Origin of the sequence: Streptomyces sp. NPDC093064 (assembly GCF_044754605.1) — a bacterium.
Classification (GTDB): Bacteria; Actinomycetota; Actinomycetes; order Streptomycetales; family Streptomycetaceae; genus Streptomyces.
The window spans coordinates 159992-211055 of sequence record NZ_JBIVPK010000013.1 but is presented as its reverse complement, the minus strand read 5'-3'; the positions used below and the strand labels follow the sequence as shown (position 1 = coordinate 211055).

52 protein-coding genes, 1 tRNA gene and 2 pseudogenes are annotated in these 51064 nt (G+C 69.5%); 35 read left to right on the top strand and 20 right to left on the bottom strand.

From position 1 onward, the window contains the following. Positions 1 to 167: 167 nt before the first annotated feature. From ACIQFZ_RS18670 to ACIQFZ_RS18655, 4 genes are all read left to right on the top strand, one after another. Positions 168 to 404, top strand: a complete 237-nt coding sequence (locus ACIQFZ_RS18670; RefSeq protein WP_402691707.1) for a hypothetical protein — start codon at positions 168 to 170, stop codon at positions 402 to 404. A 31-nt stretch (positions 405 to 435) separates the two neighbouring features. Beyond that, a complete protein-coding gene (locus tag ACIQFZ_RS18665) occupies positions 436 to 993 on the top strand; it encodes a SigE family RNA polymerase sigma factor (RefSeq protein ID WP_365435262.1) in 558 nt (185 codons plus the stop codon). Next, positions 990 to 1760, top strand: coding sequence for a hypothetical protein (locus ACIQFZ_RS18660; RefSeq protein WP_383063471.1), 771 nt, complete (start codon positions 990 to 992; stop codon positions 1758 to 1760). Before ACIQFZ_RS18665 ends, ACIQFZ_RS18660 begins: the two co-directional genes overlap by 4 nt. 263 nt (positions 1761 to 2023) lie before the next feature. Then, positions 2024 to 3409, top strand: a complete 1386-nt coding sequence (locus ACIQFZ_RS18655) for an LCP family protein (RefSeq protein WP_402691706.1) — start codon at positions 2024 to 2026, stop codon at positions 3407 to 3409. Between the two features lie 184 nt (positions 3410 to 3593). Here ACIQFZ_RS18655 and ACIQFZ_RS18650 read toward each other — a convergent pair whose 3' ends face one another. From ACIQFZ_RS18650 to ACIQFZ_RS18640, 3 genes are all read right to left on the bottom strand, one after another. Beyond that, positions 3594 to 3791 (bottom strand): hypothetical protein, encoded by a 198-nt coding sequence (locus tag ACIQFZ_RS18650; RefSeq protein WP_100569080.1) that lies wholly within the window; start codon positions 3789 to 3791, stop codon positions 3594 to 3596. Between the two features lie 634 nt (positions 3792 to 4425). After that, a complete protein-coding gene (locus tag ACIQFZ_RS18645; RefSeq protein WP_383063479.1) occupies positions 4426 to 4824 on the bottom strand; it encodes a pyridoxamine 5'-phosphate oxidase family protein in 399 nt (132 codons plus the stop codon). Between the two features lie 385 nt (positions 4825 to 5209). Beyond that, positions 5210 to 5722, bottom strand: coding sequence for a hypothetical protein (locus ACIQFZ_RS18640; protein ID WP_383063482.1), 513 nt, complete (start codon positions 5720 to 5722; stop codon positions 5210 to 5212). A gap of 1208 nt (positions 5723 to 6930) precedes the next feature. Here ACIQFZ_RS18640 and ACIQFZ_RS18635 point away from each other — a divergent pair. The 4 genes from ACIQFZ_RS18635 (at position 6931) to ACIQFZ_RS18620 (ending at position 12663) form a co-directional block, all read left to right on the top strand. Continuing rightward, positions 6931 to 7350 (top strand): hypothetical protein, encoded by a 420-nt coding sequence (locus ACIQFZ_RS18635; RefSeq protein ID WP_402691705.1) that lies wholly within the window; start codon positions 6931 to 6933, stop codon positions 7348 to 7350. A 938-nt stretch (positions 7351 to 8288) separates the two neighbouring features. Then, positions 8289 to 9377 (top strand): HNH endonuclease signature motif containing protein, encoded by a 1089-nt coding sequence (locus ACIQFZ_RS18630; protein WP_402691704.1) that lies wholly within the window; start codon positions 8289 to 8291, stop codon positions 9375 to 9377. Between the two features lie 378 nt (positions 9378 to 9755). Next, positions 9756 to 10175 carry a hypothetical protein gene (locus ACIQFZ_RS18625; protein ID WP_402691703.1) on the top strand — a complete coding sequence of 140 codons (420 nt, stop codon included), beginning with the start codon at positions 9756 to 9758 and terminating at the stop codon, positions 10173 to 10175. Between the two features lie 10 nt (positions 10176 to 10185). Beyond that, positions 10186 to 12663 carry a tetratricopeptide repeat protein gene (locus ACIQFZ_RS18620; protein WP_402691702.1) on the top strand — a complete coding sequence of 826 codons (2478 nt, stop codon included), beginning with the start codon at positions 10186 to 10188 and terminating at the stop codon, positions 12661 to 12663. 171 nt (positions 12664 to 12834) lie between these two features. Here ACIQFZ_RS18620 and ACIQFZ_RS18615 read toward each other — a convergent pair whose 3' ends face one another. Next, the gene (locus tag ACIQFZ_RS18615; protein WP_402691701.1) at positions 12835 to 13599 is read right to left on the bottom strand and encodes a glycosyltransferase family 2 protein; all 765 of its coding nucleotides are present in this window, start codon (positions 13597 to 13599) and stop codon (positions 12835 to 12837) included. Positions 13600 to 13602: 3 nt separating this feature from the next. Then, a complete protein-coding gene (locus tag ACIQFZ_RS18610) occupies positions 13603 to 14391 on the bottom strand; it encodes a GntR family transcriptional regulator (protein ID WP_402691700.1) in 789 nt (262 codons plus the stop codon). A gap of 395 nt (positions 14392 to 14786) precedes the next feature. Here ACIQFZ_RS18610 and ACIQFZ_RS18605 point away from each other — a divergent pair, with 395 nt between their 5' ends. The 16 genes from ACIQFZ_RS18605 (at position 14787) to ACIQFZ_RS18530 (ending at position 25188) form a co-directional block, all read left to right on the top strand. Next, a complete protein-coding gene (locus ACIQFZ_RS18605) occupies positions 14787 to 14966 on the top strand; it encodes a hypothetical protein (RefSeq protein WP_043494194.1) in 180 nt (59 codons plus the stop codon). Between the two features lie 94 nt (positions 14967 to 15060). Next, complete coding sequence (locus ACIQFZ_RS18600; RefSeq protein ID WP_402691699.1) at positions 15061 to 15330, top strand: DUF6284 family protein; 270 nt, start codon at positions 15061 to 15063, stop codon at positions 15328 to 15330. Then, a complete protein-coding gene (locus tag ACIQFZ_RS18595; protein WP_402691698.1) occupies positions 15327 to 15773 on the top strand; it encodes a Pycsar system effector family protein in 447 nt (148 codons plus the stop codon). The genes ACIQFZ_RS18600 and ACIQFZ_RS18595 overlap by 4 nt, the downstream gene beginning before the upstream one ends. Next, positions 15770 to 16633: a protein spdB gene (locus tag ACIQFZ_RS18590; protein WP_402691697.1), complete on the top strand. Its 864-nt coding sequence runs from the start codon at positions 15770 to 15772 to the stop codon at positions 16631 to 16633. Before ACIQFZ_RS18595 ends, ACIQFZ_RS18590 begins: the two co-directional genes overlap by 4 nt. Further along, a complete protein-coding gene (locus tag ACIQFZ_RS18585) occupies positions 16633 to 16980 on the top strand; it encodes an RRQRL motif-containing zinc-binding protein (RefSeq protein ID WP_402691710.1) in 348 nt (115 codons plus the stop codon). Before ACIQFZ_RS18590 ends, ACIQFZ_RS18585 begins: the two co-directional genes overlap by 1 nt. Further along, positions 16964 to 17338, top strand: coding sequence for a DUF6251 family protein (locus tag ACIQFZ_RS18580; RefSeq protein WP_402691696.1), 375 nt, complete (start codon positions 16964 to 16966; stop codon positions 17336 to 17338). Before ACIQFZ_RS18585 ends, ACIQFZ_RS18580 begins: the two co-directional genes overlap by 17 nt. Positions 17339 to 17417: 79 nt before the next feature. After that, complete coding sequence (locus tag ACIQFZ_RS18575) at positions 17418 to 17624, top strand: DUF6257 family protein (RefSeq protein WP_402691695.1); 207 nt, start codon at positions 17418 to 17420, stop codon at positions 17622 to 17624. A 91-nt stretch (positions 17625 to 17715) separates the two neighbouring features. Continuing rightward, positions 17716 to 19797: a cell division protein FtsK gene (locus ACIQFZ_RS18570; RefSeq protein ID WP_402691694.1), complete on the top strand. Its 2082-nt coding sequence runs from the start codon at positions 17716 to 17718 to the stop codon at positions 19795 to 19797. A gap of 149 nt (positions 19798 to 19946) precedes the next feature. After that, positions 19947 to 20219: a hypothetical protein gene (locus ACIQFZ_RS18565; protein ID WP_402691693.1), complete on the top strand. Its 273-nt coding sequence runs from the start codon at positions 19947 to 19949 to the stop codon at positions 20217 to 20219. Next, complete coding sequence (locus ACIQFZ_RS18560; RefSeq protein WP_402691692.1) at positions 20210 to 20398, top strand: hypothetical protein; 189 nt, start codon at positions 20210 to 20212, stop codon at positions 20396 to 20398. The genes ACIQFZ_RS18565 and ACIQFZ_RS18560 overlap by 10 nt, the downstream gene beginning before the upstream one ends. After that, entirely contained in the window at positions 20395 to 20874 is a 480-nt protein-coding gene (locus tag ACIQFZ_RS18555) for a hypothetical protein (RefSeq protein ID WP_402691691.1), read from the top strand. Before ACIQFZ_RS18560 ends, ACIQFZ_RS18555 begins: the two co-directional genes overlap by 4 nt. 89 nt (positions 20875 to 20963) lie before the next feature. Beyond that, the gene (locus ACIQFZ_RS18550) at positions 20964 to 21869 is read left to right on the top strand and encodes a bifunctional DNA primase/polymerase (protein ID WP_402691690.1); all 906 of its coding nucleotides are present in this window, start codon (positions 20964 to 20966) and stop codon (positions 21867 to 21869) included. Beyond that, a complete protein-coding gene (locus ACIQFZ_RS18545; RefSeq protein ID WP_402691689.1) occupies positions 21866 to 22294 on the top strand; it encodes a hypothetical protein in 429 nt (142 codons plus the stop codon). The genes ACIQFZ_RS18550 and ACIQFZ_RS18545 overlap by 4 nt, the downstream gene beginning before the upstream one ends. Beyond that, positions 22291 to 23436 (top strand): DUF3631 domain-containing protein, encoded by a 1146-nt coding sequence (locus tag ACIQFZ_RS18540; protein WP_402691688.1) that lies wholly within the window; start codon positions 22291 to 22293, stop codon positions 23434 to 23436. The genes ACIQFZ_RS18545 and ACIQFZ_RS18540 overlap by 4 nt, the downstream gene beginning before the upstream one ends. Before the next feature lie 181 nt (positions 23437 to 23617). Continuing rightward, entirely contained in the window at positions 23618 to 23827 is a 210-nt protein-coding gene (locus ACIQFZ_RS18535) for a helix-turn-helix domain-containing protein (protein WP_365423585.1), read from the top strand. Beyond that, positions 23824 to 25188, top strand: a complete 1365-nt coding sequence (locus tag ACIQFZ_RS18530) for a tyrosine-type recombinase/integrase (protein WP_402691687.1) — start codon at positions 23824 to 23826, stop codon at positions 25186 to 25188. Before ACIQFZ_RS18535 ends, ACIQFZ_RS18530 begins: the two co-directional genes overlap by 4 nt. Before the next feature lie 153 nt (positions 25189 to 25341). On the opposite strand, the gene ACIQFZ_RS18525 is transcribed toward ACIQFZ_RS18530, so the two are convergent. Further along, positions 25342 to 25423: transfer RNA gene (locus ACIQFZ_RS18525), tRNA-Tyr, on the bottom strand. 229 nt (positions 25424 to 25652) lie between these two features. On the opposite strand from ACIQFZ_RS18525, the gene ACIQFZ_RS18520 reads away from it, so the two are divergent. After that, positions 25653 to 26141 (top strand): YajQ family cyclic di-GMP-binding protein, encoded by a 489-nt coding sequence (locus tag ACIQFZ_RS18520; protein ID WP_365423580.1) that lies wholly within the window; start codon positions 25653 to 25655, stop codon positions 26139 to 26141. Between the two features lie 78 nt (positions 26142 to 26219). Here the strand turns inward: ACIQFZ_RS18520 and ACIQFZ_RS18515 are convergent, their stop codons facing one another. After that, positions 26220 to 26486, bottom strand: coding sequence for a GlsB/YeaQ/YmgE family stress response membrane protein (locus ACIQFZ_RS18515; protein WP_365423577.1), 267 nt, complete (start codon positions 26484 to 26486; stop codon positions 26220 to 26222). A gap of 253 nt (positions 26487 to 26739) precedes the next feature. Between ACIQFZ_RS18515 and ACIQFZ_RS18510 the strand changes: the two genes are divergently transcribed. Both ACIQFZ_RS18510 and ACIQFZ_RS18505 read left to right on the top strand, forming a co-directional pair. Next, a complete protein-coding gene (locus ACIQFZ_RS18510) occupies positions 26740 to 27996 on the top strand; it encodes an APC family permease (protein ID WP_402691686.1) in 1257 nt (418 codons plus the stop codon). A 153-nt stretch (positions 27997 to 28149) separates the two neighbouring features. Further along, positions 28150 to 28551 (top strand): YccF domain-containing protein, encoded by a 402-nt coding sequence (locus ACIQFZ_RS18505; protein ID WP_365423571.1) that lies wholly within the window; start codon positions 28150 to 28152, stop codon positions 28549 to 28551. A 99-nt stretch (positions 28552 to 28650) separates the two neighbouring features. On the opposite strand, the gene htpX is transcribed toward ACIQFZ_RS18505, so the two are convergent. From htpX to ACIQFZ_RS18450, 11 genes are all read right to left on the bottom strand, one after another. Next, positions 28651 to 29514 carry a zinc metalloprotease HtpX gene (gene htpX, locus ACIQFZ_RS18500; protein ID WP_365423568.1) on the bottom strand — a complete coding sequence of 288 codons (864 nt, stop codon included), beginning with the start codon at positions 29512 to 29514 and terminating at the stop codon, positions 28651 to 28653. Between the two features lie 267 nt (positions 29515 to 29781). Next, positions 29782 to 31305 (bottom strand): NADH-quinone oxidoreductase subunit N, encoded by a 1524-nt coding sequence (locus ACIQFZ_RS18495; protein WP_402691685.1) that lies wholly within the window; start codon positions 31303 to 31305, stop codon positions 29782 to 29784. Next, the gene (locus ACIQFZ_RS18490) at positions 31302 to 32876 is read right to left on the bottom strand and encodes an NADH-quinone oxidoreductase subunit M (RefSeq protein ID WP_361424132.1); all 1575 of its coding nucleotides are present in this window, start codon (positions 32874 to 32876) and stop codon (positions 31302 to 31304) included. Before ACIQFZ_RS18490 ends, ACIQFZ_RS18495 begins: the two co-directional genes overlap by 4 nt. Before the next feature lie 6 nt (positions 32877 to 32882). Beyond that, positions 32883 to 34877, bottom strand: coding sequence for an NADH-quinone oxidoreductase subunit L (locus ACIQFZ_RS18485; protein ID WP_402691684.1), 1995 nt, complete (start codon positions 34875 to 34877; stop codon positions 32883 to 32885). Further along, positions 34874 to 35269, bottom strand: coding sequence for an NADH-quinone oxidoreductase subunit NuoK (nuoK, locus tag ACIQFZ_RS18480; protein WP_383062738.1), 396 nt, complete (start codon positions 35267 to 35269; stop codon positions 34874 to 34876). Before nuoK ends, ACIQFZ_RS18485 begins: the two co-directional genes overlap by 4 nt. Then, positions 35269 to 35886 (bottom strand): NADH-quinone oxidoreductase subunit J, encoded by a 618-nt coding sequence (locus ACIQFZ_RS18475; RefSeq protein ID WP_402691683.1) that lies wholly within the window; start codon positions 35884 to 35886, stop codon positions 35269 to 35271. The genes nuoK and ACIQFZ_RS18475 overlap by 1 nt, the downstream gene beginning before the upstream one ends. After that, positions 35883 to 36434 (bottom strand): NuoI/complex I 23 kDa subunit family protein, encoded by a 552-nt coding sequence (locus tag ACIQFZ_RS18470; protein WP_383062741.1) that lies wholly within the window; start codon positions 36432 to 36434, stop codon positions 35883 to 35885. The genes ACIQFZ_RS18475 and ACIQFZ_RS18470 overlap by 4 nt, the downstream gene beginning before the upstream one ends. A 2-nt stretch (positions 36435 to 36436) precedes the next feature. Continuing rightward, positions 36437 to 37405 (bottom strand): complex I subunit 1 family protein, encoded by a 969-nt coding sequence (locus ACIQFZ_RS18465; protein ID WP_365423552.1) that lies wholly within the window; start codon positions 37403 to 37405, stop codon positions 36437 to 36439. Next, complete coding sequence (locus ACIQFZ_RS18460; RefSeq protein WP_402691682.1) at positions 37402 to 38988, bottom strand: NADH-quinone oxidoreductase subunit C; 1587 nt, start codon at positions 38986 to 38988, stop codon at positions 37402 to 37404. Before ACIQFZ_RS18460 ends, ACIQFZ_RS18465 begins: the two co-directional genes overlap by 4 nt. Further along, positions 38985 to 39602: an NADH-quinone oxidoreductase subunit B gene (locus tag ACIQFZ_RS18455; RefSeq protein WP_376651904.1), complete on the bottom strand. Its 618-nt coding sequence runs from the start codon at positions 39600 to 39602 to the stop codon at positions 38985 to 38987. The genes ACIQFZ_RS18460 and ACIQFZ_RS18455 overlap by 4 nt, the downstream gene beginning before the upstream one ends. Further along, positions 39593 to 40000: an NADH-quinone oxidoreductase subunit A gene (locus ACIQFZ_RS18450; protein WP_365423543.1), complete on the bottom strand. Its 408-nt coding sequence runs from the start codon at positions 39998 to 40000 to the stop codon at positions 39593 to 39595. Before ACIQFZ_RS18450 ends, ACIQFZ_RS18455 begins: the two co-directional genes overlap by 10 nt. Before the next feature lie 216 nt (positions 40001 to 40216). On the opposite strand from ACIQFZ_RS18450, the gene ACIQFZ_RS18445 reads away from it, so the two are divergent. From ACIQFZ_RS18445 to ACIQFZ_RS18425, 5 genes are all read left to right on the top strand, one after another. Further along, the gene (locus ACIQFZ_RS18445) at positions 40217 to 41470 is read left to right on the top strand and encodes a sensor histidine kinase (protein ID WP_402691681.1); all 1254 of its coding nucleotides are present in this window, start codon (positions 40217 to 40219) and stop codon (positions 41468 to 41470) included. A gap of 120 nt (positions 41471 to 41590) precedes the next feature. Beyond that, entirely contained in the window at positions 41591 to 42958 is a 1368-nt protein-coding gene (locus ACIQFZ_RS18440) for a sensor histidine kinase (protein WP_402691680.1), read from the top strand. A gap of 196 nt (positions 42959 to 43154) precedes the next feature. Then, entirely contained in the window at positions 43155 to 43814 is a 660-nt protein-coding gene (locus ACIQFZ_RS18435; protein WP_301184424.1) for a response regulator transcription factor, read from the top strand. 157 nt (positions 43815 to 43971) lie between these two features. Next, complete coding sequence (locus tag ACIQFZ_RS18430) at positions 43972 to 45900, top strand: 2-oxoacid:acceptor oxidoreductase subunit alpha (RefSeq protein ID WP_402691679.1); 1929 nt, start codon at positions 43972 to 43974, stop codon at positions 45898 to 45900. Beyond that, complete coding sequence (locus ACIQFZ_RS18425) at positions 45893 to 46972, top strand: 2-oxoacid:ferredoxin oxidoreductase subunit beta (protein ID WP_402691678.1); 1080 nt, start codon at positions 45893 to 45895, stop codon at positions 46970 to 46972. Before ACIQFZ_RS18430 ends, ACIQFZ_RS18425 begins: the two co-directional genes overlap by 8 nt. 114 nt (positions 46973 to 47086) lie before the next feature. On the opposite strand, the gene ACIQFZ_RS18420 is transcribed toward ACIQFZ_RS18425, so the two are convergent. Then, positions 47087 to 47488, bottom strand: coding sequence for a winged helix-turn-helix transcriptional regulator (locus tag ACIQFZ_RS18420; RefSeq protein ID WP_383057352.1), 402 nt, complete (start codon positions 47486 to 47488; stop codon positions 47087 to 47089). A 90-nt stretch (positions 47489 to 47578) separates the two neighbouring features. Between ACIQFZ_RS18420 and ACIQFZ_RS18415 the strand changes: the two genes are divergently transcribed. The 3 genes and pseudogenes from ACIQFZ_RS18415 (at position 47579) to ACIQFZ_RS18405 (ending at position 50100) form a co-directional block, all read left to right on the top strand. Continuing rightward, complete coding sequence (locus tag ACIQFZ_RS18415) at positions 47579 to 48433, top strand: SDR family oxidoreductase (protein WP_383057351.1); 855 nt, start codon at positions 47579 to 47581, stop codon at positions 48431 to 48433. Between the two features lie 194 nt (positions 48434 to 48627). Next, positions 48628 to 49553 (top strand): annotated as a pseudogene (gene rarD / locus ACIQFZ_RS18410) (EamA family transporter RarD); the annotation flags it as partial. Between the two features lie 67 nt (positions 49554 to 49620). Next, positions 49621 to 50100, top strand: a complete 480-nt coding sequence (locus ACIQFZ_RS18405) for a VOC family protein (RefSeq protein ID WP_376651900.1) — start codon at positions 49621 to 49623, stop codon at positions 50098 to 50100. Positions 50101 to 50109: 9 nt separating this feature from the next. Here the strand turns inward: ACIQFZ_RS18405 and ACIQFZ_RS18400 are convergent. Continuing rightward, positions 50110 to 51064, bottom strand: a pseudogene (locus tag ACIQFZ_RS18400) (tetratricopeptide repeat protein); the annotation flags it as partial.

The window sequence follows — 51064 nt, the reverse complement described above, 5'->3', positions numbered from 1 at the left end:
CTCATCGGACAGGTCGCTCTTGTAGGGCTTGCGGTCACTCATCCGAACAGCCCAGCAGGACCAAGCAGCAGGACCAGCCCCAACCGCCCAAACCCACACGATCAGGCGATCGTGAAACCGTCATACCGGCTCAGAATGCCCTCTCAAGGGGAATGGGGCTGTGGGGCTTGCACGACAAGGGCCTCAGCGGCAGCCGCCTGATGGTGTCCAACCCCGAAGCCAACGTCGCCTACGGCGTGGTCTCCCTCTCCGACGGCACCCAGGTAAAGGCCACCACGGTCACCGTCCCCGGCACCACCTACCGCGCCTGGGCCGCACCCATCCCGAACGGACGGACCATCACCACAGTCGACCAGTACGACACCCACCACCACCGACTCAGCCACGACACCTACTGGCGCTGACCACCCAGACGAAGGACGGGCACCTCCTGCCGTGCAGCCAAGTGACCGCAGGGCCGCGGACAGCGGACCGGACTCGGAGTTCACCCGGTTCGTCGCCGCCCGCTGGCGGGCTTTAACCCACACCGCGTACCTGCTCACCGGCGACTTCCACGAAGCGGAAGACCTGGTGCAGACGACGCTGGCGAAGGTGTACCCGCACTGGCGGCGACTCGAGCCGGAGCGCGCCGAACATTACGTTCGGCGGGCACTGGTCAACACCAACCGCAGCCGGCATCGCCGCCGCAGGATCACCCACCTCCTTCTCCCATCGCTGCCCGACACCGGCCCCATCCACGACGACGGGGCCGGTGTCGGAGGCGTGGACGTGTACGACGCCCTGGCCCGCGAGCTCGCCGACCTGCCCGAGCGACAGCGAGCGGTCGTAGTGCTGCGCTACTGCGAGGATCTGTCCGTCGAGGAAGTGGCAGACGTCCTTGGCTGTTCAGTCGGCACCGTGAAGAGCCAGGCGTCCCGGGCCTTGGCCAAACTGCGCAGCCGTTCGACTCTCGCCTGCAACTACCTACCCAGACGCCCTGCAGAGGCACGATGACTCCCGACCACGACCAAGAAGACTGGCTACGCGTCGCCTTCGCCCGGTCACGCGACGTCTACCCCTCGTCCCAGGCTCCCGTCGACCAGATCCTGACCACCGCGCGCGCCCGCAGGAAACGCCGCCGGGCCGCGGCTGCCGTGGCCAGTGCCGCCTGCGTCCTCGCCCTCGGCCTGGCGGTTCCGTTCCTCAAGCCACCGCCCAGTGCCGTCGGCCCTGCGCGCCAGACCTCGCCCGCAGCGAGCCCCACCCTCACCCCGACTCCCAGCACGGTCAGTGTCCGAGTGGCCGAGGGGACGACCGACAGTCACCGTTGGTCGGTGGTGTTGGAGTTCCACCGGACGCTGCCCAAGGGCGACACCCTGCCCACGTTTCCCAACGGGACCGCGGCACCGGGCACATCGCTGCTGTGCCAGCGCATGTTCATCGGCGGCGTCCGCATCGACCACCAAGGCGGTCCCTGGGCCGACTGCCAGCCCGTCACCGGCACACGGGACCCCCAGGCCTCAAGGGGAATGGGGCTGTGGGGCTTGCACGACAAGGGCCTCAGCGGCAGCCGCCTGATGGTGTCCAACCCCGAAGCCAACGTCGCCTACGGCGTGGTCTCCCTCTCCGACGGCACCCAGGTAAAGGCCACCACGGTCACCGTCCCCGGCACCACCTACCGCGCCTGGGCCGCACCCATCCCGAACGGACGGACCATCACCACAGTCGACCAGTACGACACCCACCACCACCGACTCAGCCACGACACCTACTGGCGCTGACCACCGCCGCCAGCAGGTCGGGGATCCTGCACTTCAGCCGGAAACGCCTCCGCGACGTCCCGGGAAACAGGCACAACCCGCAGGGATCAACTGCGCCTTCCCCTTGACCCGCAGCTTTACAGGCCGCGCTGACGCCGCCACCGCCGCCTGCTGTCCGTGCTCGGCCTCGTCCCCATCCGCAGTTGGCCGAGCCCCCCGTGCCGCTGCCGCCCGGACACTCCGGAGCGAAGGCCTTGACCACCCCCGAAGGAGCGCCGCCAGACATGGCAGGACACGCGCGCAGAACACCCGGCTCCCAGGAATCCGCCGGCAGGCGGCGGCGACGCCCCAAACGACACACCGGCCGGTGGGTCGCACTCGGCGTATCCGTCCTCATCCTGGGCACGGCTGCTGTGGGCGGCTGGCTCTACACACATCTCAACGGCAACATCAAGGGTGCCGACGTGGGCGAATCGCTCGGCGACAACCGGCCCAAGGCCGCAGCCGGAGGCCAGAACATACTGGTCATCGGCTCCGACAGCCGCAAAGGACTCGGCGACGCCTACGGCAAGAATCTCACCACCATGCAGTCCGACACCCTCATGCTGCTGCACATCAGCGGCGACGGAAAATGGGCCACGGCCGTCTCCTTCCCCCGCGACTCCTGGGTGCGGATCCCCGCCTGCGACAGCGGCAACGGCACGCAGTCCTCCGCCCACCACTTCAAGATCAACGAGGCGTTCGCGATCGGCGGCTCCACCGGCGACACCGCGAAGGCCACCGCCTGTGCCATCAAGACCATCGAGGCGAACACCCAGGTCCGCATCGACCACTTCCTGATCGTCGACTTCCGCGGCTTCACCGGCATGGTCAATGCCCTCGGCGGCGTCGAGGTCTGTCCGGAACAGGCCATCCATGACAAGAAGGCCCACCTCGACCTGGAGGCCGGCTGTCAGATCGTCAAGGACAAGAAGGCCCTGGGCTACGTCCGTGCCCGCTACAGCATCGGCGACGGCACCGACATTGGCCGTATCGGCCGCCAACAGGAGTTCATGCAGTCCCTCGTCACCCGCGCCAAGTCCAAGCTGTACAACCCCACCGCCCTCTATGGCTTCCTGAACTCCGCCACCAAGTCCCTGACCACCGACCCGGAGCTGGCCGACCTCGAGCAGCTCTACAGCCTGGCCTCCAGCGTCAAGGGCATAGCAACCGACCGAATCTCCTTTCTGACGGTCCCCAACTACCCGCGCGAACGTGATGTGCCCACCGACAAAGCCAACGTCACCTGGCAAGAACCTGCGGCCCGGCAGTTGTTCACCGCCATCAACCGTGACCGCGAAATGACGAAGGCAGACCTGAAGAAGGCCACCGCTCACCTGCCCGCCCCCGCAAACACGGTGCAAATCACCGTCCTCAACGGCACCGGCAGGAAGGGCGAGGCGCTGAAGGTCGCCGAACAACTGCGCGCCATGGGCTTCGAGATAACCGCAACGGGCAACGCCCCCGCCCCGGTGACGGCGAGCACCCTCACCTACCCACAGGGCCAATCCGACCAGGCTCAGGCACTGGCCGGCCGCCTGCCCGGCCTCACGCCCACACTCTCAGCACAGGCAGCGCCAGGCACGATCACATTGACCATCGGGCCTGACCTGCCCCACCCGGCCACCTAGAAGGCTCATGAAGATCTTGGTGAGGGGCTGCCCGGCCGTAGGCCGGGCAGCCCCCAGGCACTGAGGCCGGGATCGGGTGGCGTCCAGGGCGTGTCCGACGGGTCGGCACAGTCCCTGCGACTCTCCCGGCTACGCTCGCGCGGGAGCGCCCCGCGGCGCGTGGCTGCGGGGCGCCTTGTGGGGTCTAGTCGATGAGATTCCGCCCGTTGTACGTACCGCCCTTGCAGGTGAAGTCCGTAAAATCGGGCGTTCCGCCGCCCTGCCTGCACTGAGCACCGCTGATTGCGCCACTCTGTGCGGTGGCGGTGGCGGCGCCTGTGAGGCCGAGTCCGGCGAGGGCTGCCGTGGCGCTGACGGCGGCGAGGATTCGTCGAATGCGCATTTGGTTCCCCTTTCACGGATTACCTCGGCTGGGCCACTAGTCAGCTTGATCTCCACCCATGTGGGTGGCATGCCATGTTGCGCCATTCGGGTGACATGGCTGTCGGGAGCGGGGCCGCTGACCCGGCCCGCCCAAGGCCTTCGCGGCCGGCTGGGAAGGCGGGACGGACGGCGGAGCGATGGCAGCTCTGGGGGTGGGGACGGTCTGCATGACGGGACCCGTCAGACACGCTCTAGTTGTATTGATCACGAACGTTTTGTGCCTGTGCGTCGTCGTGGGCTGGGGCAGCGTCCTCCTCGCCTACGTTCTCACCCCGGCGTGGACGCCATGGCCCAGCCTGGCCCGTTGCCGCACGCTGACAGTTGCCGAGGAGTCCTGATCACTCAGCAAGGCCCGTCCGCGAGGTGTGTTGCAATCTCGTAGTCGACGCCTTTCATAACGTGGTCGCAGAACAGGCAGTGGGCACGTTTGTGACTGTGCTCGTCGACCGCGGCCCTGGTGGTGCAGGAGACGCAGTAGAGGAGGGGGGCTTCACCCCCCTCGGGCCCTACCCCTTGATCACTCGCCCCAAAGCAGCTCCCGCCCAAAGCCGCTCCGCCGACCGCGTGGGCACGTGCAGAAGCAGGCTGACACCTCACCAAGATCGGTTTCGTAGTCGGGGCGGACGATCGGGCACGAACCGAATCATCTTGGTCTTGGGGTCGTCCAGCGGCGCGGAGAAGCGCACTGGCCACAGCGGCTCAGGGCCGAGGTATCGAGTCAGCTTCCGCACCGCTCTGGTCCGGTCGAGCGGCACAACGTCTGCCACCCCTTGGCACGTCACCGAAAGCACTTCACTCGCGGAAAGGTCACAAGTATCGACCACGAGCGCCGCCCGCGGGTCCTTGGCAAGAATCTGCTCCATGCGCGAGTAGGAGCCGGTCAGCCACCAGAATGCCCCGTCCTCCCAGAGGAACCACACTGGCCTGACCTCGGGACCGTTGGTGGCTACCCTTGCCACCAGGGGCCTGGATAAGAACTCGTTCACGTCCACGGCATGAAGGCTGCCGTACAGCAGCGAAGTACAGCAACCCCAGCAACCAGCAGCGTCCGCCCCCGGCTCCCAGCACACCTGTCGCAGCCCGCAATGGCCTTAGAGCCAGTAGTTCGCATCGAGGGGCGCACCGCGACACCCCCGCTCGGGCCGTCTCTGGGCCGTGCGAGGCGAACCGACGTTGACAGACGATGACAACTAGTCCCGGCATCCACGCAGGTCACAGGCTCAGCCACAGCCAGTCGCCGCACGTGAGGGACTCGGGTCATCACTTCCAGAAGAACTGATCGGGTGCCCTACGAGTCCTTGACTCCGTCATTGAAACTCCCGGCCAAAGTCGCTACGCCGACCGCGCGGCCATGTGCGCGTCTCCGAGCCGAACCGGCTACAACTCCTCTCTCAGCCGGTCCCAGGTGTGGGTGTCCAGGCTGTCGTGGGGGCCCATGCGGGAGAGCTCGGTGCCGTCGTAGCCGAGAGCCACGATGACGGGACGGGCTCCGCGGCTGACTTGGGGGGACGTCCACACCGCGACGATCTTGCGGCTCTCGGGAACGTTGATATTGCGGTTGCCGATGAGGACGTGCCCGACGTCCCGTCCGAGGTCGATGAGGGCGCAGGTGATCCATGGGGCCGTGGCGATGGAGTGCGGCGGGTCAAGCCTGCGGGTGAGGCTGAGGACGCCCCCGCCGCCGCGGATCTCGATCACGTCGACATTGGCAGGATCGTTCACGGGGCCACTGCCGCCGCCAACGTACCGCCACTGCTCGCCATACCACTCCAGGAACGCGGTGTGCTCCCGCGCCCGGGCCGACTTCGGATGCCACACCATCCAGACTGCCCCGAGACCCGCGGTGACGTCGATATCAGCCGACACCACCGTCAACAGGCGCCGCGGCATCCATGGCGGCTGTGGCTCCGCACCCGTCAGCACCCGCCTTACCACGCCCGGCAGGAGAGTCTCCATCCAGCGCCCCGCCGACAATGCCTCTCTCCATGCCCGCATGAGCCTGCGATACCCGGTGCACCAAGGCATCAAGCCCCGGACCGGCGGAGCAACGGCCTCGCCACCCCTATTCGGCCGTCTGAGCCCCGACTAGGCTCCACGGAGGCCTCCGGTGTTCCGGTGCGCCAACGGCCCGTTAGCGCGGGAGAGAGCCACATGTGCCCCCCACGTGCCCGATCGGACGGCGCCCGGCGGGGAACAACGGGGAACGTCGGCGAGTCTCCCGAGAACGCGCAGGTCAGCATCTCGCCAGCTCAGCCGCCGCCCACGTACGCGATCTTCCAAACTGGTGCTCCAGGATCCGGGCGCGGCGGCGCTTGACTGGGTCATTGAAACCCCCTGCCAAAGTCGCTACGCCGACCTTTGCGACGACGCGTCCGATGGGTAACCGCGTTGTGGGATTACTCTTGCGATGGGCCACGCAGGTCATGAGGGGGGCACGTGGAAGCGGTACAGCTGGCGGCGACCGGTGGGCCATCCGCCTTCGGCATTGTGGCGGTTCTGGCGCTTTGTGTGTTCTTCTTCTGGCTGGCGGCGTCTTCGGGCTCAAGTCCCTGGGCCTGGTGTTTCCCTGCTGGAATGGTGGTCCTGGGCATAGGTCTGCTCTGGGGCCAAAATGCATGGCCGGTCTTCTTGATCCCTGGTGTCCTCCTGATCGGAGTGGGGGGCTTTGTCATCAAGGGGTATCGCGAGGGCGTCTTGCCGCGGAGCACGTACAAAGGGCGGTACAAGCGGAGCCGTTACAAGCTCCCGCCTCTGTGAGATGGCAGGACACACGGCAGGTCAGGAAAGCCATGCGATGGGCTGACGTGTCAAGGGTGCAGCTACAGCCTGACATCAGTGGCTGACACCAACAGGCGCAGACACAGGCGGTCGGCGGTGAACCTCAACGGACGACCAGTCGAGGCCCAGAGCCGGTTTGCGGACGTTGACGGCTCCCCGTGATCGACCTGATAAGGATGAGGCCAGACCTCAAAGCCTTCACCTCTTACGGGCGCCGTCCTCACCGTGGGGCGGCGCCTATCGCCTTGACTCGGTCATTGAAACTCCCGGCCAAAGTCGCTACGCCGACCGCGTGGTCCAATGGGCGCCGAGGGGGCGGAATGAGCGAGCAGAGGCTGTCCGAAGCAAGCGCGTGGAAGTACCTGATCGAGACACTCACGATGCTCGCTGTGGACGCGAGTGATCAGACAACATGGCTCGACAAGTACCGACTCGAAACCGACGACTTGGCGGAGGACTACGAGAACGCGCAGGGCGCCATCGCGCTCCTCGCCGAGGCTGGTCGTATCGACGTCGCCATGGAGTCGCGCCTCGCACGCATTGACGCGATCCTCGACGCGATGAGCGGGGCGGAGCAGGCTTCCAGGTGGACGTATGAGGCGCTGACGGCCGACGCAGGGTGGCTCAAGGTGCGCCAGCTGGCACGCGAGGCACTCACCGAACTAGCCGGTACCTGGCAGCAGCCGTTGCCCACCCTCGGGATCTACGGTGCCTCTCAACAACCGCCCGGGGCCAACTAGCCGCTCCGCCAACCTTGTGATCAAGGTGACACCGCCGTGCCACGCGCGTGCCAGAACGAGCGGGGACCAGCGGGGAACGACGGGGAGAGTGAGCGATCACAAAAGAGATCGGCCCCTGACCAAACTTGCTGGTCAAGGGCCGATACTCCCACAGTGGCGGCGCCAGGATTCGAACCTGGGAAGGCTGAGCCGGCAGATTTACAGTCCTCACAGCTTCGCGCCCTTGCACCTACCGTGACCTGCGGAAATACAACGACGCTCACGGGCACGGGTCCTCACCGTCCGCACCTCGTCCAGAAGGGGCGCTCCGCCGAGGAGTTCTGTCAGTGCACTGATCTACGGTGTCGCCCATGCCACCTTCCGAAATCACGCGCGCGGGGATCCTGCGAGCGATTGCTGAGTGTGACAGGCTCGGACCCGAAGCGTTCCGTGATGAGTATGGCTACCGCGCGGCTGCAACGTACCTACTCGTTCACGAGGGGCGGCAGTACGACTCAAAAGCCATAGCCGGCGTTGCCCACCTGTACGACTTCGGCGTGGCGCTCAAGCCCTCATCCCCGGGGTTCAGCGGTGGCCTCAAGCACGCGGTGGCATGGTTGAGACGGGAGGGCTTCACCGTCGTGGAGCCGCCCAAAACCTTTCACCGACGTGTGGGAGACGTACGGCCAGCACGCCGCCCGGACGGGACAGCGTTGCACCGGCCCGTGCTTCTCCTATGGGCAATCGGGCAGGCTGTGGCCCGCGCCCCACGCATGCGATCGTGGTCAGCTACCCGCGATGCCGTAGCCCCGCTGATGGAGAAGTACGCCCGTGTCGCTGACGGCATAGACGGCGCGCGATACCCATTTTGGGCACTCACGCGTGATGACTTGTGGATCTTGGACCGCGCAGAGGACCTCGTCCTCACCAGCCGCGGGCGGCGTCCCACCCTGGAGTCCTTGAACCAGGTCGACCCCGCCGGCGGTCTCCGTGAGGATGACTACGCCCTGCTGCAATCGCACCCAGAAACCGCAGCCTCTGCCGCAGCCGGACTCATCCTGCGCTACTTCTACCCGCTGCCTCCCGACCTGCTGAAAGACTTCGGGCTGCACGAACTACTCGCCGGCCGGTGGGCCGACGCACTACGCCCCCAACTAGGGGAGAGCTTCAAGGACCGCGACACCATCTGGCGCGCCTACGGTGGACAGAAGATGGCGGGGATCGGCTGCCTCGCCGATGGCATCCTGAGCGCCTTCTCGGACGAGAAGGGGCCCTACGACGACAGTCGCATCCCGGACACGAACTGGATCGCCTACGTGGGCGACGGACTCTCGGGCGACCAGAAGATCACCGATGGCAACGAGCTGATGGCCGCATACCAGGCCGCGGGACGCCCTCTCCGCTACTGGCATAAGCCCTACCAGGGGCAGTTCAGCTTTGAGACCTGGGCGGTCATCGTCCAACGCCGGCTGCGATGGGGGGTCGGAGCAGACAAGAAGTGGCGACGTGAGTTCCTCTGGGTTCTGGCCCCCGTCCCCTCTCCGGAGCGCGAGACGTGGCCAGCGGAGGTTTTGGAGGCACTGGCCGCCGATACAGGCGCTCTGCACGACGACACCGGCACCTACCGCCCAAGCGACGTGGACCCCGAAGTGCAGGACACCTCGGAGAGCGACAGGGTCGCGTACCGCCGTCTGGCGCAGAACGCGGAAGCCAACGCCAACCGCCGAGGACAGCTGAAGAAGCCGTCACTCGCCGACCGCTTCGTCCGCGCCCCCAGCGCCCGAGCAGCAGTCCTCCGCCGCTGCAAAGACAGCTGCGAGAATCCCCGGTGCGACGGCCACCCCAAAGAGCGCACCACAGCAGGCAAACCGATCTTGCAGGTCGACCACGTTCAAGACCTGGCCCAGGGTGGACCTGACGTCCCTTGGAACATGATCGCCCTGTGTCCCAACTGCCACGCTCTCAAGACCTACGGCCTCAACAAGGAGAAGCTTCGCCGTCTCCTCGCTGCCACGGCAAAGCAACTGCACGCAGAGGCCCTTCGCTAGGCCCCCAAGAGCGAGGACTGACCCAGCCGTTCGGCCGCAATTCGGTCGAACGGCTGGCCGGCTACCGTCCGCCGGTGCCTCGACCAGCAGCTTCACCGCAGGCTGGCTAGGCACCCTCCGGCCTGGCCAAAGCCAAGGCTGCCACCTCGCCGGGGGACGTATGGGGAACGGACCGCGGGTTCCCTGTTCTCATGCTGCCAGCACGACGAGCGAGTGGATCGGTCGACTGCAACGGCGGGGACGCTGGACCACCCGAGGTGCCTCCCTGCTACCAGCAGACCTGACGAACTGCCGAGCGCCGAGTTCTGCAGATCGGCTGCGCTGAACCGTATGCACTCGTAACCTGTTGCGAGGTACACAGTCTGGTGGAGGGGACCCATGGACGCTGCTGCTCTGGCCCTAGTTACAGCAAGCGCAAATTCGCTTGTTTCGCTGATGACTAGTGAGGCTTGGGAACAAGCAAAGAGCGGCCTAGCTGCGCTTTTCCGGCGTGGTCGTAGGGGCGACGTCGCGGTGATCGAAGATGAACTCGATGAGTCCGCGCGTGAGCTGCGGCTCTCGCTAGAAAACGGCGATCAAGAGACTCAGGAGGAACTTCGGCAGCAATGGCGCGGCAAACTCAGGCGTCTCATCCTGGATGACCCCGAGTTGACTGGCGAACTCCGGTCACTGTTGGAGGCATGGTCCTCTCTGACGACGGATGCCGCTAGCGATCCACCCACCATCCATCAGATCGCCACTGCTCGCGATCACGGGCGCGTTTATCAGCAGGGAACTGGGACACAGAACAACTACTGACGGGGTTCCGATGGACCATCTCGACCACTCGGTGCCCCGCGAGTTCTTCTCTGGCCGCGCTGAGAACCGAGGCAGGGTATTCCAACAGCAATCGGGCCTTCAGATCAACGCCGATTCGCTAATTCTCGCCAACTTGACAGAGATTTCCGGGAACTCTCAGGTCAACCTCCCTTTCAGCGCGCTGCCGGTGACTGAGGTTACGGCGACTGAACTTGGCGTGCACCATGCTGCCACCGACGCAGACGGCGAATTGCCACCTTACATCGAGCGCCAGATCGATCAAGATTTGCGCGCCAGAGTGGCAAGAATCAATCGCACCGGAGAACCGATCCTCATCGTCGGAGACTCCACCGCAGGTAAGACGAGAGCCGCCTTCGAAGCACTCAAAGAATGCTTCAGAAACCATCAGGTATTCGCTCCCTACGATGGACCAGACCTGGTCACGTCACTGCCTGCATTGGTTGAAGCTAGGGGCTCCTGTGTGTTGTGGCTTGACAATCTTGAGCGATATATAGGGCCAGATGGCCTGACTCCACAAGTGTTAAGCCTGCTGCGCAGAACACGCACTCCACTCCTGTCGACCATGCGCGCAGAGCAGTACCGGCAATTTGTTCCTTCCATCATTCATGCCGCTTCAGCAAGGAACGATGAAAAAATCGGCCTTGGTAGGCGGATTCTTGAGCAAATCAACGCCATGGTGCTCCCTCGCCTTTGGGCGCCTGAGGAGATCGAGCGGGCCCGAAAGGTGGATGATATCCGGGTGCAGGGTGCCGTCGCGTTCAGCACCCACTACGGAGTAGCAGAATATCTCGCCGCTGGACCGCGCCTCTACCAAGAATGGACCTTGGCCTGGGGGCCAGGGGGCAATCCGCGCGGCGCGGCTCTTGTAGCAGCAGCCGTTGACTGCGTGAGGGCCGGCATAACGCACTCGGTACCCCGCGAACTCCTCGTCAGCATGCATGAGGCCTACCTGACACGCGTAGGCGGCGCTATTTTGCGCCCGGAGACCATTGAGGAGGCCTTCGACTGGGCTACTTCTCTGCGGTTTGGAGTTACGAGCCTGCTGCTGCCAGCAGGGCAGCCGGAGCGTTACAAAGTATTCGACTATATCGCCGATGAATTTACACGCTCTAACGCAAGCCAGATCATCGAGAATGACTCTTGGCGCCAGATTCTCGAATTCGCCAAATCAGAGCACAGCACTTATCTTGTCGGCTTGGCTGCTGAGCGAAGTGGCGAAACGGAGATTGCAGAGGAGGCGTGGAGAGAAAGCGCAAATCGTGGCTCCGGCAAAGCCTTACTACACCTAGGACTCCTATACCTTAACACCGACCGAGAAAGTGAGGCGGTAGATGCATGGGTGAAGGCCGCCGAGGCTGGGGAAAGTTTCGCCTATACCTCCCTGGGAATTTGGCAGCGCTCTAAAGGCAACACCGATGGGGCTATCGAATATTTCAGGAAGGGAGTCGAAAGTAACTCTGACTTTGCAATCCGCGGGCTCGCTGAGTGCCTAGATACCGCTGAAGAGGCCGAGCAGTGGTGGATTAAGCTAGTTGAGCTGGAAGAAGAGGCCGAAAATTGGTTCAGCCTTGCCATCTATTACGACCGAACTAACCGTAAAGAGCTGGCTTGCAAAAATTTTCTCCGTGCGGCCGAAGGCGGCTACGTGCCGGCAATGAACAACTACGGAGCGCTCATTGCTGACGACGAGCTAGAGGAAGCTACGAAGTGGTTCCGTTTGGCTCATCAGGAGGGGTCGCTGGAGGCTACGACCAATTTGGCGATGGCGTTGATGGACCATGGCGATGAGGCGGAGGCAGAAAAGCTTCTCAAGGAAGCAGCAAGCGCGGGATACTTTAGGGCATGCTCCATCCTCGGTTCAATGCACTATAGACGCGACAAACACGAGGAGGCAAAAGCAGCCTGGATCGTGGGGGCGGAGAACGAGGACGAATGGTCCATCTACAACTTGGCCCTCTCCTTCGAAAGAGAAGGGCAGACTGATGCAGCCGTAGGCTTGTATGGCCGGATCGTTGACATCAATGACCGTGCCGCAGAAAACCTGGGTTTCATAATGGCCAGGGCCGGAAAGGCCGATGAGGCTATGGCCCTCTTGGAACGAGTAAAGCAGTCGATGAGCGCCAAGAGTCTCTGCGCCCTGGGTAGCGCTTTCTTCCATAGTGACCATCGCCACCTTGCCAAATCCTGGTTCGCTGCTGCTTTGGATTCCGGACACTTTCACGCTGGCTGCTGGATGGGCGAGTTTGCATTCCAGGAAGGACTATATGAGGACGCTGAACGCTATTACCGCGCTTCGTTCAACGGCGGTCATCAGCATGCAGCTTCCAGAATGACAGAGATGATGCTCTCGCTCGGTAAAGGTAAAGAGGCTTCGTATTGGTTGCGGCTCTCTAAGGGCCTTCCGCCAGCTCGCGTAAATAGAAGCCTGTCAAGCAGAAAGCGTCGCGGAAAGAAAGGAAAGAAATAGCGCTTCCCCGCGCCGAAGCGGACCGTGCCCGCATGGGCCGCGGGCACCGCCGTCGCCGGCATCGGCGTCGGTTCCTGTGCAGTCGCCCAGGGCGTCCTTAAACCACTCGTGCTGGCCGCCGTGCGACGACCCGCACTGGACGCCGCTCCTCTGAGGACAAACGTCCGTTCATCAGCCGGGGTCGGCGCTGCCGAATCGCCACCCGGGGAGGGCGGCAAGTGCCCGCGCCCTGGCCTCCACAACGGCCATGCGCGCTTCCCTCTCGCCCTCGTGTGTGTGGGCCGCTTGACTTGTCACCTGCCCCGGCCACTTCCTGTAGAGGAGTCCCGTCTCCGCGTGGAACCAACCTCGGCTGACCGCATTCAAGGCGAGCAGGAGACCCGTGTCTTCCGACGCCGGCAGGGCCATCCAACCGCCTAGCGCGAGCACAAGGTCACGCCGCATGCAGAGCGTGGCCGGGTGGACCTGTGCCCGGTAATCGTGAGCCTTCCAGTGGTCCAGCACGGCGCACATTTCGATCGGGCCCGCGGGCGGGTCCTGGTCAAAGCCGACGGTGCTGCCGTCCGGCAGCAGATCGAGCACCCGCGACGTGGTCCACCCGATCTCGCCGTCCGCAAGGGCGGCGATGTCTCGCGCCAGAGTGCCCGGCGTCAGCATGTCGTCCGCGTCCAGTACCTTGATGTACTCGCCGCGTACTCGGGACAGGCCCATGGTCCGGGCCATGGCCGCACGGCCAGCGCGGCCCTGCCCGAAACTCACCCGGTCGTCTTCAGGCACATACGGCGCTACAGCGTCCGTCTCACCGTCTTCCTGGATGACCCACTGCCACTCCCACCCGTTCGGCAGTTCCTGCTCTGTGAGCGACTTGTAGGCCGCGGGCAGGTACTTCGCTCCGGGTGCGTGAACAGCAGTGATGACCGTGACGATGCGAACCACAGCTCACCACCTGTCCAGCGGAGTCGTGAACTCCAACTCAGTTCGGTCTCCTGGCAACGTCACGTCGGCTACCTCCACAACCCGGCCATCGGTATCGACGCATGTCTTCCGAAGGACGATGACGGCTACACCTGCCGTCAGGCCCAGCTCTTCGGACTCTTCGAACGTAGGCGGACGGGCCGTGATTCGCTCGATTACGCGGTCCACCTCGATGCCGATGCTGTGAAGCTGGTTCAGAGTGCCCCCGGGCCACGGTTCGTGGGTCGCATCGAGCAAGGCCGGGTTGGCTGCGGCCATGTCGTAGAGCAGCCGGGACCGTGAGACGTTGAACGGCGCTTCTTCCTCGCGGTACCGGGTGCGGTACACGCGTTCCAGCAAGCCCGTACCGGCGGGCACGCCGAAGGCTTCGGCGAGATCCTCGTCAGCTTCCACCTCGTTGAACTCAGCACTGAAGACGAGGTCAGAGACGGCCAAGCCCGTGTCGTGCTCCGTGGCACCGGTCTGCTGACGCTCGTCCAGCGACCGCCGGGCCCGATCCTTCTCCCACTGGTGGCGCTCATTGGTCCGGGACACCAACCTGCGCGGCTTGCGGACCACGTTGCCCCGCCCGTGCAGCTTCTCGATGAGCCCTTCCGCCTGCAACACGCCGAGCGCCTGGCGCACGGTCGGCAGGCTCTTGCGGTACTGCTCCACAAGCTTCGTTTCGGCGGGTAGACGCTCGCCCGGCTTGAGTTCACCTGCGCGGATGCGTTGCCGGAGATCGTCGGCAATGCGCTCGTACACCTTGGCCATGTGGTGTTCACCGTCCCTGTCTGGTGGGCCACCTCAGCATAAGTCCTCAAGAGGAGTTGACGACTCGCCAGAGGCTCCGCCATAGTCATGGCAACTCCTAAAGAGGAGTTGAGGACAGGAAGTCCTGTAGTTCTTCCTGCCCTTCTTTGCCGTGTCGGTTCGGGATAGCTCGTGCACGTGGGGCCCTGAGCTGGTCGTTCCTTGAGAACTCAACAGTGGACCGAGGATCTACCGCCTGTCCTCAGGACAAGAAGGCGGCCCGCGCGGAGCAAGACCCGCGCACCCTTCGACCTCTCCGCAGCTCCACTGCTGCGGCCGGTTGCCTCCGCTGCTCGTCTCGTACGAGCAGCGCTGAGGGGAGCCGCGAGGGCTTCACCCGCCGAGAGGACGTGTTCATGGACCGCCTGACCAGGGCCGCCGACGAGAACCGCCAGGCCGCCGTCTGGGCGCGCGCTCACGGACGTGAGGAACGCGCGAAGCAGTTGGAGGACCGGGCCGACGAGTTGGAGTCCGGCCGCGTCCAGGACTGCACCGATCAGGTCATCGCGCTGTTCCGCGCGGTCGGCCGCCGCTGACACCTAACCCACTTCGACCTAAACGGCGCGCGGCTCCCGGTTGCCCCCGGGAGCCGCTGACGGGCCGTTCACCTGTGAGAGGACACACGACCCTATGAACCCCATCGTCACTGTTCAGGACGCCGTTACCGCATTCGCCGACTTCATGGAGCCGACGAACGCGGAACTGGACGCCATCGAGCAGGAGATGCCGCTGATCCTGGCGGACGTCGACCTGCTCGACGCGCAGATCGTCACCCTCGACCGTGCCCCGTCCGAGCTGGACGCCCGCCGCATCCGCCGGGCCCGCCGCAGGGCGCTCGCCGCCCGCGTCGCCCTGCTCAACCGCACGGCCGGCGCGAGCCTGCCCGGGGGTGCCGCATGAGCGCCACCGGACGGAACCTGACCGCCGCGCACGCCGAAGTGAAGGCGGAGATCGCGCGGACCGACACCAAGACGGCGCTGCTTCTGGCGTTCGTCGGCGCCGTCCTCGCCGGATCGTGGACCGTCGCCCGCGACCTGCCGCTGAACCTGCCCGCCTACATCGCCGGCGGGCTCGGCCTGGCACTGCTGGTCGCGGCGGCCGGTCTGCTGCTGTGGTCGGTCCGCCCGAACCTGCGCGGCCGGCACGGCTTCCCACTGTGGGCGACCCTCACAGCGGGAGAGATCACCGAGGCCGTCGCCGGTGACCTGGCCGCCGACATCGCCGGCCTGTCCCGGCTCGCCATCGCCAAGTTCACCTGCCTGCGCCGCGCGGTCGACCTCACCATGGCCGGCGGCGCCCTGCTCATCCTCGCCACCCTGCTCACCGCAGGGGGTGCGGCGTGAGCGCGAAGACCGTTCTGCCGGCCGTCACGATGACGGCCGTGTCCATGGTCCTGACCCTGGCCGTGGTCGTGATGTGGCTGGGCACGGCCGTGCCGTGGCCGGTCGCCCTGGTCGTCGGTCTCGGCATCGACGGCGGATGGCTGGCCACCCTCGCTTACGAACGCCGCCTCGCCGCGCAGGGCGACCACAGCCGCGCGGTCACCGCCGTCGGCTGGTGCTTCGGCCTGATCGCCGCCGGCGTCCTGGTCGCGCACGCACTCAGCGCTGAGGAGTCCGGCGGCGCGTGGCTGGCCGTGGCGTGGCTGCCCATCGCGGCGAAGGCCCTATGGCTGGTCCACGGGCTGTGGGAGCGCACCGCGCTCACCCCGACGGCCCTGGGCGCGATCCGCGGCATCCAGCAGGAGGCGCGTGACGAGGCGGCCGTGGCCCGTGCCCGGCTGCGGGCCGAGGCCACCACCGAGGAGACCCGGCTGACGGCCGTGACTCAGGCTGGCGCCCGCGTCGCACGCGTCCAAGCAAAGACCGCCGAGACCCTGTCGCGGGCGTGGTCGACGCTGGAGACGGCCCGGGACGGCGAGGACACCGGCAGGGCGCTGACCAGCGTGACGACCCGCGTCACACCCGGTGTCACGCCCTGCTGGGAACTGCCCGTCTGGGGTCCCACGGAGCCGGTGGCGGCGCTCCCGCTGGAGGCCGGACCCGCGCTCAGTAACGAGGCGTTGGACGCGCTGGTCGACGAGATCCGTCACAGCGAAACCCCGGCCCTGTCCTACCGGGAGATGGCCACCCGCTTCCGCGCCGCCGGCCACTCCGCCTCCGAGGTCCGCCTCCGGGCCGCATGGAAGCGCGTGGCTGCGTGATGGCGGCGCTGCCGGTGTTCCGGTGGCGCCTGGCCCCGGACGGATACGCCACCCGCCGCCAACTCCGGGCCCGCGGACTGCGGCCCGGCGGTCAGGACGTGGCCGCTCAGCTCGAACGGCCACGCCGCCGCCGTGGGCCCTTGGTCGCCTACCTCTACCGGGTCGACCTGGCCAAGCCCGTTCGGCCCATGACGGACGCGAAGCGGGCGGCGCTGGCCAAGGCCAACACCGCCCGCCGCACCTGCCCCGTCTGCCGCCGGGACGCCGGCTACGTCATTCCCGCCTCGCTCGGCATGTGCGTGCCGTGCGCGTATCCCGAAGGAACCTCGCATGGAATCGCTGCCTGACGTGCCCAAAGTCGTCCAGCTCCCGGACGGCACCTACGCCTACACCGATCACCTGCCCGCCCCGCCTCAGCAGTACAGCGGCCCGCAGGTCATCCACCAGCACGTGCACCAGGCGCCGCCGGACCGCACCGTGCAGCGCATCGCGCTCGGCTCCGGCGTCGGGGCCGGCGCGGTGGCGGCCGGGGTGTACTTCGGCCCGCTGCTGGTCGGCGTGCTGACCGCCATGGCCGCCAACCTCGCGCTGCTCGCGTTCCTCGCGGCCGTGTGCGCGTGGGGTGTCGTCACCGTCGTCCGCTCGGTGGGCGGCCAGGACGGCAAGCGCGCCGCCGACACCGTCCGCCGCGCCGGCCGGCGCTGACGGTTCCCCGCGGTTCCGGACCCCCGTGGTCCGGAGCCGTCGGGAGCCGGACAGTCCGGCCCAGAACGGAGAAACCGACGTGAGCAGCGAACAGCTCCGCTTCACCGCCGGTGAGAAGACCCGGATCGCGTTCTTGGTCGCCCGGATGGCCAAGCGCGGACTCGCCGACGACCGCCAGTCCGGCGGCCGGGTCGACCAGAGCGACCTTCAGCGCAAGGTCGTGCGGATCGAGGACCAGGCCCGCAAGCGCGCCGAACAGGCCCGCACCAGCAAGAACGGCAAGTAGCAACGCCCCGGGGGCGATCGTCCCGGCCAAGGAAACAAGACCGCCCCCGGGCCACCCACCACCCATTTTTGAGCAGCAGGGAGTACCCAGAATGACGGACAGCACGACGGGCCCGCACCTGCGCCCCGTGCCCAGCCTCGACAAGGACGACGACGCCCCGGCCGCACCCGTCGCGGTCGACAACCCGGCCTTGCCGGACCCGAAGGTGAGCATCGAGAAGCGCAAGCCGGTCCTTGCCGGATGGCTCACCAACCGGCGTGACTTCCTCGCCACCACCCGCCACACCAGCGCGAACGTCGGCTACGCCGCCCTCTACCACGGGGTTCGCGTCCCGGTGTATGCCGGACGCCTCGCCCTGATGTCGCCCCGCGGCGCGAGCCGGTTCATCGCGTCCACGAACCGGTGGGTGTGGGACCGCGAGGCCGCCCCGTTGCGGGAGTTCGCCGTCCGTACCGAGGACGCCGAGGAGTACATGCGCCTGGCCCGGCTGCGCGCCGGCCGTATCCGGCTGCGCGGCCTGGTGACTCTGGTCGCCGCCGTGTTCGGCGTCGGCTTCGCCCTGTACCTGTACGTCCTCGCCCCCGCCTACCTGTACGCGTTCGCCGCCGGCGGCGTGCTGCTGCTCGGTCTCGGCGGGCAGCAGCCCGACGCCCCGGTCGTGGGCCCGGCGGTGCTGAAGACCGAGGTGCAAAAGCTCACCGGCTCCATCGTCCTGCGCGGCCTGGACTCCATCGGGAACACGAAGATCACCGCCGCGATCAAGAAGGGCGCCGACATGAACGGCCTGCGGTTCGTCTCGGAGATCGTCCGAGACGGGCCCGGCTACCGCGCCGACCTCGACCTTCCCTACGGCGTCACGCCGGAGGACATCATGGAGGCCCGCAAGCCGCTCGCCTCCGGCCTGCGCCGCAAGACCGGCTGCGTCTGGCCCGCCCCCGACCCCGAGCAGCACGAGGGCCGTCTGGTGCTGTGGGTGGGGGACAAGCCGATGAACGAGACCACCAAGCCCGCTTGGCCGCTGGCCAAGTCCGGGACGGTGGACCTATTCAAGCCGGTGGTGTTCGGCAACGACCAGCGCATGCGCGACGTCGCCGTGACGCTCATGTTCGCCTCCGTCGTCGTCGGCTCCATCCCCCGCATGGGCAAGACCTTCCTCATGCGGCTGCTCCTGCTGATCGCTGCCCTCGACCCCCGGGCCGAGATCTACGCGTTCGACTTCAAGGGCACCGGCGACTTCGGCGCCCTGGAACCGGTCTGCCACCGCTACCGCGCCGGCGAGGAAGACGACGACATCGAGTACGTCGTCCACGCCCTGCGGGAGCTGAAGGAGGAACTGCGCCGCCGGGCAAAGGTCATCAAGTCCCTGCCCCGCTCGCGCTGCCCGGAGTCCAAGGTCACCCCCGAACTGGCCAGTGACAAGAGCCTGGGTCTGCACCCGATCGTGGCCGGCTTCGACGAATGCCAAGTGCCGTTCGAGCACGAGGAGTACGGCAAGGAGATCGAGGCCATCTGCACCGACCTGACCAAGCGCGGCCCCGCCCTGGGCATCGTGGCCATGTTCGGCACCCAGCGCCCCGACGCCAAGTCCCTGCCCACCGGCATCAGCGCCAACGCCGTCCTGCGGTTCTGCCTCAAGGTCATGGGACAGCCCGCCAACGACATGGTGCTCGGCACGTCGATGTACAAGTCCGGCTACCGGGCCACGATGTTCTCCCGCTCCGACCGGGGCATCTGCTGGATGGCCGGCGAGGGCGACGACCCCCGCATCGTCGCCTCCGCGTTCGTGGACGCCGTCGCCGCCGAACGCATCGTCGCCCGCGCCCGCCAGGCCCGCGAGACGTACGGCAACGTCACCGGCCACGCCATCGGCAAGGGCCCGGAGAACACCGGCACCGGCTCCGACATCCTCGCCGACGTCCTCGACGTCATCGCCGACGACGAAAAGGCCGTGTGGTGCGAGCGCATCGCCGCCCGCCTCACCGCCGCCTACCCCGACACCTACGCCGGATGGGCCGGTGAGAACGTCACCGCCGCCCTCAAGCCGTGGGGCATCAAGCCGGGACAGGTCTGGGGCACCACCGACGACGGCGAGAGCGCCAACCGGCGCGGCATCAAGCGCGCCGACATCGCCGCCACGATTACACGGCGTAACGCCGATCGGGCCGCCGCCTGACCGAGCACCGGTGCTAGACCTAGCAGCCCCGCCCGCTAGGTCTAGCACCCCCACTAGCGCCCCGCAGGGCCGCTGATCAGCTCACTAGCGTCTAGCGGCCCACCTGCGGAAACACCCCGAAACCGCCCTGAGAAGGGATGTGAGCCGCCGTGGCTCTCGCTAGCTGCGCCCTCCTGCTGATCCTCGCCGGTTACGCAGTGTTATGCGCGGTGCAGCCGTTCGCCCCGTGCCGCAAGTGCTCCGGCATCGGCGTTCGGCAGGCCGGCCGCACGGTCAAGTTGTGCCGCCGCTGTCGTGGACACCGCTATCGGCTCCGCGCCGGCCGCCGGTTGCTCAACACCGGCCGCGACATCCACCGCGCCGGCACCCGCCGCCACCACCACGACCGCCACACCGATCGGGAGTTCACCGAATGGCCGTGACCGTCTCGCTCGTCTTCCTGTTCGGACTCGTCCTGTTCTTCCTGCTCCGCAGCCGCAGCCTCAGCTTCGGCGCCGCGTTCGCCGCCGTCATGTTCGGCTTCTTCCTCGCCTCCACCGGCGCCGCCGAACCCATCACCAACCTCACGACCGCCGTCGTCCACGCCATCCCCAACCCGTGAACAGGAGCGCCGTGTTCGAGATCCGCGTCATCTGCGACCCGGCCGACACCGACCGCGTCACCGCCGCACTCAGCGGCGCGTTCGCCGCCGGCGGCGTCCGCCAGTACCTCACCCGCGACGGCAAGCGCTGTCGCCTGTACGTCACCGCCGATCACTTCCCCGCCCCGGGCCTGTGGCCCTCGCCGGACGAGGCATACGCGCTCGCCCCGAGCATCATCAGCGAGATCGGCTGGACGTCGCACACCGTCGCCGCTGCCACATGCTTCACGGAGCTGGAGCGGGACTACTACCTGCGCAAGGCCGCTCTGCTCGACCGCATCGCACTCCTGGACGAGCACGACGGACCGCACGGCGACGCCACCGAGACCGCCGAAGCAGCGGCCGTGTACCTGCTCGACATGGACCAGCCGGGCGTGATCTGCGACCCGCGCGCCTACGTCCGCCAGCAGTACGCCCACTGGGCGACGCACCACTAGCTACGCCAAGGGCGGCCCCCAACCTCACGCCAATGAAACCGGGGCCGCCCTGACCATCCAGCACTTCCACAGAACTGGAGACATCCAGCATGACCCATAACGCCAGCTCCGCGCTGCTCCATGCCGCGTTAGACGCCGTGCTGCACGGCTGGTACGTCTTCCCCCTCCGTCCCGACACGAAGCGGCCCGCCCTCCACGGAGAGACCGCCTGCACCGGAACCGGGCCCTGCGCCAACGGGCACCGCAAGTGGGAGGACCGGGCGACCAATGACCCGGACCGTATCCAGGCCGCGTGGTCGCACGCGCCGTACAACGTCGGCATCGCCACCGGCCCCTCACGGCTGGTCGTCGTCGACCTCGACATGCCGAAAGGCAAGAGCAGTTCGGACGCGCCTAGCGGCGCGACAACCTTCGGGGCGCTCTGCGAGCGCGCCGGGCACGCCGTCCCCGACACCTACCGCACCCGGACCGCGAGCGGCGGCGAGCACCTGTACTTCACCGCACCGCACGGTCTCCGGCTGGGCAACACCGCGGGCACCATCGCCCCGTTGGTCGACACCCGCGCATGGGGCGGATACGTCGTCGCCGCCGGCAGCATCACCCCCGCCGGACGGTACGAGGCGCCGTACGACCGTCTCGCGGCCCCTCTGCCCTCCTGGCTGCAAGCCATCCTGCAATCGGCTCCCAGGGCGTCTGAGGCGCCGTCTGTGGTCGTAGCGGGGCAATCCCGCCGATACGCGGACGTAGCACTCACCGACGAGGCCCGGAACGTGGCCACGGCTCAAGTCGGCGAACGGGAAGCGACGTTGTTCCGTGCCGCGCGCGCTCTGGGGCGGTTCGTCGCGTGGGGCGACCTCCCCCGGCACGTGGTCGAGCAGGCTCTTCAGGAGGGAGGGGAGGCGGCCGGACTGTCCGCGTCCGAGTGTCGCTCCACCCTCCGCAGCGCCCTGGACTGGTCCATCGCCCACAACCAGAGCAGGCGGGATGCGGCATGACCACCCCTCCCCGCCCCCGCCTGAAGAGCATCACCACCACCCCCACCGACCCGCGCGCCGCCCAATCGGCCGCAGCACAGCCGACCGTGGGCGAGCCGCAAGACGTCGCCCGTAAGGGCGTCCGAACTGCTCTTCCTCGCTCGAAGCAGTTCCCGACAGGCGATGCCGGACCCAGCAGCGACCCCACGCCGGACCGACCCGGCATCCGCATCTACGCCCCGCCGGTCTACCGCCACCACTGGGACGGCGCCCGCTGGTCCAAGCGCCACGGGGACGCCCCCACCGCCGCCTACGCCTGCACCTGCGGGCAGACCGGCACCGCCACCGGCCCGCGAGCTGTCGCCGCCCTGGTCACCGAGTACGGCACCCACAAATCCGCCTGTACCGGCACGCCCGCACTCTGTAAAGAGAGGAACGCCGCATGACCCCCACCATTGACGGGGCCGCGCTGCTCGACGAGGTGGAAGCCTTCCACCGCCGGTTCAACGTCTTCCCCACCGAGGCCGCATTCGTCGCCGTCGCGCTGTGGGACGCGCACGCGCACCTGCTCGACTGCTTCGACTCCACCCCGCGTCTGGCCTTCCTGTCCCCGGAGCCGGGGTCTGGGAAGTCGCGGGCGCTGGAGATCGTGGAAACCCTCGTGCCGCAGCCCATGACCGCCGTCAACGCATCCGCCGCCGCCCTGTTCCGGTCCGTGTCCAACCCCAACGGCCGACCGACGATCCTGTTCGACGAGATCGACACGATCTTCGGCCCGAAGGCGGGGGACAACGAGGAACTGCGCGGGTTCCTGAACGCCGGGCACCGCCGGACCGGGGTCACCTACCGATGCATCGGCGACGGCGGCAATCAGACCGTTCAGGCCTTCCCGTCGTACGCCGGGGTCGCCGTCGCCGGACTCGGCAACCTCCCGGACACGATCATGACCCGTTCTGTCGTCATCCGCATGCGCCGACGGGCTCGCAACGAACGCATCGAACCCTTCCGAGCCCGCGTCCACGAGGCGGAAGGGCACAAGCTCCGCGACCGGCTCGCCCAATGGGCCGAACACGCCCGGGGGTTCGTCATGGGCGCCTGGCCCGACATGCCCGACGGGGTCACCGACCGCCCCGCCGACGTGTGGGAACCCCTGCTCGCCGTCGCCGACGCGGCCGGCGGCGACTGGCCCGAACGGGCCCGCGCAGCATGCGTGACGCTGGTGACCGCCTCCAAGGCCAACGACAAGGGAAGCCTGGGAATCCGGCTACTGACGGACCTGCGCGATCACGTCATGGTCGGCATCGACCGTTTGCCCACCGTCGCCATCCTGGACCGGCTGAACGCCCTGGACGACGCCCCATGGGCCGATCTACACGGCAAGCCGCTCGACAACCGGCGTCTCTCCCGGATGCTCGCCGAGTACATGACGGCCGACAACGAGCCGATCGCCTCCCGCAACATCAAGACCGCTGGAAGCGTCCTCAAGGGCTACTACGCCACCGATCTCCGGGACGCATGGGCCCGCTACTGCCCCCCTCCCCCGGAAAGTCCGCTACCTCCGCTACCCGGCACGGAAAACGCTGCCTGACCAGCAGCAATGGGGTAGCGGTAAGCGCCACCGCGAGCCGCTACCCCGCCGCTACCCATCCGCTACCGCTACCCCCTCCCGCTACCGCCAACAAGCCTCTGACCTGCGCGGTAGCGGCGGTAGCGGAAGTAGCGGCCCTCGGAGAGGCACCCGAAGCACCGCCCCGGAGGAGAGATCCCGCATGAGCACCCCGACCCGTAAGCGCCGCGCGCCGAAGGACGAACTGGTGCCCCTGAGTGAGGCACTGGAAGAACTCCGTATCAGCCGCGCCACTTGGTACCGGTGGCGCAACCACGGCTACGCGCCGGAGGCCCGTCGCACGCCGTCCGGCCGCATCTGCGTACGTCGAAGTGTCCTGGACGCCTTCAAGGATGAATTGGAAGCCGCGTGACCGAGTGGAGCTACACCGTCAAGATCTGGGCTATCCGCAAGCGTGACTACCGGAAGCCCTATCAACTCCGCTGGAAGGTGGGCATCCGCCCGCACTCGGAGTCGTTCCTCACCCTGGGCCTGGCGGAGAGCCGCCGGGCCCAGCTCATTACCGCGGCACGCGAGGGCGAGCCGTTCGACGTGGACAGCGGGTTGCCGAAGTCCATGGTCGTGAAGGAGCGGGACATCTCGTGGTATGACCACGCCCACAACTACATCAATATGAAGTGGGACCACTCCCCCGCCTCCACACGCCGCACGCTGGCCGAAGCGATGGCGACCGTGACGCCCATCTTCGTGAAAGACACCAAGGGCATGCCGGATGCCAGAGTCGTTCGACGGGCCCTGTATAGCTGGGCGTTCAACAAGAATCGCTGGGACGGAGAGATCCCCTCCGACGTGGCCAAGGTGTTGGAGTGGTTCAAGCGCAAGTCGCTGCCCACGTCAGCCCTGTCGGATCTCCTGCTGTCACGGGCCGCCCTCAACGCGGTGTCCCTGAAGCTGGACGGGACAACCGCAGCAGCCGGGACCATCAGCCGAAAGCGCGCGATCTTCTTCAACTCTCTGGAGTTCGCGGTGGAGGCCGAACTCCTCGCCGACAACCCGCTCATTCGCATCAAGTGGAAGGCGCCGGAGCAGGTAGTCGAGGAAGTCGACCCTGAGTGCGTGCCGAACCCCGAGCAGGCGGCCAAGCTGCTGGCCGCCGTACGGGACCAGAGCCCACGCGGCCGTCGGCTGGTAGCGTTCTTCGGCTGCATCTACTACGCAGCAGCGCGGCCGGCCGAAGTCATCGGTCTGCGACGCCGTGACTGCGACCTGCCCCGGCGCGGGTGGGGACTACTCCGACTGAGGGAAACACGCCCCCGCTCAGGAACGGCCTGGACAGACAGCGGTGAGGCACACGACAAGCGGGGACTGAAGCACCGACCCCGGCGAGCCGTCCGCCACGTACCGATCCCGCCCGAACTGGTCGCCCTGCTGCGGTGGCACGTCACCGCGTACGGCACTGCCCCGGACGGCCGCGTGTTCCAGACCATGCGGGGCGGGTTGGTCCAGGACACGGGCTACGGGGAGGTCTGGACAGAGGCCCGCTCGCGGGCCCTGACTCCCGGAGAGTTCGAGTCGGTGTTGGCGAAGCGCCCGTATGACCTTCGCCACGCTGCGGTATCCACCTGGCTCAGCTCCGGGGTGGAACCTCAGCTCGTGGCGGAGCGGGCTGGCCACAGCGTGGCGGTGCTCTTCCGGGTGTACGCCAAGTTCCTCAAGGACGGAGACGAGGCGGCGAACGCCAAGATCTCCGCCCGCTTGGGGCGAGCCGGGTGACGGGCCAAAAATCCCGTCCACGCTCCGTCCACGCACACCGAGACAGGGTGTTCGAACGCGAGACAGCGTGAGACGGTCCGCTGATCACCCAGGGATACGACAGAGGCCCCGTGGCCTGCTGTTCTCGCAGGTCACGGGGCCTCTGTTCCCGTGTGGCGGCGCCAGGATTCGAACCTGGGAAGGCTGAGCCGGCAGATTTACAGTCTGCTCCCTTTGGCCGCTCGGGCACACCGCCTTGGGATGCCGCCGGTCCGACCGCTTTTCGGCGGTGCTCTCCGGCAACGACGTAAACAATACCCGATGCTGAGGGGTGCTCCGCCACCCCATTGATCGGCGGCCGGCACGGCCCGGGATGGCTAGGCTGGTGCGGATGCGACCCGCGACCCGCAGGCCGGGATCGGCGGCCTCCCCCACGCCCGCCGGCACGCATCCGATACGCACCCCAATACAAGGAGCCACAGGACATGGCCGACTCCAGTTTCGACATCGTCTCGAAGGTCGAGCGGCAGGAGGTCGACAACGCCCTCAACCAGACCGCCAAGGAGATCTCGCAGCGCTACGACTTCAAGGGCGTCGGTGCCTCGATCTCGTGGTCCGGTGAAAAGATCCTCCTGGAGGCGAACTCCGAGGACCGGGTGAAGGCAGTCCTCGACGTCTTCCAGTCCAAGCTGATCAAGCGCGGCATCTCGCTGAAGGCCCTGGACGCGGGCGAGCCGCAGCTGTCCGGCAAGGAGTACAAGCTCTTCGCGTCGATCCAGGAGGGCATCTCCCAGGAGAACGCGAAGAAGGTCGCGAAGCTCATCCGCGACGAGGGGCCCAAGGGCGTGAAGGCCCAGGTCCAGGGTGAGGAGCTGCGCGTCAGTTCCAAGAGCCGCGACGACCTCCAGACCGTGATCGCGCTGCTGAAGGGCCAGGACTTCGACTTCGCGCTCCAGTTCGTGAACTACCGGTAGGACAGAACAGGAGGTGGGCACCCGGCCGGTGCCCACCCTTTCCCGCCTGCCGGCCGCGGCCCGGTCCGGCCCGCGGGCTCAGTCGCGCGATTTGCCGAAGAAAATGCGGTAGGCGATCAGCAGCACGAGCGAGCCGCCGATCGCGGCGGCCCAGGTGGCGCCGTCGAAGAGTTGCCTGCTGATCGGGTGGCCCAGCCAGCGGGCGGAGATCCAGCCGCCGAGGAACGCTCCGGCGACGCCGATGAGGGTCGTGACGATGAAGCCGCCCGGGTCGCGCCCCGGCAGCAGGAGCTTCGCGATGGCGCCGGCCAGGAGCCCCAGGATGATCCAGCTGATGATGCCCATGCTCTGAACCTGCCCTTCCACGCCGTGCCTGCGCTGTCCCGGTGCTTCGCGTTCGGTTCGGACAGGCTGTGCTGCTGCGCCCGCAGGCCGCGCGTCGTTCGTCGTGCTTGCCGTGCTTGTCACGTGCTGTGATCGTGCTTACCACACGCGTGTTCGTCCCGCGCCAGGAGCGCGTCGTGGAGAGGGACGCCCCGACCGCGTCCCGCGGTTGCACCGTTCGGTCGCGGTTGCGCCGGTCAGTAGGGTTCGGACCATGACTCGGTCCGCCGCCCCGTCCTCGTCCGAGCTGCGGCGCACCCTCGGGGTCGCGGACGCCGTGGTCATCGGGCTCGGCTCGATGATCGGGGCCGGGATCTTCGCCGCTCTGGGGCCGGCGGCGCGCGCGGCAGGCTCCGGGCTGCTCCTCGGGCTCGCGGTCGCCGCGGTGGTGGCCTACTGCAACGCCACCTCCTCGGCACGGCTGGCCGCCCGGTATCCCGCCTCCGGCGGATCGTACGTGTACGGGCGTGAACGGCTCGGCATGTTCTGGGGCCATCTGGCGGGCTGGGCGTTCGTCGTCGGCAAGACAGCCTCCTGTGCGGCGATGGCGCTCACCGTGGGCGCGTACGTCTGGCCGGGTCAGGCGCACGCGGTGGCGGTCGCGGCCGTGGTGGCGCTGACCGCGGTGAACTACGGCGGCGTCCAGAAGTCCGCCTGGCTGACGCGGGTGATCGTGGCGGTCGTGCTGGCGGTCCTCGCCGCCGTGGTCGTGGTGTGTCTGGGGTCCGGCGCCTTTGCCGCCGACCGGGTGGCCGTCGCCGGCTCCGTCGGCGTCGGCGGCGTCCTTCAGGCGGCCGGGCTGCTGTTCTTCGCCTTCGCCGGATACGCGCGGATAGCGACCCTCGGCGAGGAGGTACGGGATCCCGCGCGCACCATTCCGCGCGCGATCCCGCTCGCCCTGGGCATCACGCTGGCCCTGTACGTGTGCGTCGCGGTGGCCGCGCTCTCCGTGCTGGGGCCGGACGGGCTGGGCCGCGCGGCGGCACCGCTGGCCGACGCGGTGCGGGCGGCCGGGGTGCCCGGGCTGGTCCCGGTGGTGCGGGCCGGGGCCGCCGTGGCCGCGCTGGGGTCGCTGCTCGCCCTGGTCCTGGGCGTCTCGCGGACCACGCTGGCCATGGCCCGGGACCGGCATCTGCCCGCTCTGCTGGCCGCGGTGCACCCCCGTTTCCAGGTGCCGCACCGGGCGGAACTTGCCGTGGGCGCCGTGGTCGCGGTGCTCGCCGCGACGGTCGACGTCCGGGGCGCGATCGGCTTCTCCTCCTTCGGCGTCCTGGCGTACTACGCGGTCGCCAACGCCTCCGCCTGGACCCTCGATCCCGCCCCCGCACGGCGCGCGGTGCCGGCGCTGGGCCTCGTCGGATGCGTGACGCTGGCGTTCGCCCTGCCGTGGGTCTCGGTGGCCGTGGGCAGCGGGGTGCTGGCGGCGGGCATGGCCTCGTACGGCGTACGCCGGTGGTGGGCGGCGCGCTAGGGACGGGCAGGCGGCGCCGGCGCACCGCGGGATCGTCTCCGAACCTTCCCGATCACGCTACAAGGGAGCCGCGGCCCCCCTCCAATCCCCTGATCACGCCGATACTTGAGTCAGCGGGCAGTGCAGACGGAACGATCTTGGAGGATGCCGATCATGAAGGTGATCAACCTGCTGCTCAACCTCGTGTGGCTGGTCTGCTGCGGCATCTGGATGGCGATCGGCTACCTGATCGCCGCGCTGATCTGCTTCGTCCTGATCATCACCATCCCGTTCGGCATCGCGTCGCTGCGCCTCGCGGGATTCGTCCTGTGGCCGTTCGGCCGCGACGCCGTGGAGCGTCCGGGGGCCGGGGCGGGGTCGTTCATCGGCAACGTGATCTGGCTGGTCTTCGCGGGCTGGTGGCTGGCGCTGGGACACCTGATCACCAGCATCCCGCTGTTCCTGTCGATCATCGGCATCCCGTTCGGGTGGGCCAACCTGAAGCTCATCCCGGCCTCGCTCATGCCCCTGGGGCGTGAAGTGGTGCGGACGGACAACGGATTCGCCGGGCGCTGAGCGCCCCGCCCGGACGGGTGAGGCCGGGCGTCTGAGACCGGGCGTCGTGGTCGCCGGCCCGGACGGCTCTCCCCGGGCCGGGCTTCGATCCTGGCCGTCTCAGTGCCGGCGGCCGGCCATCTGCTCGAGCCGGGCGATGCGCTCCGCCATCGGCGGGTGCGTGGAGAACATCTTCGACAGCCCCTGACCGGGGCGGAACGGGTTGGCGATCATCATGTGACTCGCCGTCTCGATGCGCGGCTCGGGGGGCAGCGGAAGCTGCTGGGTGCCCATCTCCAGCTTGCGCAGGGCGCTGGCGAGCGCGAGCGGGTCGCCGGTGAGCCGGGCGCCCGACGCGTCCGCCTCGTACTCCCTGGAACGGCTGATGGCCAGTTGGATGAGGGAGGCGGCGAGCGGGCCGAGGAGCATGATCAGGAGCATGCCGATCAGGCCGGGGCCCTCGTCGTCGTCGGAGCGGCCGATCGGGATCAGCCAGGCGAAGTTGACCAGGAACATGATCACGGAGGCCAGGGCGCCGGCGACGGAGGAAATGAGGATGTCGCGGTTGTAGACGTGGCTGAGCTCGTGGCCGATGACGCCGCGCAGCTCGCGCTCGTCCAGGATGCGCAGGATGCCTTCCGTGCAGCACACCGCGGCGTTGCGCGGGTTGCGGCCGGTCGCGAAGGCGTTGGGTGCCTCGGTCGGGGAGATGTACAGGCGGGGCATGGGCTGGCGGGCCTGCGTGGACAGGTCGCGGACCATGCGGTACAGAGCCGGGGCCTCGAACTCGCTGACCGGGCGGGCCCGCATGGCGCGCAGCGCCAGCTTGTCGCTGTTCCAGTACGCGTACGCGTTGGTGCCGAGGGCGACGAGGACCGCGACGATCAGGCCGGTGCGGCCGAACAAACTGCCGATGAGGATGATGAGTGCGGACAGTCCCCCGAGGAGGACTGCGGTCCTGAGCCCGTTGTGCCGGCGGTGCACGGTACGCCCTCCAAGTGGTGCGGCAGGGGAACCCTTCGCTTGCTGCGCTTCGACTCCACCGGTGCCGTGTGGTGTCACGTCCAGTGGACCCTTCCGAACTGGTCAACGCCAGGCGAGGGCCACGGGTTCCCTGGTGCACGCGACGGCGAGCGGGCCGTCCGGGTGGCCGGGGCGCCGGGCGGCACGCGCACGCGAAGGCCGGAGCGCCGAGCGGCACACGCGCGTGTGAGGGCCGGGGCCCCACGCGCGCGTGGCGGGGGCCAGGGCTCAGAACAGGCCGGTGCCGGCGAAGCGGAGCACCAGCTGGGGAGCGCCGGAGAGGGCTGCGCCGAGGACGCCCGTCAGGGCGAGGGCGGCGGTGAGGGGGGCCGGGAGGCGGTGCCGGACGGGTTCGCCCTCGGGGGCACGGAACAGCAGGGTCGTCCACTGGAGGTAGTAGAACAACGCGATGACGACGTTGACGGCCATGACGACGGCGAGCCAGCCGAGTCCGGCGTCGACGGCGGCGGAGAACACGGTGACCTTGGCGAACAGCCCGATGACGCCCGGGGGAAGGCCGGCCAGGCAGAGCAGGAAGAAGGCCAGCAGCAGGGCGGTCAGCGGGTTCGTGGCGTACAGGCCGCGGTAGTCGCTGACGCGGTTGCGTTCCTTCGTACGGCCCACGAGCGCGGCCACGGCGAAGGCGCCGATGTTCACGGCGGCGTACATGAGCGCGTAGGCGAGCGTGGAGCCGATCGACTTCTGCGGGTCCCTGGAGTAGCCGGCGGCGGCGATCGGCACCAGGAGGTAGCCGGCCTGGCCGACGGAGGACCAGGCGAGCAGCCGTACCGCGCTGTACGCGCGCGTGGCCTGCTGGCGCAGGGCGCCGACGTTGCCGACGGTCATGGTGAGCGCGGCGAGCACGGCCATCGCGGGACCCCAGGCGCCGGAGTACGACGGGAAGGCGACGACGGTGACGAGGATCAGTCCGGTGAAGCCGACGGCCTTGCCGACGACCGACAGGTAGGCGGCGATCGGCAGGGGGGCTCCCACGTAGGTGTCGGGCACCCAGAAGTGGAAGGGGACGGCCGCGGTCTTGAAGGCGAAGCCGACGAGGGTGAGGACGACGCCGGTCTGGGCGAGCGTGTGGAACTGGCCGTCGACGTGCTGGATGCGTTCGGCGATCCGGGTGAGGTACAGGGTGCCGGTGGTGGCGTAGACGAAGCTGACGCCGAGCAGGCTGACGGCGGTGGCGGTGACCGACGACAGGAAGAACTTCAGGGCCGCGTCGGAGGACCTGCGGTCGCCGTGCCGGAGGCCGACGAGGGCGAAGGCGGGCAGGGAGGCGACCTCCAGGGCGACGACGAGGGTCGCCAGGTCGCGTGCGGCGGGCAGGAGCGCAGCACCGGCGGCGGAGGCCAGCAGCAGGAACCAGAACTCGCCTTCGGGCAGTGCCCTGCGCGCGTCCTTCAGCGCGGTGACCGACAGCAGGGCGGTCAGGAGGGCGCCGCCGAGGACCAGGAACTGGATGACGAGGGTGAAGTGGTCGGCGGTGTAGCTGCAGGCGTCGGGGTGGCCGGTCTGGCAGAACGTGGCGCGATCGCCGTCGAGGAGGGGCAGGAGCAGCAGCGCGGCGGCGGCGAGTCCGGCGACGGAGAACCAGCCGAGGAGGGGCTTGCGCACTTCCGGCACGAAGAGGTCGGCGACGAGGACCACGAGGGCGATCACCGCGGTGAGGGTGGGCGGTGCGACGGCGAGCCAGTCGACGGACTGGACCACCGACTCGGCCGCCGTCTGGGCCAGGGCGCTCATCGGGTGCCTCCTGCGAGGAGCTGCTGCACGGCCGGGTCGGTGAGCCCGAGCAGGGCCTTCGGCCAGAGTCCGGCGAGGACGGTGAGGGCGACGAGCGGGGTCCAGGCCGCGAACTCGTAGCCCCGGACGTCGGCGAGCTGTGGCGCCTGCCGTGGTACTGCGCCCATGCAGACGCGGCGGACCACGACGAGCATGTACGCGGCGGTCAGCAGGGTGCCGAAGGCGCCGATCGCCATGAAGGTGAGGAAGGCGGGCCGGCTGAGGCCGGCGGCGGGCTGGAACGAGCCGAACAGGGCGAGCATCTCGCCCCAGAACCCGGCCAGGCCCGGCAGGCCGAGCGAGGCGACGGCGCCGAAGGCGAGCAGGCCGCCCAGGCGCGGGGCCTTCGCATACAGCGCGGCACCCGTCTTCTCGGCGAGGGCGTCGAGGTCGGTGGTGCCGGTGCGGTCCTTGAGCGCGCCGACGAGGAAGAACAGCAGGCCGGTGATGAGGCCGTGGGCGATGTTGGCGAACAGGGCGCCGTTCACGCCGGTGGGGGTCATGGTGGCGATGCCGAGCAGGACGAAGCCCATGTGGCCGACCGAGGAGTAGGCGATGAGCCGCTTTAGGTCGCCCTTCGCGCCCTGCCTGGCGAGGGCGAGGCAGGCCAGGGACCCGTAGATGATCCCGACGACGGCGAGGGCGGCGAGGTAGGGCGCGAAGGTGCGGAAGCCGTCGGGTGCGATCGGCAGCAGGATGCGGACGAACCCGTACGTTCCCATCTTCAGCAGGACGCCGGCCAGCAGCACCGAGCCGACGGTCGGGGCGGCGGTGTGCGCGTCCGGCAGCCAGCTGTGCAGCGGCCACATCGGCGTTTTGACGGCGAGTCCGAGACCGATCGCCAGAACGGCGATGACCTGCACGGACGCGGTCAGTGACCGGCCGTTGTCAGTGGCGAGTGCCACCATGTCGAAGGTGCCGGCCTTGAGCCCGATGAGGAGCAGGCCGAGCAGCATGACGACCGAGCCGAGCAGGGTGTAGAGGATGAATCGCCAGGCGGCGGCCTGACGGCCCTCGCCGCCCCAGCGGGCGATGAGGAAGTACATCGGGATGAGGACCATCTCGAACGCGAGGAAGAACAGCAGCAGATCGAGGACGGCGAAGGTCGCGAGGGTGCCGGACTCGAGGAGGAGCAGCAGCGCGACGAAGGCCTTCGGGGTGGGGCCCGTGGGCGGCTTGAAGTAGGAGTACAGCGCGCAGAGGAAGGTCAGCAGCGCGGTCAGTACGACGAGGGGGAGGGAAATGCCGTCGACGCCGAGGTGGATGCGCACGTGGAGTGCGGGGATCCAGCTGATGTCGGTCGTGGCCTGCATCTTCGACGGGTGGGCGTGGTCGAAGCCGACCGCGAGGACGATCGCGGCGGCGAGGATCGCGCCGGTGACGGTCACGCCGTGGCGGAGCACGGCCTGCTCGGGTGACTTCCCCTTCAGCCCGGGCGGCGCGGGCAGGAGGGCGGCGAGCGCGCCGAGGAGCGGGCCGGCGACGAGGAATGCCAGAAGGAACTGCATCACGGACTCGTTGATATCGATCACGCCTGCTCACGCTCCCGTGGCCAGAAGGACGGCGGCGACCGCCAGGACGACGGTGCCGGCGAGCAGCGCGCTCACATAGGTCTGCACATTGCCGGTCTGGGCACGCCGTACGGCGGCCCCGAGCAGTCGGGGTGCGGCTCCGGCGCCGCGTACGTAGGTCTCGACGACCTCCCGGTCGAGGAACCGGACGAGGCTCGCTCCGGCCAGCACCGGCCGGACGAAGAGGGCCGCGTACACGGCGTCGAGGTGGAAGCCGGCGGCCGCGTGCCGGTGCAGCGGGCCGAGCAGCAGCCGTCCGGGGTCGGCGGGGTCGGGCGCGTGGGCGATGTCTCCGTACGCGGGCCGGTGGGTGGCGATGGCCTCGGCCTCGACGAGTCCGGCGTCGCCCTCGGGGTGGGCGGCGACGGCGCCGAGGGGGACCCGGGCGGCGAGAGCGGAGGTGTGCTGCCAGGCGCCGTAGGTGACGATGCCGCCGACCAGGGCCACGCCCGTGCCGAGGACGGAGGTGATGAGCGTGGGGGTCAGGTCCCGGCCGTCGAACCATCCGGGCAGGACGCGGAAGGCAAGGCCGCCGAAGGCGAGGGACGGGAGGGCGAGCAACCAGAGCACCGCGTTCATGACGAGGGGCTGCCTGCCGTGGTCGGGGGCCTCGGCGCCCCGGCCGCGGAAGGCCAGCAGCCACAGGCGCATGGCGTAGGCGCCGGTGAGCAGGGCCGTGAGGAGGCCGGCCACGAGGATGGTCCAGCCCGCCGCCGCGGGGGCGTGGCCGGTGTGGCCGATGGCCGCGTGTTCGGCGGCGCCGAGGACGGACTCCTTGGAGAAGAAGCCGCTGAAGGGAGGGATCGCGGCGAGCGCGAGGAGCGCCACGGTCATCGTCCAGTAGGCGTCAGGGACGCGGTCCCGCAGGTTGCTCATCCGGGACATGGCGGCCAGCGAGTTGGTGCCGGCGGCGTGGATGATCACGCCGGCCGCGAGGAACAGCAGCGCCTTGAAGGCACCGTGCGACAGGAGGTGGAAGACGGCCGCGCCGCGGTCGCCGACGGCGAGCGCGCCGGTCATGTAGCCGAGTTGGCCGATCGTCGAGTAGGCGAGGACGCGTTTGATGTCGTCCTGGGCGAGCGCGGCGAGCGCCGAGCCGGCCATCGTCACGGCGGCCATGACGGCGAGGACGACCATCGCGGCCGAGGAGGCCTGGAAGACGGGGAGGAGCCGGGCGACGAAGTAGACACCGGCGGCGACCATCGTCGCGGCGTGGATCAGCGCGGAGACGGGCGTCGGGCCCGCCATGGCGTCGGGGAGCCAGGTGTGCAGCGGGAACTGTGCCGACTTGCCCGCCACGCCGGCGAGGAGCAGCAGGGCGACCAGGGTCGGGTGGTGCAGTCCGCCGCTCGCGACGGTGCCGAGGACCTGGGTGATCCGGAAGGACCCCGCGTCGGTGCCGAGCGCGAACAGGCCGATCAGGAAGGGCACGTCGCCGAGCTTGGTGACCAGGAAGGCCTTGATCGAGGCGGCGCGGGCCTCGGGGGTCTCCCAGTAGTGGCCGACCAGGAAGTAGGAGCAGATGCCCATGACTTCCCAGCCGACCAGCAGCACGATCAGGTCGCCGGAGTAGACGACGAGCAGCATCGCGGAGGTGAACAGGGAGACGAGGGCGGCGTACGAGGGGTAGCGCGGGTCGTCGCGCAGGTAGCCCATGGAGTAGATCTGCACGCAGGTGGCGACGACGCCGACCAGGACGGCGACGAGCGCGGCGAAGCCGTCGATGTGCAGGGCGAGTTCGATGGGCAACGAGCCGGTGGGGGTGAGCTCGGTGGCGGCGTCGACGGCCCGGCCGCCGCCCTGGTCCGCGGCGACCAGCGCGGCCAGGACCAGGGAGGCGAGGGTCGGCAGGGCGGCGAGCGGGCGGACGAAGCCGGGCGCGGTGCGGCCGAGCAGCAGGCCGGCCACGGCGCCGAGGAACGGAAGGAGCGGAACGAGGACGGCGAGGGTGGTCGTGGTCACGCGGTGGCCTCAGCCTTCTCAGCGGCCTCCGTGGTCGCGGCGGCGCTGTGGGGGCCGTCGTCGGAGTCGTCGGGGCCCTCGGCGGAGTCGCGGAGCCGGTCGATGTCCGAGGTGCCGCGGTTGCGGTGGACGGCGAGGACGATCGCCAGGCCGATGCCGATCTCGGCGGCGGCGATGGCGATGGTGAACAGGGTCAGGGCCTGCCCGGAGTGCAGGGTCTCGATCGCGGCCCTGCTGAGCCAGACGTCGAAGGCGACCAGGTTGAGGTTGACGGCGTTGAGCATGAGCTCGACGGACATCAGGACCAGGATCGCGTTGCGGCGGGCGAGGACCCCGTACAGGCCGGTGCAGAACAGGAGGGCGGACAGCACGGCGGGATAGGCGAGGTGCATCAGCGGACACCTTCCTTCGCGCCCGGGTCGCCGTGGGTCCCCGGGGCCCGGGTGGCGGCAGGGGCCTGGGGGGCGGCCGCGGCCTTCGCCTTGCGGGACAGGACGATCGCGCCGACCAGCGCGGCCAGGAGCAGGACGGAGAGGGCCTCGAAGGGCAGGACCCAGTTCTGGAACAGGCTCTCGCCGGTGGCCTTCGTCGATCCGGCGGCGGCGCCGTCCAGGTCGATCCAGGTGGTGCGGAAGGCGTCGACGACCACCCAGACCAGGGCGGCCGCGGCGGCGACGGCCACGGTCAGGGCGGCCCAGCGGTTGCCGGAGTCGGCGTCCGGGGAGCGGCCGATGGGCGCCTTGGTGAGCATCAGACCGAACAGGAGGAGGACGACGACGGAACCCACGTAGATGAGGACCTGCACCCAGGCGATGAACTCGGCGGTGAGTAGCAGGTACTCCACGGCGAGGCCGCCGAGGGTCACCACCAGCCACAGGGCGGCGTGCACGAGCTGCCGGGTGGTGACGGTGACGAGGGCGGCGCCGAAGGTGGCCAGGCCGACGAGGAGGAAGGCGATCTCGACGCCGGTCGGGGAGAGGAAGCCGTGGCTTGCGGCGGCGATGCTCACGTGTCCCCCTCCCGCGGTTCGGCCTGCGCGGCCGCCAGCTTCTCGGCGGTCTTGCGGGCGGCGCCGATCTCCTTGGGTTCCTCCGCGCCGGCGTCGAGGGCGGGCGGCGCGGGCACGGTCCACATCCACTCGCGCAGCTTGTCGCGCTCGTGGGTGAGGTCGCGGATGTCGGTCTCGGCGTACTCGAACTCCGGGGACCAGAACAGGGCGTCGAAAGGACAGACCTCGATGCAGATACCGCAGTACATGCACAGGGAGAAGTCGATGGCGAAGCGGTCGAGGACGTTGCGGCTGCGTTCGCGGCCGCCGGGGGCCGCCGCGGGGACCGTCTCCTTGTGGGAGTCGATGTAGATGCACCAGTCCGGGCACTCGCGGGCGCACAGCATGCAGACGGTGCAGTTCTCCTCGAACAGACCGATGACGCCGCGGGTGCGCGGCGGGAGGTCGGGCTGGACGTCGGGGTACTGCTCGGTGACGGTCTTCTTCATCATCGTGCGGAGGGTGACGGCCAGGCCCTTGGCCAGGCCGCTGCCAGGGATGGAGGCCATGGCTACTGGATCACCACCTTGACGATGCCGGTGAGGGCGATCTGGGCGAGGGAAAGGGGGACGAGGAGGGTCCAGGAGAACTTCTGGAGCTGGTCCTCGCGCAGCCGCGGGTAGGTGACGCGGAGCCAGATGACCACGAAGGCGAGGACCGCCGTCTTCAGCAGGGTCCAGACCCAGCCGAGGCCGGCGGCGCCCCACGGTCCGTGCCAGCCGCCCAGGAAGAGGACGGTGGTCAGGCCGCACAGGACGACGATCCCGGCGTACTCGGCGAGGAGGAACAGGGCGAAGCGCAGACCGGTGTACTCGGTGTACGCGCCGAAGATGATCTCCGAGTCGGCGACGGGCATGTCGAACGGCGGGCGTTGCAGTTCGGCGAGGCCGGCGACGAAGAAGACGATCGCGCCGACGATCTGCCAGGGCAGCCACCACCAGTGGAAGGCGTGGACGATGCCGGGCAGGGAGACCGTGCCGGCCGCCATCGCCACGGAGGCGGCGGCGAGCAGCATCGGCAGTTCGTAGGCGAGGAGCTGGGCGGCGGTGCGCAGACCGCCGAGGAGGGAGAACTTGTTGGCGGAGGCCCAGCCGGCCATGAGCGAGCCGAGGACGCCGATGGCCATGATCGCGAGCACGAAGAAGATGCCCGCGTCGAGGACCTGGCCGACGGCTCCCTCACTGGGGCCGATCGGGATGGCGAGCAGCACGAGGAGGTAGGGCAGCAGGGCCACGGCGGGGGCGAGCTGGAAGACACGGCGGTCGGCGCCGGCCGGGACCACGTCCTCCTTCTGCGCGAATTTCACGCCGTCCGCGACCAGTTGGGCCCAGCCATGGAAGCCGCCGGCGTACATGGGGCCGAGGCGGCCCTGCATGTGCGCCATCACCTTGTGCTCGGTCTGCCCCACGATCAGGGGGAAGGTCAGGAACACCGCGAAGACGATCACGAGTCGCAGGGCGACGTCGACGGCGCCGTTCACCGCGTGCCTCCTTCCTCGTCGTCGGGGGTGGTGGGGGGTTTCGTGGCGTCGGGGTCGTCGTCCTCGGGGGACGGCCCCGGTTCCGGTTCGGATTCGTCGAACGCCGGGCGGGCGTGGTGCCAGGGTGCGTCCGAGCTGCGCGGTGCCGTGGGCGGCTTCGGAGCCGCCGCCTCCCCGCGCTGGGACGCCGAGCCCTCGCTCGCACTCCGCCCACGGCGAGACCCCGCGGCCCCCGCACGCTGCGACGCCGACCCCTCGGCCGCACTCCGCACCCCCCGGCCTCCCACGGTCGGCTCTTCGGCCCCGGCCTCAGTGTCCTCAGCGGCACTCTCGCCGGCTGCGGCACCGTCCCGCCCGGACGCGCCTTCGGCACCGCCCGAAACCTCCGCCTCGGCACTCCCGTCGCCGCGCGCCGTCCGGCTCGCGCCCCGAGTCCGCCCAGCCTGCTCCGGCGTCACCGCGCCCCCGGCGCCTTCAGGCGCACCCTCAGCCCCGGCCCGCGTGTCCTCTGCGGCACGCTCACCCGATGCGACCCCGGCATGCTGAGGCGCGCCCTCGGCGCCGGCCGAGATGTCGGCCGCCGCTCCCTCAGGCGCGGTGCCGGACTCCGCCGCCGTACCTTCCGCGCGCTCTGCCGTCTCACTTACGCGCCGCCTCGCCGCGCCTTCGCCCGCCGACCGCGGCTCGCCGCCTCCAGGCGTGCCCTCGGCGGCCCTCCCGGCCTTCGGCTCCGCGGCCTTCGGCTCCGCGGCCTGCGGCGCAGCCGCACCCTCAGACGCAGCCGCGGATCCAGACGCCGCGCCCTCGTCTCGGTGAGCCGTCTGGCTTGTCGACCCTTCGCTTGCGCTGCGCATCCGGCGAGGCCGGGCGGTGGGGGCCGCGGGCTGCTCGGTTGCGGGAGCGGTCGTGGCCGTCTGGCCGGACGAGCCCTCCGCCGCCGTGCGGGTGCGGCGGGCCGGGCGGTCGCCCGCCGCCCGGGCCGCGCCCCGCGCCGGGCGGGACGGGGCGGGCGGGAGCTGGCCCTTCTGGGGGCCCCACTCGTTGGGGTCGGGCACGCCCGGCGGCAGCATCTGGCGGCGCTTGGGACCGCCGTGTTCCGAGTCGCCCGGCTCCTTGGCCCCCGGCCAGGCCTTGGCGACGCGGGCCGCGAGGACGAAGTCCTTGCAGAGGGGGTGGCCCTCGAAGGTCTCCGGCAGGAGGAGGTGGTCCAGGCCGGGGTGGTCCTGGAAGGAGACGCCGAACATCTCGTGCGTCTCCCGTTCGTGCCAGGCCGCACCCGCGTAGACGTCCACCGCGGTGGGCAGGACGGGCGCCTCGTGCGGAACCGTCGTGCGCACCAGCAGGCGCCGTACCGGCGCGAGGGCGACGACGTGGGCCGAGACGCGGAAGCCCGTGCCCGGCTCGTCGACGGCGCTCAGCCAGTCGAAATACGTGCAGCCCAGCTCGTCGCGGGCGGTCAGCAGCGCGGAGATCCAGGTGTCCGGCGGCACGTCCACCGTCAGGACCTCGTAGGACTCCTCCGCCGTGGCGCCGGTCCCGAAGAGTTCCCCGACGGGCGCGGGCAGCCAGCCGGTCCCACTCATCGCGGGTCCCCCTCGCCGGTGGCCGCGCCGGCCGGCGGCCGTACGAGCCCGCTCTGCAGCGCCGCCGTCGACGGACGGGCCGTCCCGGTGGCGTACCGCTCCCCCAGCGACTCGCGCGCGATCTTCTCCTGGAGTTTCAGGATTCCCTGGAGCAGCGCCTCGGGACGCGGCGGGCAGCCGGGAACGTAGACATCCACCGGAATGATCTGGTCGACGCCCTTGGTGACGGAGTACGAGTCCCAGTACGGGCCGCCGCAGTTGGAGCAGGCGCCGAAGGAGATGACGTACTTGGGCTCGGGCATCTGCTCGTACAGCCGCTTGATCGCCGGGGCCATCTTGTCCGTGACCGTGCCGGACACCACCATCAGGTCGGCCTGGCGGGGCCCGGGCGCGAACGGGATCACGCCGAGGCGGATGAAGTCGTGCCGGGCCATCGACGCGGCGATGAACTCGATCGCGCAGCAGGCGAGGCCGAAGTTGAAGACCCAGAGCGAGTAGCGCCGGCCCCAGTTCAGGACGACCTTCATCGGCTCCGGGGCAAGCCGGGCGAGCGTGCCCAGCCGCTTCGGCTCCGGCAGCGGTACCGGTTCGGGGGTGATGGGGGTCACGTCCATGCCAGGACGCCCTTCTTGTATGCGTACAGCAGGCCCACGGCCAGGAAGCCGAGGAAGATGAACATCTCCACGAGCGTCGTCGCGCCGTAGCCGGGGGCGGCGAAGACCGTCGCCCAGGGAAACAGGAAGATCGAGTCGACGGCGAAGATCACGTACAGGAACGCGTACACGTAGTAGCGGACCTGGGTGTGCGCCCAGCCCTCGCCGACGGGGTCGACGCCGCACTCGTACGTCAGCAGTTTCTCCGGGGTGGGGACCACCGGGCGCAGCAGGCGCCCCGCGCCGAAGGCGACGGCGACGAACAGCACGCCGATGAGGGCGAGCAGTCCGACGACCGAATAGGACTGGAAGTAGTCCGCCGCGACGACGGCGGTCGACCCCCGCAACGTCTCCCGCACCGTCCGTTCCTCACTCCCTGGTCCTGTCGGACCTGTTTTTCCCCGGCCCCGTGCTGTTCGGCTGTTCGACGATCTGTACGCACGGGAGTCTAGGCCCTGATAAAGGGCGGGTAAGCAGCCCGTCACACCCTGGGGCGTGAAGGTGGGGTTTTCCCCAGTGGGTGAGGGCGGCCCACCTCATGGCGCCGTCGGCCGCCGCACGGCACGCTGGCACCTATGACCGCTCGCATCCCCGCCGCCGATCTCGCGGCAGCAGGCGCCGAGGACCGGCTGCCACCGGCCCGTTTCGCCTACGACCTGCCCACCTGGAAGGAGATCACGCATCTACTGGTGAACCTCCCAGTATCGCTGTTCGGCTTCGTCTATGTGGTGACGGTGCTGCTGACCGGCAGCGCGCTGACGCTCAACGTGATCGGCTTCCCGCTGCTGGCACTCGGGCTGATGGGCTCGCGGCTGCTGGGCCGGCTGGAGCGGGCGCGGGCGCGGGAGTTGCTCGGGGTGCGCATCGACGAGCCGAGCCCGCTGTCGCTGCACGGCGCGAAGGGACTGCCCGGCCGGCTCTGGGCGGCGCTGAAGGACCCGGTGGGCTGGCGCTCGGCGCTGTACCACTTCATACGGCTGCCCTGGGGCGTGCTCACCTTCACGGTGACGCTGACCTCGCTGTTCGTGCTCTGGCCGGTGCTGCCCTTCGTCGCGCGGGGCCTGGCGAACGTGGACCGGGCGATGGTGCGCGGCCTGCTGTCGCCGTCCGACGAGCTGGAGCGGCGGATCGCCGAGTTGGAGTCGGACCGGGGGGTCGTGGTCGACACGGCGGCGGCGGATCTGCGGCGCATCGAGCGGGACCTGCACGACGGGGCGCAGGCCCGGCTGGTCAATCTGGCCATGGGCCTGGGCCTGGCCAAGGAGAAACTGCTGGAGGGCCGGTCCGACGAGCATGTCGCCGCGATGGTCGAAGAGGCACACGGCGAGGTGAAGCTCGCGCTCCAGGAGCTGCGCGACCTGGCCCGCGGCATCCATCCCGCCGTGCTGACCGACCGCGGCCTGGACGCGGCCCTGTCGGCGGTGGCCTCGCGGTGCACGGTGCCGGTGCAGGTGACGGTCGACCTGGAGTCGCGTCCGGCCGCGGCCATCGAGGGCATCGCCTATTTCACGGTCTCCGAGCTGCTCCAGAACGTCAGCAAGCACAGCGGGGCGCGGTCCGCCTCCGTCGACGTCTGGCGGTCCGACGGCCGGCTGCTGATCCAGGTGGGGGACGACGGCCGCGGCGGTGCCCGGCTGGACGGCGCAACGGGCATGCGCGGTCTGGCCGAGCGGCTGGACGCGGTCGACGGCCTGTTCGTGGTCGAGTCGCCGCCGGGCGGCCCGACGGCCATCACGGCGGAGCTGCCGTGGCGGGACCGTACGGACGGCGCCGGTCCGGCCGGGTCCGGGGTGGCCGCCTCCGGCCGGGGCACCCCCGGCACGAGGTAGGGAAAACCCCCCGCCCATTACGCCGACGTGCTCCATGGTCCCGCCATCCGCGGAAGAGCACGCTGGGAGTACGGCGGGACAGCCGCAGAAGACACGGAACGAGGGGACGGGACGACGCCGATGGCCACCCAGTACCGATCGCAGGACGCACCGGGGTACGGGCCCTACAGCGCGGGCGGGTTCCACGACGGTGGCACCGGCCGGGAACGGCATCTGCTGCCGGCCGGGCTGCGGGCGCCGTTCGAGGCCCGCAGCTGGCGCGAGTTCGGGTACGTACTGCTGAACCTGCCGATCGGCATCATGCTGTTCACGTACGCGGTGACGATGGTGTCGCTGGGCGCGGGCCTGCTGGTGACGTTCCTGGGCGTCCCGGTGCTCGCGGCGGCGCTGGGCGGCTGCCGCCTGTTCGGCGTGCTGGAGCGGGCGCGGGCGCGCCGTCTGCTCGGCCTGGAGGTCGCCGAGCCGCAGCCGCTGCGGACGACGAAGCCGGGCGTCCTGGCCTGGACGGGGGCCCTGCTGAAGAGCGGCGCCTCCTGGCGGGCCCTGCTCTACGCGATCCTGCACTTCCCGTGGGCGGTGTTCTCCTTCTCGGTCTCGCTGGTCTTCTGGACGCTGGGCTGGAGCCTGCTGACGTATCCGCTGTGGTTCTGGGTGTTCCCGATGTGGGCCGGTCAGGGCGGGCTCCAGCTCTACGGCGACGGTCAGCACGGCATCTATCTGGACAATCCGTTCGAGATCACGGTGACCGCGCTGGTGGGGCTGCTGTTCACGCTGGCCACGCCGTGGATCGTGCGGGCGCTGACGATGGTCGACCGGGTGCTGGTGTACGGGCTGCTGGGGCCGTCGCGGCTGTCGGCGCGGGTGGTGGAGCTGGAGTCGGACCGGGGGGTCGTGGTCGACACGGCCGCCGCGGATCTGCGGCGCATCGAGCGGGATCTGCACGACGGGGCGCAGGCCCGGCTGGTGGCGCTGGCGATGGATCTGGGGCTGGCGAAGGAGAAGCTGACGGAGGATCCGCAGGCGGCGGCGCGGATGGTGGACGAGGCGCACGGCGAGGTGAAGACCGCGTTGCAGGAGCTGCGGGACCTGGCGCGTGGGATCCATCCGGCGGTGCTGACGGACCGCGGCCTGGACGCGGCCCTGTCGGCGGTGGCCTCGCGCTGCACGGTGCCGGTGCGGGTGGAGGCCGATCTGGCCGAGCGGCCGGCGGCGGCCATCGAGGGGATCGCGTACTTCACGGTCTCCGAGCTGCTCCAGAACGTCAGCAAGCACAGCGGGGCGCGGTCCGCCTCGGTGGACGTCTGGCGGGTGGAGGACCGGCTGATGCTCCAGGTCGAGGACGACGGGGTCGGCAACGCGGACGTGTCCAAGGGATCGGGCCTCGCCGGGCTGGCCGAGCGGCTGGACGCGGTGGACGGGATCCTCATCGTGGACTCGCCGTCCGGGGGCCCCACCCGGGTGACGGCGGAGCTGCCCTGGCGGCGCTGAGCGCGCCCGTAATCCCCTGATGGCGGCCTGCCGGCCGCGGCCACACCGGTCGCGGCGGCAGGCCGAAACATGTGGTCGCCTCCCTACACTTCCCCTGGCCCGGGCGCGGCGCGGTCCGAATACTGGAATGCTGGACCGTGTCGCACGGAAGGCCGTGGGGCGAGGCTGTGGGGGGCCGAGGATCGTGGAGGACAGAGTGCGGGTGGTCATCGCCGAGGATTCAGTGCTGCTCAGGGAGGGCCTGACCCGGCTGCTGACCGACCGCGGACACGAGGTCGTGGCCGGTGTCGGAGATGCCCAGGCGCTGATCAAGACCATCACGGAGCTGCACGACCAGCAGGCGCTGCCGGACGTCGTCGTGGCGGACGTGCGGATGCCGCCGACGCACACCGACGAGGGGGTCCGGGCCGCGGTGCAGCTGCGCAAGGCGCACCCGGCGCTGGGCGTGCTCGTGCTCTCGCAGTACGTGGAGGAGCGGTACGCCACCGAACTCCTGGCCGGTTCCAGCCGCGGGGTCGGCTATCTGCTCAAGGACCGCGTGGCCGAGGTGCGCGAGTTCGTGGACGCGGTGGTGCGGGTGGCCGAGGGCGGTACGGCGCTGGACCCGGAGGTCGTCGCGCAGCTGCTCGGCCGCAGCCGCAAGCAGGACGTGCTGGCCGGGCTCACCCCGCGGGAGCGGGAGGTGCTGGGGCTGATGGCCGAGGGGCGGACGAACTCGGCGATCGCCCGGCAGCTGGTGGTGAGCGACGGCGCGGTCGAGAAGCACGTCAGCAACATCTTCCTCAAGCTCGGACTGTCCCAAAGTGATGGGGATCACCGGCGTGTTCTGGCCGTGCTCACCTATCTGAACTCGTGATCGTCCGACACTGTGTCGGACCGTGCGAACCGTCTCATCGGTGCGTCCAGCATGCGAACGATGCAGGGAAGGCGACCCTCACGGTCGTAGGGTTGAAGCCGGGAAGGTCTTCGGGAAGGCCGCTCCCACACAGCAGCCTCGAAGGAGGTCCAGTTCAGTGACCAGCCAGGTCAGCAGTCCAGCGGAGCAGGCCGACGGAGCCGTCGTAGGAGAGCAGCGCAGGGCGGCCGGGACGAAGGACGTCCGCCGCTTGGACCGGGTGATCATCCGGTTCGCGGGTGACTCGGGTGACGGTATGCAACTCACCGGTGACCGCTTCACCTCGGAGACGGCGTCGTTCGGGAACGATCTGTCGACGCTGCCGAACTTCCCGGCCGAGATCCGGGCCCCCGCAGGAACCCTGCCGGGTGTGTCCTCCTTCCAGCTGCACTTCGCCGACCACGACATCCTCACCCCCGGGGACGCGCCGAACGTGCTGGTCGCGATGAACCCGGCCGCGCTGAAGGCGAACGTCGGCGACCTGCCGCGCGGCGCGGAGATCATCGTCAACACCGACGAGTTCACCAAGCGCGCGATGCAGAAGGTCGGCTACGACGCCTCCCCGCTGGAGGACGGCTCGCTGGACGGCTACCACCTGCATCCGGTGCCGCTGACCACCCTGACGGTCGAGGCCCTCAAAGAGTTCGACCTGTCCCGCAAGGAGGCCGAGCGCAGCAAGAACATGTTCGCGCTGGGCCTGCTGAGCTGGATGTACCACCGGCCCACGGAGGGCACGGAGAAGTTCCTGCGGACCAAGTTCGCCCGGAAGCCGGACATCGCGGCGGCGAACATCACCGCGTTCCGCGCGGGCTGGAACTTCGGTGAGACGACGGAGGACTTCGCGGTCTCCTACGAGGTCGCCCCGGCCTCCAAGGCCTTCCCCGTCGGCACGTACCGCAACATCTCCGGGAACCTGGCCCTGTCCTACGGCCTGGTGGCGGCGTCCCGCCAGGCGGACCTGCCGCTGTTCCTGGGCTCGTACCCGATCACCCCGGCCTCGGACATCCTGCACGAGCTGTCCAAGCACAAGAACTTCGGTGTGCGGACCTTCCAGGCCGAGGACGAGATCGCCGGTATCGGCGCCGCTCTCGGGGCCGCCTTCGGCGGGTCGCTCGCGGTGACGACGACGTCCGGCCCGGGCGTGGCACTCAAGAGCGAGACGATCGGGCTGGCGGTGTCGCTGGAGCTGCCGCTGCTGGTGGTGGACATCCAGCGCGGCGGGCCGTCCACCGGCCTGCCGACCAAGACCGAGCAGGCCGATCTGCTGCAGGCGATGTACGGCCGCAACGGCGAGGCCCCGGTCCCGGTCGTCGCTCCGTGCACCCCGGCGGACTGCTTCGACGCCGCCCTGGAGGCGGCCCGGATCGCGCTGACCTACCGCACCCCGGTGTTCCTGCTCTCCGACGGCTACCTCGCCAACGGCTCCGAGCCCTGGCGCATCCCCGATCTGGACGAACTGCCCCACCTGAGCGTGCAGTTCGCAAAGGACCCCAACCACACGACGGCCGACGGCACCGAGGTGTTCTGGCCCTACAAGCGCGACCCCAAGACCCTGGCCCGCCCGTGGGCGATCCCGGGCACGCCTGGCCTGGAGCACCGCGTCGGCGGCATCGAGAAGCAGGACGGCACCGGCAACATCTCCTACGACCCCGCCAACCACGACTTCATGGTCCGCACCCGGCAGGCCAAGATCGACGGCATCGAGGTCCCCGACGTCGAGGTCGACGACCCGAACGGGGCACGCACCCTCGTCCTGGGCTGGGGCTCCACCTACGGGCCCATCACGGCGGCCGTACGCCGGCTGCGCGCGGCCGGGGAGTCCATCGCGCAGGCCCACCTGCGCCACCTCAACCCCTTCCCGAAGAACCTCGGCGCGGTCCTGAAGCGTTACGACAAGGTGGTGATCCCCGAGATGAACCTCGGTCAGCTCGCCACCCTGGTGCGAGCGAAGTACCTGGTGGACGCGCACTCGTACAACCAGGTCAACGGCATGCCGTTCAAGGCGGAGCAGCTCGCCACGGCTCTCAAGGAGGCCATCGATGGCTGAGACGTCCACGGAAGGCACGGGCACGGCCGAGGCGCTCTCCCTGGTGCCGAAGGCCCAGGCCCGGCAGTCCATGAAGGACTTCAAGTCCGACCAGGAAGTGCGCTGGTGCCCCGGCTGCGGCGACTACGCGATCCTCGCGGCCGTCCAGGGCTTCATGCCGGAGCTGGGGCTGGCCCGGGAGAACATCGTCTTCGTCTCCGGCATCGGCTGCTCCTCCCGCTTCCCGTACTACATGAACACCTACGGGATGCACTCCATCCACGGCCGCGCCCCCGCCATCGCCACCGGCCTGGCCACCTCGCGGCGCGACCTGTCGGTGTGGGTCGTCACCGGTGACGGCGACGCGCTGTCCATCGGCGGCAACCACCTCATCCACGCCCTGCGCCGCAACGTCAACCTCAAGATCCTGCTGTTCAACAACCGGATCTACGGCCTGACCAAGGGTCAGTACAGCCCGACCTCCGAGATCGGCAAGATCACCAAGTCGACGCCGATGGGCTCCCTCGACGCCCCCTTCAACCCGGTCTCCCTCGCCATCGGCGCCGAGGCGTCCTTCGTGGCCCGCACCATCGACTCCGACCGCAAGCACCTCACCGAGGTGCTGCGCCAGGCCGCCGCCCACCCCGGCACCGCGCTGATCGAGATCTACCAGAACTGCAACATCTTCAACGACGGCGCCTTCGACGCCCTCAAGGACCGCACCCAGGCCCAGGAGGCGCTGATCCGCCTGGAGCACGGGCAGCCGATCCGCTTCGGCGCCGACGGCGAGCGCGGTGTCGTCCGGGACGCGCGCACCGGCGACCTGTCCGTCGTGGACGTCACCCCGGACAACGAGTCCGAGATCCTCGTCCACGACGCGCACGCGGCCTCCCCCACGACGGCGTTCGCGCTGTCCCGGCTGGCCGACCCCGACACCCTCCACCACACCCCGATCGGCGTCTTCCGGTCCGTGGACCGCCCGGTCTACGACACCGCGATGGCCGACCAGCTCGACGCGGCGATTGGTCAGCGGGGCAAGGGCGACCTGGCCGCGCTGCTGGCCGGCGGGGACACCTGGACGGTCGTCGGCTGAGCGGCCTGCTCCGCCTCACGAGGCCCGGGTCCGTGCGGCCCAGGCCTCGTCTTGTGTCCGGCGGGCCTCGTCTTGTGTCCACCGGGCCTCGTCGCATGTCCGGCGGGCCTCGCCTTATGTCCGGTGGGCCTCGTCGAACGTCCGCCGGGCCTGCTCCACGTCCGCCATGCGCTCCTCGGTCCACAGCGCGAGGGCCCGTACCTGTTCGGCGGCCTCCCGGCCGAGGCCGGTGAGGGAGTAGTCGACCCGGGGCGGGATCACGGGCTTGGCGTCGCGGTGCACCAGCCCGTCGCGCTCCAGGGTCCGCAGCGTCTGGGCGAGCATCTTCTCGCTGACGCCTCGTTCGCTGACCCGGCCGACGGCGCGACGCAGTTCGCTGAAGCGGTGGGGCCGCTCCAGCAGCTCGATCAGGACGAGGACGCCCCACCGGCTGGTGACGTGCTCCAGGACCAGGCGGTACGGGCACATCGCCGCGTCGACGACGTCCCTTGCCGCTCCTCCAGTGCTTACTGCCATGCCAGTACCTTACTTCAAAGTGGGTACTTTCGAAGAGTTAGCGCACCTCCTACCGTTAGTGCACAGGCACCCCACAAGGAGACTTCCGTCATGAGCATCGTCGTCACCGGAGCCACCGGACACCTCGGCCGCCACGTCGTGGAACAGCTGCTGGAAAAGGTCCCGGCCGACCAGGTCACCGCCGTCGTACGCACCCCGGAGAAGGCCGCCGGCCTCGCCGAGCGCGGGGTGCGGATCACGGTCGCCGACTACAACGCGCCCGAGACCTTCGAGGGCCTGTTCTCGGCCGGCGACAAGGTCCTGCTGATCTCCGGCAACGAGTTCGACAAGGGCCGGGTCCAGCAGCACCGGGTCGTCATCGACGCGGCCCGCGCCGCCGGTGTCGCGCTGTTCGCCTACACCAGCGCCCCCGGCACCCTGAAGGCCGCCCTCGCCGACGACCACCACGGCACCGAGGAGGCCCTGCTGGCCTCCGGGGTGCCCTACGTGCTGCTGCGCAACGGCTGGTACCACGAGAACTACACCGAGCAGCTCGCCCCCGTCCTGGAGCACGGCGCCGTCGTCCACGCCGCCGGCGAGGGCCGTATCTCCTCCGCCCCCCGCGCCGAGTACGCGGCCGCCGCCGTCGCCGTCCTGACCGGCGAGGGCCACGAGAACAAGACGTACGAGCTGGGCGGGGACGAGGCGTGGAGCCTCGCCGAGTACGCCGCCGAGCTGAGCCGGCAGACCGGCCGGCGGATCACGTCCAACCCGGTCACCGTCGAGGAGTACACGGGCATCCTGGCCGGCGCCGGTCTCCCCGGGCCGCTCGCCGCGATCCTGGCGGGCGTGGACGGCTCCATCGAGAAGGGCGAGCTGGTCATCACCTCCGGCGATCTGTCCCGCCTGATCGGGCACTCCACCAGCCCGGTCTCGGAGGCGATCGCCGCCGCGCTCGGGGCCTGAGCGACACCGGGGAAACCGTCACCCGCCCGTCATGACCGTTTGACCATACGGACATGACAGGCGGGGGCGCGTGGCGCTACCTTCTTTGATGCCCGCCGCACGGCACGCGGCCGGGCGCGAAGGAGGAACCAGTGAGCGAGCAGCCGAGGAGTGAGCGGCGCACAGGACTGCTGAACGGTGTCGCCGCCTACGGGATGTGGGGCCTCGTCCCCATCTTCTGGCCGCTACTCAAACCTGCCGGGGCGGTCGAGATCCTCGCCCACCGCATGGTGTGGTCCCTCGCCTTCGTCGCCGTCGCCCTGCTCGTCGTACGCCGCTGGGCCTGGGCCGGCGAACTGCTGCGCCAGCCGCGCAGGTTGGCCCTCGTCGTGATCGCCGCCACGGTGATCACCGTCAACTGGGGCGTCTACATCTGGTCCGTCAACAGCGGGCACGTGGTGGAGGCCTCCCTCGGCTACTTCATCAACCCGCTGGTCACCATCGCGATGGGCGTGCTGCTCCTCAAGGAGCGGCTGCGACCCGTGCAGTGGGCGGCGGTCGGCACCGGCGCCGCCGCCGTCGTCGTGCTCACCATCGGCTACGGCCGCCCGCCGTGGATCTCCCTCTGCCTCGCCTTCTCCTTCGCCACCTACGGCCTGGTGAAGAAGAAGGTCAACCTGGGCGGCATCGAGTCGCTGACCGCCGAGACCGCGGTCCAGTTCCTGCCCGCTCTGGGCTATCTGCTGTGGCTCGGTGCCCACGGCACCTCGACGTTCGCCGCCGAGGGCGCCGGGCACGCCGCCCTGCTCGCCTCCACCGGCATCGTCACCGCGCTGCCGCTGGTCTGCTTCGGCGCGGCCGCGATACGCGTGCCGCTGTCCACCCTGGGCCTGCTCCAGTACATGGCCCCGGTCTTCCAGTTCCTGCTCGGCGTCGCCTACTTCCACGAGTCCATGCCGGCCGAGCGCTGGGCCGGCTTCGCCCTGGTCTGGCTGGCCCTGACCCTGCTGACCTGGGACGGGCTGCGCACGGCCCGGCGGGCGGCACAGCTCAGGGCCCGGCTCGCCGCCTCCAGGACCGCGACGGCGGCAAAGGCCGACCCGGTGGACGCGTAGCCGCTGCCGCGGGTGGTGCGGGCGCGGTGTGCTCGCGCCTCCTCCTTGGTGAAGTTCCAGCCCCGGGGCGAGCCCGCGCATATAACTGGTTGCATGACTCTGACACCCACGGGCGCCGCGCCCGCCCCGCTGCACTGGAAGCTCGTCATCGACGCCGCCGACCCGCACGCGCAGGCCGACTTCTGGGCCGCCGCGCTGCACTACGAGGTGGAGGACAACAGCACGTTGGTCGAACGGCTGCTGAAGCTCGGGGCGCTGCCGGGCGAGGCCACCGTCGAGTTCCACGGCCGCCCGGCCTTCCGGGATCTGATCGGCGTACGGCACCCCGACGACCCGTACGACGAGGAACGCGGCACCGGTCTGGGGCGGCGGCTGCTGTTCCAGCGGGTGCCGGAGGCCAAGTCCGGCAAGAACCGGCTCCACCTCGACCTGCATCCCGGCGAGGGCCGGCGCGCGGACGAGGTGGAGCGGCTGAAGGGGCTCGGGGCGCGCGCGCTGCGGCATGTGCGGGAGCACGGCGGGGAGTGGATGGTGATGGAGGACCCGGAGGGCAACGTGTTCTGCGTGGCGTAGGACGCCGCGTCAGCTCGGGCTCGGCGGGGTGGCGTCGCGGGCCCGTTCGGCCAGGCGGCCCATGCGGGCGCGGGCGGACTCCAGTTCTTCGATGTCGTCGGCGGCGGGGCCGTCCTCGGCGGTGAGTTCGGTCCACAGGTCGATCAGGTCGCGGCCGAGCCGCAGGCCCTGCTCGGGGTCGCGGACCGCGCGCCAGGCGGCGGCCGCGCTCTGCACGTCGCCGTAGGCCGCCGCCGCGTCGCCGGCGCGGCGGCGGATGCGGGCGAGGCCGAGCGAGATACCGAAGGAACGGAGCGGATCGCCCGCCAAGTAGGCGATGTACGCGGTGAGTTCGCGCACCCGCAGCACCTCGGGGTGCTCCGGGCCGAGCGTGCCGGACGCATCCGCGACGGTGCGTTCGGCCAGGGCCGCCGCCTCCTCGATCCGGCCCTCCTTCACGGCCTCGTTGACCCGCGCCAGGGGTTCGGCGAGCAGGACGGCGCCCGCTTCACCGGCCGCGGTCCTGGGATCCTCCCCGAGCACCGCCTCGGCCACGGCGTCGAACCCGCGGGCAGGGGTGGGGGTGGGCTTGGGCTCGGGATCGTCCAGGCCGGAGTCGGCCGGGTCTGGGTCCGGTCGCCGGTGCTCGTGCGGAGTAGCGGCGGACCCGGGGGCACCGGGCACGGGGGCGTGGTCGCCGGGCGCTGGGGCACGCTCGGCGGACGCGGGCGGTACCGGCCACGCGTTCACGCCGGCCGGGCTCGCGTCCATCACCGGTGGCGGGCCGAACACTCCCGTGGGGGCGACCGCCGTACCGAGGGGCGTGTCACCCGCCGGTTCCGGCAGCGCCCGCAGCGCGAACGTCGGCGCCACCTCGCTGGACGGCGCCTGCGACTCGGAAACCGCCCGCAACGGGAAGGTGGGCGCGCTCTCGCCGTACGGCGTACTGCCACCGGTCCGGGGCACGCTGTCCGACCCGGACCCA

Bases quoted from the DNA above. Each gene is read 5' to 3' on its own strand.
- ACIQFZ_RS18660 (WP_383063471.1), top strand. From the start codon at position 990: ATGACTCCCGACCACGACCAAGAAGACTGGCTACGCGTCGCCTTCGCC.
- ACIQFZ_RS18655 (WP_402691706.1), top strand. From the start codon at position 2,024: ATGGCAGGACACGCGCGCAGAACACCCGGCTCCCAGGAATCCGCCGGC.
- ACIQFZ_RS18650 (WP_100569080.1), bottom strand. From the start codon at position 3,791: ATGCGCATTCGACGAATCCTCGCCGCCGTCAGCGCCACGGCAGCCCTC.
- ACIQFZ_RS18640 (WP_383063482.1), bottom strand. From the start codon at position 5,722: ATGCCGCGGCGCCTGTTGACGGTGGTGTCGGCTGATATCGACGTCACC.
- ACIQFZ_RS18635 (WP_402691705.1), top strand. From the start codon at position 6,931: ATGAGCGAGCAGAGGCTGTCCGAAGCAAGCGCGTGGAAGTACCTGATC.
- ACIQFZ_RS18625 (WP_402691703.1), top strand. From the start codon at position 9,756: ATGGACGCTGCTGCTCTGGCCCTAGTTACAGCAAGCGCAAATTCGCTT.
- ACIQFZ_RS18620 (WP_402691702.1), top strand. From the start codon at position 10,186: ATGGACCATCTCGACCACTCGGTGCCCCGCGAGTTCTTCTCTGGCCGC.
- ACIQFZ_RS18610 (WP_402691700.1), bottom strand. From the start codon at position 14,391: ATGGCCAAGGTGTACGAGCGCATTGCCGACGATCTCCGGCAACGCATC.
- ACIQFZ_RS18605 (WP_043494194.1), top strand. From the start codon at position 14,787: ATGGACCGCCTGACCAGGGCCGCCGACGAGAACCGCCAGGCCGCCGTC.
- ACIQFZ_RS18600 (WP_402691699.1), top strand. From the start codon at position 15,061: ATGAACCCCATCGTCACTGTTCAGGACGCCGTTACCGCATTCGCCGAC.
- ACIQFZ_RS18595 (WP_402691698.1), top strand. From the start codon at position 15,327: ATGAGCGCCACCGGACGGAACCTGACCGCCGCGCACGCCGAAGTGAAG.
- ACIQFZ_RS18585 (WP_402691710.1), top strand. From the start codon at position 16,633: ATGGCGGCGCTGCCGGTGTTCCGGTGGCGCCTGGCCCCGGACGGATAC.
- ACIQFZ_RS18580 (WP_402691696.1), top strand. From the start codon at position 16,964: ATGGAATCGCTGCCTGACGTGCCCAAAGTCGTCCAGCTCCCGGACGGC.
- ACIQFZ_RS18570 (WP_402691694.1), top strand. From the start codon at position 17,716: ATGACGGACAGCACGACGGGCCCGCACCTGCGCCCCGTGCCCAGCCTC.
- ACIQFZ_RS18560 (WP_402691692.1), top strand. From the start codon at position 20,210: ATGGCCGTGACCGTCTCGCTCGTCTTCCTGTTCGGACTCGTCCTGTTC.
- ACIQFZ_RS18550 (WP_402691690.1), top strand. From the start codon at position 20,964: ATGACCCATAACGCCAGCTCCGCGCTGCTCCATGCCGCGTTAGACGCC.
- ACIQFZ_RS18545 (WP_402691689.1), top strand. From the start codon at position 21,866: ATGACCACCCCTCCCCGCCCCCGCCTGAAGAGCATCACCACCACCCCC.
- ACIQFZ_RS18540 (WP_402691688.1), top strand. From the start codon at position 22,291: ATGACCCCCACCATTGACGGGGCCGCGCTGCTCGACGAGGTGGAAGCC.
- ACIQFZ_RS18535 (WP_365423585.1), top strand. From the start codon at position 23,618: ATGAGCACCCCGACCCGTAAGCGCCGCGCGCCGAAGGACGAACTGGTG.
- ACIQFZ_RS18520 (WP_365423580.1), top strand. From the start codon at position 25,653: ATGGCCGACTCCAGTTTCGACATCGTCTCGAAGGTCGAGCGGCAGGAG.
- ACIQFZ_RS18515 (WP_365423577.1), bottom strand. From the start codon at position 26,486: ATGGGCATCATCAGCTGGATCATCCTGGGGCTCCTGGCCGGCGCCATC.
- ACIQFZ_RS18510 (WP_402691686.1), top strand. From the start codon at position 26,740: ATGACTCGGTCCGCCGCCCCGTCCTCGTCCGAGCTGCGGCGCACCCTC.
- ACIQFZ_RS18505 (WP_365423571.1), top strand. From the start codon at position 28,150: ATGAAGGTGATCAACCTGCTGCTCAACCTCGTGTGGCTGGTCTGCTGC.
- ACIQFZ_RS18495 (WP_402691685.1), bottom strand. From the start codon at position 31,305: ATGAGCGCCCTGGCCCAGACGGCGGCCGAGTCGGTGGTCCAGTCCGTC.
- nuoK (WP_383062738.1), bottom strand. From the start codon at position 35,269: ATGCACCTCGCCTATCCCGCCGTGCTGTCCGCCCTCCTGTTCTGCACC.
- ACIQFZ_RS18470 (WP_383062741.1), bottom strand. From the start codon at position 36,434: ATGGCCTCCATCCCTGGCAGCGGCCTGGCCAAGGGCCTGGCCGTCACC.
- ACIQFZ_RS18460 (WP_402691682.1), bottom strand. From the start codon at position 38,988: ATGAGTGGGACCGGCTGGCTGCCCGCGCCCGTCGGGGAACTCTTCGGG.
- ACIQFZ_RS18455 (WP_376651904.1), bottom strand. From the start codon at position 39,602: ATGGACGTGACCCCCATCACCCCCGAACCGGTACCGCTGCCGGAGCCG.
- ACIQFZ_RS18445 (WP_402691681.1), top strand. From the start codon at position 40,217: ATGACCGCTCGCATCCCCGCCGCCGATCTCGCGGCAGCAGGCGCCGAG.
- ACIQFZ_RS18440 (WP_402691680.1), top strand. From the start codon at position 41,591: ATGGCCACCCAGTACCGATCGCAGGACGCACCGGGGTACGGGCCCTAC.
- ACIQFZ_RS18425 (WP_402691678.1), top strand. From the start codon at position 45,893: ATGGCTGAGACGTCCACGGAAGGCACGGGCACGGCCGAGGCGCTCTCC.
- ACIQFZ_RS18420 (WP_383057352.1), bottom strand. From the start codon at position 47,488: ATGGCAGTAAGCACTGGAGGAGCGGCAAGGGACGTCGTCGACGCGGCG.
- ACIQFZ_RS18415 (WP_383057351.1), top strand. From the start codon at position 47,579: ATGAGCATCGTCGTCACCGGAGCCACCGGACACCTCGGCCGCCACGTC.
- ACIQFZ_RS18405 (WP_376651900.1), top strand. From the start codon at position 49,621: ATGACTCTGACACCCACGGGCGCCGCGCCCGCCCCGCTGCACTGGAAG.